Consider the following 54,988-nt stretch of genomic DNA (forward strand, 5'->3'; position numbering starts at 1 on the left):
CAAACGCTCCCTAATCGCCTACGACCACTAAATCCAATAGGACTTAATCATCTAGTGTTGAGGGGTGAACCAAACCCCCGGTATGACGTCCCAACCCCAGCCCGAGCCGGCGGAAGCCGCGCCCGAAAAGGCGGAGGTCGGCGTCGGGCCCTGGGAAGGCGAACTGCCCGACGGCGACCACTGGGACCCCGACCTCCTCGCGGACGGTGACCGGCGGAACGTGCTGGACAAGTACCGGTACTGGAAGCACGAGGCGATCGTGGCTGAACTGGACTCCCGCCGCCACAGCTTCCATGTCGCCATCGAAAACTGGCAGCACGACCTGAACATCGGCACAGTGGTGCGCACCGCCAACGCCTTCCTCGCCAAAGAGGTGCACATCATCGGCCGACGGCGGTGGAACCGGCGCGGCGCCATGGTCACCGACCGCTATCAGCACGTCCGCCACCACCCCACTGTTGAGGACTTCGTGGCGTGGGCGCAGGGGGAGGGGCTGGCCATCATTGGAATCGACATCTTCCCCGACTCGGTACCGCTGGAAACCTACGAACTCCCTAAAGATTGCGTGCTGGTGTTCGGGCAGGAAGGCCCCGGCCTCACGCCCGAAGTGCACGAAGCCGCCGTCGCCACGCTGTCCATCGAACAGTTCGGCTCCACCCGGTCCATCAACGCAGCCTCTGCTGCCGCGATCGCCATGCACGCCTGGGTGCGCCGGCACGTCTTCAACCAGCACGTCTAGCTTCGCGAGATGACACTTAACGGCAATGCCGGCGCCGGGGATTGCCGTTAAATGCCATCTCGCTGCGTCCTTGGCACCCGAGCTGTGGATAACTCCTTCCCGCCAATCCTCCCGGACGACAATGAGGGATGCGCAGGGCCGCCCTTCCAGACCACCTGACCAACGGTTCCTTTTCCCTCCGGGCCTCCGACAAAGCCGGGGTCACACGTACGCGCACCGCGGCGAAGGACCTGGTGACTGTTTCACGCGGAATCCGCGTCCCGGCCAAGTCTGGAGCCACGGGATCGCTGGCATTGCGGGCCTACACTGACCTCGACGACACGTCCATCCTGGCGTCCTTGTCGGCTGCGCACATTTGGGGCGCTCCCTTGTCAGCCCGATGGAGCGGTGACTGGCGGATCCACCTCGCCCGGCGCCGCGGTTTCAGCTTCCCGCGTCGTGCCAACGTCGTAGGGCACCTGTTGACCTTCCTCCCGGATGAAGTGACGGAGTACGACGGCGTCCGGCTCACCTCGCCTGCGCGGACCTGGCTGGACTTGGCTTCTGTGCTGAATGTCGCAGAACTGGTGGCGGTGGGCGACTATCTCGTCTGCTCCCATGGATCCGCGTTCCCACGCCCCAAGGAGGCTATCTGCAGCATGGAGGAGTTGCGCGGCATCATCAGTCGGCATCCCGGGATGAGGGGCGTTCGCAGTGCGCGCGAGGCATTTGACCTGATTCGAGTGGGATCGGATTCTGCACCCGAGACCCAGATGCGCCTGCTGCTCGTTGGTGCCGGACTGCCGGAGCCGGTTCTGAACCACGTGCTGTTCGACCGGCGTGGAGTTGCTGTCCTTTGGCCGGATGCGGCCTACCCACAATGGAGGATTGCACTCCAGTACGACGGCGAACACCATGCGGGGGCGGAGCAGCACCTCAGGGATATCCGGCGGCAGGACATGACTGCCTCGCAGGGCTGGTTGGAAGTCCGGATTGGGAAGCAGCACCTCGAAGGCGAGCATCCCGCCGTTGTATCCAAGGTCAGGCGGGCCTTGCAAAGCCGGGGCTGGAGCCGAAATGACAGATAACGGCAATGGCGGGCCCCGCGATTGCCGTTAAGTGCCAACTCGGCTGGGGCATGGCAGGCCCGGGTGCTGCGTAACCCACAGCACACCCCCGGCGGAAATGACTAGGATGGTGCTAGCCGTAAGCGGTACTCCAGGGTTACCAGCCCACAGACGAACCTCAGCATAGGAGTCAGCATGCCCATTGCAACCCCAGAGATCTACTCCGAGATGATCGACCGCGCAAAGGCGGGCGGCTTCGCATTCCCCGCCGTGAACGTGACCTCCTCGCAGACGTTGAACGCAGCCCTGCGCGGCTTCGCAGACGCTGAGTCCGACGGCATCGTCCAGGTATCCACCGGCGGTGCGGCTTACTGGTCCGGCGCCTCCACCAAGGACATGGTCGCCGGTTCGCTGGGCTTCGCCGCTTTCGCCCGCGAAGTTGCCAAGAACTACAACGTCAACATCGCGCTGCACACGGACCACTGCCCCAAGGACAAGCTGGACGGCTTCGTCTTGCCCCTGCTGGCTGCTTCCGAGGCTGAGGTCAAGGCCGGCCGCAACCCGCTCTTCAACTCGCACATGTGGGACGGTTCCGCAGAGACCCTGCAGGAGAACCTGCGCATCGCCCGCGAGCTGCTCGAGCGCACCGCTGCCGCCAAGATGATCCTCGAGGTCGAGATCGGCACGGTGGGCGGCGAAGAGGACGGTGTGGAGAACGAGATCAACGAAAAGCTTTACACCACGGTCGAAGATGCACTGGCCACCATTGAAGCGCTGGGCTCCGGCGAAAACGGCCGTTACATCACCGCGCTGACCTTCGGCAACGTCCACGGCGTGTACAAGCCCGGCGGCGTGAAGCTGCGCCCGGAGATCCTCAAGGACATCCAGGCGCAGGTTGGCGCCAAGATCGGCAAGGACAGCCCGTTCGACCTCGTGTTCCACGGCGGCTCGGGCTCCTCGGACCAGGAAATCGCGGACGCTGTCTCCTACGGCACCATCAAGATGAACATCGACACCGACACCCAGTACGCCTACACGCGTCCGGTGGCGGACCACATGTTCCGCAACTACGACGGCGTCCTGAAGGTGGACGGCGAAGTGGGCAACAAGAAGACCTACGATCCCCGCGTCTGGGGCGCATCGGCTGAAGCCGGCCTGGCAGCCCGCGTGGTGGAGGCCACCAAGCAGCTCGGCTCGGCCGGAAAGACCTTCTAGGAATGTCCGACGAGTTCCGCCGGAACCTCATGGGCCCCGAGCCCACGCTCCTGCCTGCCGAGACCGAGGTCAACCAGCAGCTGGAAGCGGGCCAGGAGCCCCTGGACCTCGTGGCCCAGCACCCAACGTCCTCGCTGCTGTGGGCACTGCTCGCGGAAGAGGCCTGGGCCGAGGGGCGCACCATCGATTCCTATGCGTACTCCCGGGTGGGTTACCACCGCGGACTGGACTCGCTGCGCCGCAACGGCTGGCGCGGCGTGGGTCCCATCCCCTGGGAGCACGAGCCCAACCGAGGCTTCCTGCGGGCGCTGTATTCGCTGGGCCGCGCAGCATCGGCGATCGGTGAGGCCGAGGAGCCGGAGCGGATCGAGAAGTTCCTGAACGACTCCGATCCCACGGCGAAATCAGCCATCGAAGCCAAATAGCAAGACTAACGTGGGGCCCCGCACACAGGGTTCCCTGGCCGAGCTTGCGAGGCTAGGGCGCTGGTGGGGAGGGTCACTTTCCGCCCTCTCCGGCTAGCGGATTGGGCGGGAAGTGACCCCGCGTTGGGTTAAAAGAACGACGACGGCCGGTCACCTTTTCGAGAAAGGTGACCGGCCGTCGTCGTCAGCGGTGGTTGAGCTTGTCGAAACCTGATTTCGACAAGCTCAATCACCGGAAAACAGCAACCTCAATGGGCTGGTTAGGCTTTCTGCAGGCCCGTGCGGGCCATGGCGTCGGCGTAGGCCACACGCATGGCTTCGAGGTATTCCTCCTGGCGGGCGGGTGAACCGGCGAAGGCGCGGCCGCTCAGGGAGCGCACCTTGTAGGTCTTCAGGCCGCGGCGCCAGAGCAGCGGGACTTCGGTCTTCAGCAGCAGGTTGGCCAGGCGGTTGGCCTCCGTGCCGTGAGCCACGATCACAGAAGCGCGGGGCACCACGGCCAGGAACTTCAGCAGTGGCTTCAGGCCGGCGGAGATCTGGTCCGGGGTGAATTTCCCGTTCGGCTCGCCGGGGATGTGCCACGGGTGGACGTTCCACGGCATCACGTACTCGGGGCGAAGGCCCAGCTTCCACTGGATGCCGAGCATCCGGGTGGCGGCGTCAGCGTCCCCGGAGGTGATGAAACCGGATTTGTCGGCCTCGCCAATGTTCGAGTAGAGGCTGATGATCCGGCATTCCTCTACGTCGTGCATGGGGTCGACGTAGGGCACTGTTGTGCCGGGCTTTGCCTCCTGCAGGGAATCGCACAGCTCGTTGACGGCGGCAACATTGGGTTCGTAGCGGCGGCTCAGAAGCTGCTCATGGAAGGATTCGGGTGCCAGTGCGGTCATGTAGTGCTGGGTCTCCTGCGGGGATTGGTGTTGCTGCCACCGCGAAAAATGGGCGCACGGTGGCGCAACACATTCGAGGTGGTTGAAATGGGGTGGGCCGATTCCGGGTCGGCCTTTCCCAGTTTAGCAAGCCCCGGGAAACGAAACGCCGGTGCAGGGCCACCGGAAAAGTGATGCTCCGCGCGGTTTCGGCGTATGTTCCGATCGTAATAACTGCATGCCACAACCTGTTATATCCATTGACAGCTTTCGTCCAGCTTGGTTGGCTCTTGTCACAGGCCGCAATGGGGGACATGGCGGCCTGGACGCACCCAAATGCACTCGAAAGAGGTAACGCACCGTGAAAAAAACCCTGGCAATTTTCAGGACCTTGGCCGTTTCCGGAGCCCTGGCTCTGGCAGCAGTGACCGCGCCGGTACCGGCGATAGCCGTGGGCGAAGGCCCCAACTATGACGGCAACGGCCAGATCACCACCTCGAAGCTGGCCACATACGACCAGATGGTGTCATTCCTCAAAGACCAGGACGCGCGCCAGCCGGCCATGGAACTGGAGGTCATCGGGCAGACGGTGAAGGGCCGCGACATCCACCTGGTCAAGTACATCTCGGATCCGGCCAAGCCCACCATCCTGTACCTGACACAGCAGCACGGCAACGAACAGCTAACCACCGAAGGCGCCCTTGAGTTCGTCAAGCACCTCGGCACCGCAAAGTCGGGGGACGTCCTGGACGGTGTCAACATCCTCATCGTTCCCATGCTGAACGCAGACGGCGCCATGGGTGACGTGAACTTCTCCCTGGACGACTACCAGGCCAAGGGCGGCCGCAACATGACCCGCTACAACGCCGAAGAAGTGGACCTCAACCGGGACCACGTGGACAAGGTCCAGCCCGAAACCCAGGCGCTGCATAACAACGTGATGCGCAAGTACCGGATCGATTACATGATCGACCTCCACCACCAGGGCACCCGCAGCCAGCGCGACGGTGAGCTGGTGTCCGGCTCCATCCTGTATCCCACCACGCCCAACGCCGATCCTGCTGTTGTGGAGAAGTCCAAGCAGCTGGGCGCAGTGGTGTTCCACAACGTCGACTCCACCGGCTGGGGCCACCTGGGCAAGTATGTGGGCGGCAGCGCAGAAACCATCAGCCGTAACGGCATCGCCGTCGAATACGGCATCGCAACCCTGCTGTTCGAGATGCGCGGCATGTCCGACCACTACCTGGACGGCTATGCCCTGGGCCTGCGCAGCAACGGCTACCTGATCAAGCAGACGGTCACCACGTTGACCGCAACGGCCGCCGCCATCGCTGACGGGTCAATTGCCGACGCCGACACCTCCTTCTGGGACAGCCTCGCCACCCAGACCTCCCGCCCGGCCGGGGAGGCCGAGGACGAGTAGCAGCCGCCGGCAGCCCGCCGCGTCCCCTCCCGGAGGCCTTTTACTCCGCAAGAAGGGCCGCGGCGGGCCAACGGGTGGACTAACCCGCCAATCGGCTAAACTTGGGTGGTAAGAGCCCCGGAACTCTTGCATCGCTGTGCCGCCCTGCGGCCGGCGAAGGGCGGTCGATTCGGGGCATTCTCATGAACGGCGCTGTACAGTTCCGCCACGTTGTGGCCGGACCGGACAGCCCGAACGAATGGGGGAGGATCCCATGCCAGCAATTGTGATCGTAGGAGCCCAGTGGGGCGACGAAGGAAAAGGCAAGGCGACCGACCTGCTGGGCGGACGCGTTGACTACGTCGTCAAACCAAACGGCGGCAACAACGCCGGGCACACCGTCGTCGTAGGCGGTGAAAAATACGAACTCAAGCTGCTTCCGGCAGGCATCCTCAGCCCCAACGCCGTCCCCATCATCGGCAACGGCTGCGTAGTGAACCTCGAGGCACTCTTCCAGGAGATCGAAGGCCTCCAGGCACGCGGCGCTGACACCTCAAAGCTCCGAGTCTCCGCCAACGCCCACCTCGTGGCGCCGTACCACCAGGTGCTGGACAAGGTGACGGAGCGCTACCTCGGCAGCCGCGCCATCGGGACCACGGGTCGCGGCATTGGCCCCGCGTACATGGACAAGGTGGCGCGCCTGGGCATCCGCGTCCAGGACGTCTTCGACGAGTCGATCCTCCGCCAGAAGGTGGAAGGCTCGCTGCGGCAGAAGAACGAACTCCTGGTCAAGATCTACAACCGCCGCGGCGTGCTGGTCGAGGAGATTGTGGAGTATTTCCTCTCCTTCGCAGACCGGCTCCGCCCGCTGGTCATCGACAGCACCCTGGTCCTGAACACGGCCCTGGACGAGGGCAAGGTAGTGCTCATGGAGGGCGGCCAGGCCACGTTCCTGGACGTGGACCACGGCACCTACCCGTTCGTGACCTCCTCCAACCCCACCGCCGGCGGCGCGTCCGTGGGCTCGGGCATTGGCCCCACCCGCATTTCCCGCTCCATCGGCATCATCAAGGCATACACCACCCGCGTTGGTGCAGGACCGTTCCCCACCGAACTTTTCGACGAGATGGGTGTGTACCTGCAGAAGACCGGCGGTGAATTCGGCGTCAACACGGGCCGGCCGCGCCGCTGCGGCTGGTACGACGCCGTACTGGCCCGCCACGCCTCCCGCGTCAACGGCTTCACGGACTACTTCGTCACCAAGCTGGATGTACTCACCGGCATCGAGCAGATCCCCGTCTGCGTGGCGTACGACGTGGACGGCGTCCGCCACGACGAGATGCCCATGACGCAGACCGAGTTCCACCACGCAGTGCCCATCTTTGAGTACTTCGAGGGCTGGACCGAGGACATCACCGGGGCACGCACGCTGGCCGACCTTCCGGAGAATGCCCGCAATTATGTGCTGGCCCTCGAGAAGCTCTCCGGTACGCGGTTCTCCGCCATCGGCGTCGGCCCGGACCGGGACCAGACCATCGTGGTGAACGACCTCATCAACGACTGACGGGTGGGCCCACGCTACCGAGGGGCCCCAATCGAGCTTGCGGGATCGGGGACGTAGCGGGAAGGGCCACCTTCAAAGGTGGCCCGCCGCGCCGCGTTGTGCCGGTAATTTACAGCAATTTACACAGGGTTAACGCCCTGGGTCTTGCGGGGTTGCGGGCCTACCGGAGAGACTCGTTGGTACACCCGGTGACCCGATCACCAATCGTTCGACCAGACCCGCGGGAATAAGGGGCAGGGATGCGCCCGGACCGGCCGGTGGCAATGGCGCCCCCGCATACGGACCCGCAGAACGGAAGGATTTGTTATGGCCGGTAAGTTCGAAGCGTTTGTTGACCACGATTCCTTTTTCAGATTCCGCCTCCTTGCACCGGACGGCACCATCATGGCCGTCTCGGGCCCCTTTGACACCAAAACCGCCCTCGCTGCCGGAATTGCCGCAGTCCGGGAATGCGCAGGCACCGGACTGGTGACCGATCTTTGCCCGGCCGGCACTGTGGCGCGCCAGGCGCCTGCTGCAGTTCCGGCGTCGGCTGCCGCCACCGCCCAGGAGGACTGCGACGACCGGCGCGTGCCCGCCTCCGGGCACACCTTCAGCTTGGCCAACGGTCCCCGCCGGCAGGGAAGCCGGCCCCGTTGGGTGACGGCTGCGGCCCGCTGAAAAAGGCCCGCAAGAAAATTCCTAAAGTTTTTGCCCCAGGGCGTAACCCTTGGCGCGCCCGGAGCGATTACCCCTATGTAGCGCCGGCCTGGAACTTGTCCCCCATCACGTTCCAGGCCGGCTCTTTCAATGTCCGGGGCGGGGGCCGTGACCGATGCACCATAACGCGTGGCGCACCCGGGCAGGTTACCGAAGGGTAAAGTGATGCGGGGAAAAGGCATCCCGTGAAGCGGATTCAGCCTCACCCCCAGTGGCCCTTCTTTGACCGAAAGCACTACGTCCGTGATTGATGCGCTGACAGACCAGGACCTGGGTGAGCACTCCGCCGGGCCGGCCGTCTTCAGCGTCGTCTACCGGACATATGCGTCACAGGTCCTGGGCTATCTCACCGCCCGGGGAGTCGAGGATCCGGAGGCGGCCATGCAGGAAGTGTTCCTCTCCGTCCTGCCGCGGCTTGGCACCATCCACGGCGGCACGGCCGGGCTGCGCACGTTGATCTTCTCGGTGGCCCACGCCCGAATGGTGGACGACCACCGGCGCCAAAGCCGCACACCCGCCAAGCTGCCTTTCGAGCCCGAGCTGGACCAGCGGGAAGACTCCTCCGCCGAATCCGAAGCCCTCGAACGAATCTCCCCGCGGGAAGTCCTGGACCTGCTGGACGGGTTGCCCCAGGACCAGCGCGAAGTCCTGTCCCTGCGCCTCGTGGCCGGGCTCACCGTGGAGCAGTCAGCCGATGCCATGGGCAAAAGCCCGGGTGCCGTGAAGCAGCTGCAGCGGCGGGCGCTGGGCAAGCTCCGGGAACTGTCGGCAGTGAAGGAGTACCTGAGGCCATGACACCGCAAGCCAACGTGTCGCCGGAAACCGTGGAGGAGATGCTCCTCGACGCCGGATTCGGGCAGGATGACACGCTTCGCTCAGCTCTCCTCTCGCTGGGATCCCTGGCGTCGCTGCCCGCACCCGTCCCGTCCGGAGAACTTGCCGCGCTGCTGGCCGGAGACAACGAAGGGCCCGGGGGCGACGAGTTGGGGCGGCGCCGGTGGCTCCGCGCGCACCGTCCCACGGTGGTGGGGCTTGCCCTGATAGCCGGGATGGGGATGGGTGCGGGCGGGGTTGCCGCCAGCACGGCCCCTGCCGGGCAGGCGGGGAGCCTCTCCATCCAGCACATGCTCAAGGACTGGGCTCCCGCCTGGAGTGTTCCGGCGCCGCAGGCCCTCGGAACCGGGCTGCCGGCAACGGCTCTGTCCGGCAGCACTGGAGCTGAAGTGGAAGCTTCTGAACCGGACCCGGGCGATACTGCTGACAGCCAACCCGCTGGCGTTGCGGAGAATCCTGCTGGTCCCCGCCGCAGCCCGGCGGCCTCCGCCGGAATCCCGGCCACGCACGCCTCCGGAGTAAAGGGGAGCGGTGCGGCCTCCACCGGGCAGGGCATGGCGAAAGGGACCGGAAACGACGCCGCTGCTGCCGCCACGATTGCTGGTTCTGCCGCCACGGCTAAGGGGAAGGCGGACGGGCAGCCGGGGCATGCCGTGGGGCAGGACGGCCAAGTCGGTTCCGATGCGCCGGGCAAGGTTGGTGATGCCGTGCCGGGTGTGCTGGCCTACGTGGCCGGAGGGACTTTGCAGGGGACGGCGGACACCGCCGGCCAGGCCTTGAAGGCCATCCCCGGCAACAGCTGGCTGCAGAAGTTCAACCGGTAGCCGCGGGCGACGTAGGCTAAGCGCATGGGCCACAAAAATGATCCTGCCGTTGTCGAACGCCTGATGCGGACCAAAGGTCGCTGGGCCATCGTGGGCCTCACCACGAATGAGTGGCGTGCAGCCTACGACACCTCGCTTTTTATCCGGGACCGGCTGGGAATGGAGATTATCCCCGTCAACCTTCCCGGCGAAGCCGTACACGGGGAAACTGGCTACCGGAGCCTCGGTGACATCCCGCCCGAAAAGCATCCCATCGAGGTCGTGGACTGTTTTGTGAACTCGCAGAAGGTGGGGGATGTGGTGGACCAGGCTATCGCGGTGGGAGCGAAAGCGGTGTGGCTGCAGCTGGGTGTCATCGACGAGGCCGCGGCGGAACGGGCCAAGGCTGCCGGGCTGGACGTTGTGATGGACACCTGTCCGGCCCAGCAGGCCTGGAAATACAACCTCTGACGTTCCTGCCGGTTCAGCGGGTCAGGAGCCCCGGATAGTGCCGTTCCGTGACGTCCGGGTGGGCCCGCATCCTGCCTTTGAGCATATTCATCCCGTAGGAAGCCAACAGCGGGTTGGCGGGATCGTCAGTGATACCCCGCGCTTCGGCCTTGAGCTCCGGCGGGAGGGGGACGGGATCGATCACGGCGTCGAGGCGGGGCGACCAGAAGAACGGGACCGAATACCTGTCCACGCCCGGTGGCGGCGCCTGGACCCGATGAATCGTGGCCACGAGGTAGCCTTCGGTCGCGACTTCGAGCATCTCGCCTAGGTTCACCACCAGGGCTCCGGGGATGGGCTCGACGGGCGCCCATTCGCTGGCCCCGGGCGGAAGGACCTCCAGTCCGCCGATATCGTCCTGCAGCAGGAGCGTGACGAACCCGTAGTCCGCGTGTGAGCCCACGCCCTGGTCGCCTGCGGCTTCCACGACTCCGCCCACGTAGTGAACCAGCTTTCCCATCCAGGCCGGGCTGCCCTGGAACGGCTCGTCGAAATAGTCTTCGGGCAGTTTCAGTGAGACCGCGATGGCCCGGAGCAGTTCCATTCCTACCCGGGACATCAGTTCCGCCCACTCCATTGCGGCAGGCTTGAGTTCCGGGAAGGAGTCCTCGGGCCACAGGTTGGGGCCTTGGAGCAACCAGTAAGGCTTGTCATCCGGGTAGTCCGTGACAGGCTCGCGTTCGGGCGAATAGTCAATTTGCTCCCGGGCATCCGCACGGCCCTGGGTCACCTCCGTGCCCATGCGCGTGTATCCGCGGAAGTGCGGAGAAAGCCGGTTGTCCAGCTTCATCCGTTCCTCCAGCGGCAGCGCAAAGAACCGCCCGATAAGGTCCAGCAGGCGTTCCGGCTGGCCTGGCGACGCACCGTAACCGGTGATCTGGAAGAAACCCACATGGTGCGTTGCATGGCGCAGCTGCTCAATGAATTCCGGGTTGAAGGACCCTTCGGATTGCCGGGCTGTGGCCAGGTCCAGAACAGGAATGGCCCCCTGATCGTGTGACATCCTCGCAGACTAGCACCGCGGCAGCCGGCTTTGTAGGCTTCGTGAATGGACCCTGCTGCATTGAGGAAGATCTGCCTCTCGTTTCCCGGCGCGTTCGAGGATTATCCGTTCGGGCCGGAGACGGCTGTCTTCAAGGTTCGGGCCGATACCGCCGGCGGGGCGCGGCATGAGGCCAAGCTTTTCGCGCTGTCCGGGATGGACCTGCGGGACTGGTACGTGAACCTCAAATGTGAGCCCAACCTTGCCGTGCAGCTCCGCGCCGCGCACCCGGAAATCACCGGCGCATGGCACATGAACAAGACGCACTGGAACGGGGTCCGCCTTGATGGGGCCCTGCCGGATGACATGATCCGCGACATGGTGGAGGACTCCTACGACCTGGTGGTGGCAGGGCTGACCAGGAAACAGCAGGAGCAGCTCGGTTGGGCCCGGCTTGCCGGCTCCAGGGGCATCGAGCAGTGATGCCCAAGTGGCCGCAGCAGGGCATGCGGCATGACCTTGATTACCCCGGCATAGGAGGAACGGAGTACGGGGCCGTTCCGAAGGGGTACGCCGGGGTCCTGGAAGAGGTCCAGCTGGGCACCGGCTTTGCCGTGTACCGGCGGGTAGCTGCCGGCATTCTGTCCTGGGAGCTCCAGCGGCGCGCCGGCCTCCGCGTCCGGACGGATTCACCACAGGTGGTGCCGGGAGCGCGGGTGGTGAGTGGTTTCGGCGTCGGACCCTTTCGCTTGAATGCCCCCTGCGAGGTGGTCTGGGTTCACGAACCGCTGACGGCGGATGTGCCGCAGTCCGCTGGATTTGGCTACGGAGCGTTGCGTGGGCATCCGGCCCGCGGCGAGGAATCCTTCGAGGTGGAGATCAACAGCGACGCCGATGTTCACCTACGGATCCGCGCGTTCAGCAAGCCGGGCAACTGGTTCTACGCGGCCGGGGGACTGGTGACCCGGGCGGCGCAACGCCACGTTACATCCCGGTACATTGAAGGGGCACGGCAACTCGCTGCGGAAGGACTGCGCCCATGATTTTTATCGTCGTCAAATTCAAGGTCAAGCCCGAGTGGTCGGAGCGCTGGCCCGGCCTGGTGGCAGATTTCACCCAGGCCACGCGCCAGGAACCGGGCAACCTCTGGTTCGACTGGTCGCGCAGCCTCGATGACCCGAACGAGTACGTCCTGGTGGAAGCCTTCAAGGACGATGCCGCTGGCGACCACGTCAACGGCCCACACTTCAAGCAGGCCATGGCGGACATGCCCCAGGCCCTCGCCGAAACACCCCGCATCATCAGCCGCCAGCTCGACGGCGACGCTTGGGACCTCATGGGGGAGCTCACAATCTGATGTGGATCGGCTGGATCGAATTCGACATCCTCCTGGGCGACGTGCAGAGCCTTAAGGAAAAGCGTTCCGTCGTCAGGCCGCTGATCGCTGAAGTCAAGCGACGCTTTGACGTCTCCGTGGCGGAGGTAGGGGACCATGACCAGTACCGGCGCACCCGGTTGGGTGCAGGCCTCGTGGCAGCCGACCGGGCCCACATCGTGGAGGTGCTGGCCGCCGTCGAACGCCTCGTGGCCGGACGCCCGGAAATCGAACTGCTCAGCGCACGCCAACGGGAGCTCCACAGCGAAGATTAGGGCCCGGGTTAAACCAACGCGGGGTCACTCAGCGCCCATCCCGGAGGGATTTTTGGGCGGTAAGTGACCCCGCGTTGCTTGTTGGGGGTGGGGCCTAGCCGAAGTACTTCGGCAGGGTCCCTTCGTGGGCTTCGCGGAGCGCGTCCAGGGACAGGCTCTCCACTCCGTTGATGTCCAGGGTTCCGCTGGCAGCGTCCACCACACCGATACGGGTGTGGGTGAAGCCGCGGGCGGTGCACATATCCGTGAAGCGGACTTCCTCCGACCGGGGAACGCCCACAACGGCGCGGCCCTGGGATTCGGAGAAGAGCGCCGTGAACAGGTCCACGCCGTCCCGGTCCAGGACATCCTGCAGCGCGATCCGGGCACCCACGCCGTAGCGCAGCGAGGACTCCACCAGGGCAGCCGCGAGGCCACCTTCGGAGAGGTCGTGGGCGGAGTCGATCATGCCGTCGCGTGAGGCGTTGATCAGGATCTCGCCCAGGGCGCGTTCGGCGTCGAGGTCCACCTTCGGCGGCTGGCCGCCCAGGTGGCCGCGCATGTTGGCCCACTCGGAGCCGTCCAGCTCGGCAGCGGTGGTGCCCAGCAGGTAAATCGCCTGGCCGTCCTCACGCCAGCCCGACGGCGTGCGGCGGGCGACGTCGTCGAGCTTGCCCAGGACCGCCACCACGGGGGAGGGGTGGATGGGCGTGGTGCCGGTCTGGTTGTACAGCGAGACGTTGCCGCCGGTAACGGGGACACCGAGCACCTTGCAGGCGTCGGACAGGCCGCGGATGGCCTCCGCCAGCTGCCACATAACGTCCGGGTCCTCGGGGGAACCGAAGTTCAGGCAGTCGCTGACGGCCATCGGGACGGCGCCGGAGGTGGCGACGTTCCGGTAGGCCTCGGCCAGTGCCAGCTGCGCACCGTGGTAGGGATCGAGGTAGGTGTACCGCCCGTTGGCGTCGGTGGCCAGGGCAACGCCCAGGCCGGTTTCCTCATCCACGCGCACCACGCCGGCGTCGTCCGGGAACGCCATGGAGGTGTTGCCGCCAACGTACCGGTCGTACTGGTTGGTGATCCAGGACTTGGAGCACATGTTCGGTGATGCCACCAGTTCGGTGACTGCCGCGGCGAGCTCCGAAGGAGCTGAGGGCCGGCCGGCGTCCTGCACGGAACCGGTGAAGGTATCGGCCTGCACAGCGTCCTGCCACTCGGGACGGGCAAACGGGCGGTCGTACACCGGACCGTCGTGTGCCACGGTGCGGGGATCGACGTCGACAATCACCTCGCCTTCCCAGGTGATGATGAGGCGGCCGGTATCGGTTACCTCGCCCAGCCAGGCGTATTCAACAGCCCACTTGTCCATCACGGCTTCGAACGCCGCAACGTTCTCCGGCGTGACAACTGCCATCATGCGTTCCTGCGACTCGGACATCAGGATTTCGCCCGGGGTCAGCGTGGGGTCGCGCAGCAGGACGGAGGTCAGCTCAACCTGCATGCCGCCGTCTCCATTGGAGGCCAGCTCGGAGGTGGCGCAGGAGATGCCGGCGGCGCCGAGGTCCTGGATGCCTTCCACCAGGGAGCCCTTGAACAGCTCCAGGCAGCACTCGATGAGGACCTTCTCGGCGAACGGGTCGCCCACCTGCACCGCGGGGCGCTTCGAGGGCTTGGTGTCGTCGAAGGACTCGGAGGCGAGCACGGAGGCGCCGCCGATGCCGTCGCCGCCGGTGCGGGCACCAAACAGGACCACCTTGTTGCCCTTGCCCGAGGCGTTGGCGAGGCGGATGTCCTCGTGGCGCATGACGCCCACGGCCAACGCGTTGACCAGCGGGTTGCCCTGGTACACGGAGTCGAACACCATTTCGCCGCCGATGTTCGGCAGGCCCAGGGAGTTGCCGTAGCCGCCGATACCGGCCACCGCACCGTGCATCACGCGCGCGGTGTCCGGGTGGTCGATGGCGCCGAAGCGCAGCGGATCCATCACGGCGACGGGGCGGGCGCCCATGGAGATGATGTCGCGGACAATCCCGCCAATGCCGGTTGCGGCGCCCTGGTAGGGCTCAACGAACGACGGCGAGTTGTGCGATTCGATCTTGAAGGTCACGGCCCAGCCGTCCCCGAGGTTGGTCACGCCGGCGTTTTCGCCGATGCCCACCAGCATGTCCTTCTTCATCTCCGGGGTCACCTTCTCGCCGAACTGGCGCAGGTGGTTCTTGGAGGACTTGTAGGAGCAGTGCTCGCTCCACATCACGGAGTACATGGCGAGCTCGGCGCCGGTGGGGCGGCGGCCCAGGACCTTGAGGATCTCGTCGAATTCGTTCTGCTTCAGGCCCAGCTCGGCCCAGGGCAGTTCGGTGTCCGGGGTTTTCGCGGCGTTCTCGACAGTGTCGATGTTGAACTTCTTGGTGGTTTCGATGCTCACTTTTCGCCTCCCACAATCTTGGTCAAAACGGAGGTGAAGAAGCCGAGGCCGTCGGTGTCGGACCCGCCGACGCCATCAAGCGACTCGGGGCCGAATCCGGCCTCCACCGCGTGCTCGGGGTGCGGCATGAGGCCCACCACGTTGCCGGCGGCGTTGGAGATGCCGGCGATGTCGCGGCGGGAACCGTTGGGGTTGAATCCGACGTAGCGGAACACCACGCGGCCCTCAGCCTCAAGGGCGTCGAGGGTCTTCTCGTCCGCGATGTACTGGCCGTCCTGGTTCTTCAGCGGCACAGTGATTTCCTGGCCCGCCTGGTAGTCCAGCGTCCAGGCGGTGTTGCTGTTCTCGACGCGCAGCACCTGGTCGCGGCACATGAACTTGAGGTGGTCGTTCTTGATCATCGAGCCGGGCAGCAGGTGCGACTCGGTGAGGATCTGGAAGCCGTTGCAGATGCCGAGTACGGGCAGCTTGGCCTCGCTGTTGGCTGCGTCAATGATTTTGGACATCAGGGGTGCGAACCGGGCGATCGCTCCGGCGCGGAGGTAGTCACCGTAGGAGAAACCGCCGGGAATAACCACCGCGTCCACGTCGCCAAGTTCCGTATCCGCGTGCCAGAGTTCGACGGCGGTGCCACCGGCCAGGCGCACGGCGCGGGCAGCGTCGCGGTCATCCAGGGTCCCGGGGAAGGTGACGACGCCGATCCGGGCCCCAGCGAGGCGCGGTTCTGCGGCGACGGCGATTGCCTCGCCGATCAGGGGAAGTTCAGTCATGTCAGGCCTCGACGACCTCGACGTTGACGACGTCCTCGATCACGGGGTTGGACAGCAGGGTCTCTGCGGCATCGCGTGCCTGGGCCAGGATGTCCTCGGTCACCTCGCCGTCGACCGTCAGTTCAAAACGCTTGCCCTGGCGGACAGAGCTGAAGCTGGTGAAGCCCAGCCGGGGCAGAGCGCCGACGATAGCCTTCCCCTGCGGGTCCAGAATCTCGGGCTTGGGCATAACGTCAACAACGATCCGGGGCATCCGGTAACTCCTGTGCGTGAGCTTGGGTAAGGGCGCAGCTCAGTGGTGCCGTCTCACGCCGTACCGAGGTGTTTGGGGGACACTTTGAAAGACTTGGTGGACGGGCGCTCCGCGAGCTTGCTAGTCCATTCTACCGGCCGGAGCGTCCCACCCTGTATTCGGCTGATTCCTGCCGTGCTGACCGGTTCGGGCAGCATATGGAGCGGGAGCCACAGGGTTCCGCCGCAGTCCCGTATTGAAGAGATTCTGGAGTTGTGCGGGTGGGGTCATTAGGATTGCTGAATGGCTGAGAAATCGAGATCCGTGCTGTTGCCGGTGATGGCCGCGGCTGTCTTCGCCGGGCTGGGCCGGATGGTCCTGCAGAAGATCAAGGCAGACCGGTTTGCCCGGGAGAACCGTGTTGCCGGACCGGTGGACGAAAAAACCAGGCAGTGGATCAGCGACGTCGTCAGGACGCCCCGCCAATAACAGCGGCGGACACAGCAGCGTGAGGTAGTCGGGGTGCCCTGCGGGGCGCCCTTTTTCGTGCCCGGCAACCGGGCATGCCCGCGAACCGCATGACTAGAAAAAATCTGCCTTAGTGTCCTATGTCATATTTGGCTATCACTCTGTACCCTTTGAATCGGCCGGTGTCACGGAATGACAAGATCTGTAACTTCGTGTGCCGGGCCGGTCGTTTCGGGCCCCCAACCATGGCTGGGCCGGTACCTCTCGAAAGGGTTGCACGTGAGATCAACTGGAAAGAGCCCCGTAAGGGGCGGGGGATTCCGGAGGGCTGCGGCGATGGCCGTGGCCCTGCCGCTTCTCCTCACCCCGATGGCCGTCACTCCCGCCACCGCGGCGCCGGCCGGACAGGTTCTGCCGCCCGCTGCCAAGAAAACCGCGCCTGTTGAGTTCAAGGACGGCCGCTACGTTGTTGTGCTGGCAGGTGCGGCGGCTGCCGCTTATGAGGGTGAAACCCCGGGGCTTGGGGCAACCAAACCACAAAGCGGCCGGAAGTTGGACTCCGCAAGCGCCAACTACAAAGCTTATGACGCGCACCTTCGCAAGCAGCAGCGTGACGTGGCTGCAAGCCAGGGCGCCACACCGCAAAAGCAGTTCACGGCTGCCCTCAACGGCTTCACCGCCGAACTGACCGCCGCCCAGGCGATGGAACTGTCGAAGGACCAGCGCGTTCTCCTGGTTGCACCCGACGTCGAGAACCGGCCGGATTACACCACCACCGACTTCCTCAAACTGACCGGGCCGGAAGGTGCGTGGGCCAAGCAGTTTGGCGGCGAGGCCAATGCCGGCAAAGGCGTGGTGGTGGGAGTCATCGATTCCGGCTACGCCCCGGACAACCCGTTCCTCCAAGGCGAGCCCGTCCAGCCCCTGAGCGGTCCCGCCCAGCTTGGCGTTCCCTACCGGACCGCCGACGGCAAGATAGCCATGCTCAAGGCCGATGGCACCACCTTCGAGGGCGAATGCCAGAAAGGCCAGGGAACGGGGGCGGCGTTCGATGGCTCCCTCTGCAACTCCAAGGTCATCGGTGCCCGCTACTTCGCCGATTCCTTCCTGCAGTACGTGACCCCCGCGAACCGTGCCCCGGAGGAACTCATCTCTCCGGTGGACGTGGGCAGCCACGGTACCCACACCGCCACCACTGCGGCCGGCAATGCGAACGTGGAGCAGGTCATCGACGGCGCAAGCTTCGGCAGGAGTTCCGGTGTTGCCCCCGCCGCCAAAGTCTCCGTCTACAAGGTCTGCTGGGAAGATACCAACCCGGACACCGGCGGCTGCTACTCCTCCGCATCGGTGGAGGCAGTGGAAGCCGCCGTCAAGGACGGCGTGGACGTCCTGAACTACTCCATTTCCGGCAACAACAACAGCACCACCGATCCTGTGGCACTGGCCTTCCTGAACGCCGCCGCGGCAGGCGTTTTTGTCTCGGCTTCGGCCGGCAACTCGGGCCCCACCGTTTCCACGGTGAACCACGCTTCACCGTGGCTGACCACAGTGGCCGCGTCCACTTTCCCGAGCGATCTGCTGGGCACCGTCAAGGTCTCGGACGGCTCGGTCTACCGGGGCGCCTCCATCATGAAGACCGAAGTCGCAGACAAACCTGTGGTGGTTGCTGCCGCGGCGGCGGCTGCCGGGGCCGCCAACCCGAACCTCTGCGGCCCCGGCTCTCTCGATGCTGCCAAGGTGTCCGGCAAAGTAGTGGTCTGCGACCGCGGCGTGGTGGACCGGACGGCCAAAAGCCAGGAGGTCCAGGACAAGGGCGGCGTGGGCATGATCCTGGTGAACCTCACCAGCAGTTCCGAAGACGCGGACAACCACGTGCTGCCCACCGTGCACGTCAACGCCCCCAAGAGCCTGGAACTGAAGTCCAAGCTGGAGGCCAACCCCACGCTGACCGTCAGCCTCGTCAAAGGCGACCTGACCGGCCTGCCCCCTGCCCCCGCTCCCCAGATCGCCGGTTTCTCATCACGTGGTCCCACCCTCGCATCGGGCGGAGACCTGCTGAAGCCTGACATCGCGGCTCCGGGCGTCAACGTCCTTGCCGGCGTCTCCACCATCGGCAACCACGGGGATCAGTTTGGCTTTATGTCCGGCACGTCCATGGCGGCACCGCATATTGCCGGCTTCGGCGCACTGGTGCTCAGCAAACAGCCCAAGTGGACGCCCGCGATGGTCAAATCCGCCATGATGACCACGGCCTACCCCCTCGTCAACGCGGACGGTACGCCCAACACGGATCCGTTCCAGGGCGGTGCCGGGCACATCGATTCAACCCGAGTCCTGGATCCGGGCCTGGTTTACAACTCCGGGATCAAGGACTGGCTGGGCTTCCTCAACGGCCAGGGTGTGGACACCGGCGCTCCGCAGGCCGGCACCATCGCCGCCCGGGATTTGAACCTGCCGTCCATCGCGCTCGGCAGCCTGGTGGGCGAGGTACAGGTCAAGCGCCAGCTGACTGCCCTGGTCCCCGGCATGTACCGGCCGGAGGTCAACCTGCCCGGCTTCAATGTCCAGGTGGAACCGAAAGCACTGAACTTTGCCAAGGCAGGCCAGACCCGCGAAGTTACCCTGACCATCCGGAACGTAAGCGCACCGGTGGGCCAATTCAGTACAGGCAGCCTGACATGGAAGGGTCCCCGCACCGTAAGCTCGCCGATCGCCGTCCGGCCGGTTGATGCACAGATCGCACCCTCGTTCTCCTTCAGTTCACCGGCCGGAAGCGGCAGCGGCACCATGGAACTGGTTTCAGGGTCGGACAGTCCCATCAGCGTTGGCGTGGAAGGCCTGGCTCCAGTGAGCCAGACGGCCATCACCAAGACTCCCGGCGAGTACGCACCAGCCAACGATGCCCACAACGCACTGCTTCAGGTGGCAGTGCCGGAAGGGGCCTCCTTCGCCCGGTTGGGTGTCCAGGCCCAATCCGACGACGTCGACTGGGACATGGTGGTCTACGCACCGAATGGCGCGGGAGGACTGACGGCCACCCAGGTGGCGACGGCCTCGGCCAGTGAGTTCCTGGATCTGGAGGCACCCCGGGCGGGCACCTACTACATCGTGGCCAACCTCTACTCCACCCCGGACAATGGACCGGCCACAGCGACAGTCCAGGCCGTGACCTTTGCCGGGGATGCCGGCAACCTCAGGGTGGATCCGAACCCGATCGTGGCTCCGAACGGAACCGCCACGGCGGCCACGCTCTCGTGGACCGGCCTGTCCGAAGGGGCTTACCTGTCCCGCCTGAGCCTGGGCAATAACGGCATCAGGACCTGGGTCAACGTCCAGGTGGGCGCAGCTTCCGTTGCCCCGTCCGGCGCTCCGCAGGTTGCCTTCGCGGACGGCGTGCCTGCGGCCTAGCACGTGCTCCTTCCCTGCTTTTTCTCCCGCGAAACCTAGGTGTTGCCCCACGCACCGCCGGCGCTGCCCAGCAGCGGCGCGATCGCCCTCCACCTGGCGATTTCGCAGCCATCCGTACGGGTGAAAACCGATTCAACAACCCGGCCGTGGAACGTCCCGGTGACCACGGCAACCTGGGGCCCGCCGTACTGCTGGGTGCACAGTCTGGGCGGCCCGGGTTTCGGGAAGAAGATGTCCTCACCGTGAGTCCGGACCGCGGTCAATGCAGCTTCGGGATCCGGCAGGGTGCTGGCAGCGGAAGGGCCGTTATCGTCGGCCACCAGCCGGAAGAAGTATTCGGCTGCGCCGGGGTCCTCCCGCAGCCTGATGGTCAGGTCGATCATGCCGCACCGTTTCCCCCGAGTGCGGCAAGTTCAAGGGCAAGCTTTTCGCGAAGTCCGGCTGCCTCGGCCGCGAAACCACGCTGGTGTTCCACGTAGGCGGCCTTGCCCGGCGGGGTTTCGATGGCAATGGCCGGGTAACCCCACTCGGCGAGGTCGTAGGGGGAAGCCTGCATGTCCATGGCGCGGATGCGCCAGGACAGTTCAAAGCAGTCCATCACCAGTTCGCTGGGCAGGGCCGGCAGCAGCTTGTAGGCCCATTTGTACAGGTCCATGTTGGCGTGCAGGCATCCCGGTTGCTCCAGGTGCCGCTGGGACTCGCGGCTGGGAGCCAGTTCATTGAGCGGGATGGCGTCCGGCGTGTAGAAACGGAAAGCATCGAAGTGGGTGCAGCGGATCCGGTTGTCCTCCACCACCTTGTCCGTCCCCGCTGAGCCGAGGCGCAGCTGCAGGTACTCGTGCCGGAGGTCAAACCGGTCCTGGTGGTAGACCATGGCCCATTCGTGCAGGCCGAAGCAGCCAAACTGGGCGGGCCGCGCAGCAGTGCCGCGGAGGATGATGCCGGCAAAGGCGACGGCATCCTTGCGGTCGGCAAGGAACCCGGTCCGGTCCAAGGTGAGAGCGGTACTTCCCGTGGGCAGCCCGAGGGAGGCGAGTTCGTCGTCGTCGAGCGTCCGGTAGTGTTTCCAGCCGCGGCGCGCGGCCGCTTCCCCGCCCGCAAGGACGACGCCGGCACCCGGGTGCCAGCGCCGGAGCTGGCCTGGTTTCTGGGTGTAGTAGGTGAAAAGGAAGTCCTCCACCGGATGCTTTTGTCCAGCTGAGCGCCGGGCGAGGTAGGGGTCCGCGTAGCGGCTGACGCGCTGGTGGTGGGCTTCCTCCCTCTCCCGCCATTCGTCCGCCGCGAGGACCCTAAGCTGCTCCACCACTGGCACCGATGACGTCCTTTGCCGCGTTCCAGGCGCTGATCTCGCAGCCGTTGGTGCGTTTGAAGGCGTCATCAACAGGGACGCCGTCCACCACTCCCGTCACCGTGGCTTCCTGCGGACCGCCGTACTGCTCCGTGCACGCCTGGTCGGTCCGGAGCGCCGGGGAGGCCAGCAGTGCCGCGTTTTCTTTCAGGGCGGAGCAGGCGGCCGCAGGAGTGGGGTGCTTGCTTTCGGCGTCGGGCATGCCGTCGACGCAGACCAGCGTGTAGTGGACCTCCGGCTCGGCTGCGGATGACTTATAGGTGATGGCCAATTCAGCATTGCCCTGCCCCGGGCCGGCCGACGGCCCTGCGGGTGGTTCGGGGGAGGGCGCCGGGATGGTGGATTCGGCGTCGGGGGCGGTGCTGCCCGACGGCGCTGCGGAACCCGGCGATGCTGGTGAAGAAGCGGGGGCTGCGGGGCTGCCCGAGTTGCCGCCGCCTTGCCCGGAGGAACAACTTGGCACCAGCAGGAGGGCAGTCAGCAGGAGCACTGCTGATGGCACCGTGCCTGAAAGCACTTGGTGCCCGCGCCGAGGCCTGTCCGTCATGCTGCCATTCTACTGCCGCAGCATCATCGCCCGGCTAAGCCTGTCGGCCGTTGGAGGTAGCTGCGATCAGGCCCATCATGGACGCGTGCAGCTCGCCCACCTGGTCACGGGTCAGGCCCAGGCGCTCCATCATGGTCCCCGGGACATTGAGCGCCTCCTGCCGAAGCGCCGCACCCGCCGGCGTCAGGTCAACGGCGAGGGCGCGCTCGTTGCCGTCCACCCGCCGTCGGGAAATCAGGCCCGAGGACTCAAGGCGACGCAGCAGGGGCGAGATGGTGGCCGGTTCCTGTGCGAGGGCATCACTGATGTTCCGTACGGTGCGGGGGCTGGATTCCCAGAGGCACAGCATCACCAGGTACTGCGGATGGGTCAGGTTCATCCTCTCCAGCACTGGCTTGTAGGCTCCCACTACGCTGCGCGCCGCCACGGTCAGCGCGAAGCACAGCTGGTGTTCCAGCAGCAGGTCATCGTCCTGGATGGTGCCAGTACCGGGTGCGGGGTTCATCAGGCCTCCAATTGTTAGTGCACTAATTATTAGCGTACACTTTTACCGGTGGATGGGTGACTGGAAGGAGTCGGTTCATGGGTAAGGCAAGCTCCGGAAGCAAGGGAAACGCTTCCCAGCGCTTCATGCGGGCAACGGGCAAGCTGCGGGCCATTTTCGGACCCGCGAGCCGCACGTCCCTGATCCACGATATGACGGAGGAAAACCGCCGGCTCCTGGCCGAGCGCGAGGCTGAAACCCAGCAGTGGGAGACCCTCACGCGCCCAGACGGCAGCACCTATGTGGTGCCCCGGAACCCTGACGACAAATCCCTTCGCTGACCCTGCTGCCGGCCCTGCGCCGGCTCCGCTAGTGTCCCGGCAGTCCGCCCGGTTTTGCTGGGCTGCTGATCCTTTTTAAGGTGCCGGGCGTAAAATAAGGGCACTGGCTCCGCCAGGATTTTCTTGGAATCGCTCTTTCCCCGGTTCGCGGGAGGGGGGTGGAAAACAGTGGCACATTTCATCGATGGGTTCATGAGCCTGACGGACAGGCTCCGCTTCTTCTTTGGCCCCGCCGCCCGGGTGGACTCCAGTCTGCCGGTGGTACACAAGCATGACGAGTTCGAGCAGGCCTCGGAAGAGGAACTGACGCACTTTGTGGTGGAAACCGATACGTCAGGCCACCACTATGCGGTACGCCGCGACGACCTCGAGAAGGAGGCCTGACCCTGGCAGCGCAGCTGCGGCCGGACCCAAAATTGCACTGGTGACGGACTGAGTCCGTCACCAGTGCATTTTTACTGAAAGTCGGTTTTGCAAGTCCCGCGGTGCGGGGAGCTGTTAGCGGCCCGTGCCGCCGTACACAGTGGCTTCGCTCTCGCTGTCCAGCTCAAAGGCCCGGTGGATGACCCGTACGGCCTCGTCCAGCAGGTCGGCATGCGTAACAACCGAGATGCGGATCTCCGAGGTGGAGATCATGTTGATGTTGATGCCGGCATCCGAGAGTGCCTTGAAGAACGTGGCGGACACGCCTGGGTGCGAGCGCATCCCGGCGCCGATCAGGGACAGCTTGCCGATCTGCTCGTTGTACTCGATGGTTTCAAAACCGATCTGGTCCTGTGCTGCGTGCAGCGCTGCCAGTGCGTCGGCGCCTTCCACGATGGGCAGCGTGAACGAAATGTCCGTCCGGCCGGTGCCGTGGGTGGACACATTCTGCACGATCATGTCGATATTCGAGTGGGCATCGGCGATGACCTGGAAGATGGCAGCAGCCTTGCCGGGAATGTCCGGCACACCAACAACGGTGACCTTGGCTTCGGAACGGTCGTGCGCGACGCCGGAGATGATTGGCTGCTCCAAGGCAACTCCCTCTTGAGTGGTGATCTTGTCTTCGGCGCTGGGGATGACCCAGGTGCCTTCGTGCTGGCTGAATGACGAACGGACGTGCAGTGGCACGCCGAACCGGCGCGCGTACTCCACGCAGCGAAGGTGCAGGATCTTGGCTCCCGACGCCGCAAGTTCAAGCATTTCCTCGCTGGAGATCGTGTCGATCTTCTGGGCTGAGGGGACTACCCGGGGGTCGGCGGTGTAGATACCGTCCACGTCCGTGTAGATTTCGCAGACGTCCGCCTCAAGTGCTGCTGCGAGTGCCACCGCCGTAGTGTCCGAGCCGCCGCGGCCCAGGGTGGTGATTTCGTTCGTGGCGCGGCTCATGCCCTGGAAGCCCGCCACGATGGCGATGTTTCCCTTGTCGAGTGCGGTGCGGATCCGGTGGGGGTCGACGTCGATGATCCGGGCCTTGCCGTGGATGCCATCGGTAATCATGCCGGCCTGAGAGCCGGTGAAGGACTGGGCGGAGGCGCCCAGCTTGTTAATGGCCATGGCAAGCAGCGCCATGGAGATACGCTCACCGGCGGACAGCAGCATGTCCATTTCACGGGCGGGGGCCGAGTCCGTCACCTGGGCGGCCAGGTCCAGGAGTTCGTCAGTGGTATCGCCCATGGCTGACACCACCACAACCACTTCATTGCCGGCAGACTGGGCGTCCACTACGCGCTTGGCCACCCGTTTGACGCCATCGGCATCGGCTACGGATGATCCGCCAAACTTCTGCACGATCAGCTGTTTGGTTACTGCGCCGCCGGCGGGCAGCTCCTGTGCCTGCTTTGCGTTGTGCACTTCTGTAGTGGGCGTACTCATGCGCGAACCTTCACTGGATCAAATTGGAGCCGGCCCAAGCAGCGGTGATGCTGTGTTGGCCCTGACCCTGGGGAACTTACGCCGTTGTTGGCGCGACTTCGTGGCACCAGTTTATCGCCGCCCGCGGTCAGGGGTTGAATTGTGACCGAATCCTGAGCGTTGGGAGGCGTGCCGCCAGCGTCCGCGGGCGTACGCTCAAAAGTGTCAGCGTGCATCAAAAACTGTGGGGGACAGGTGCGTTATACATGCCAATGATTTCTGAGTTATCGGACGGTACGGCGGGGCTGGAGCCCGACGGCGGCATCACGGCTCATGCCGTCAGCCGCAGCTTCGGCACGGTACACGCCGTCGAACATATGGACTTCCATGCCCCGGCGGGCAAGGTGACCGCTCTGATCGGGCCAAACGGGGCCGGCAAAACCACGCTGCTGCTGATGCTGGCGTCATTGCTGGCGCCCGACCAAGGCAGCATCAGTGTGGGCGGCCTCGATCCGCGCCAGGATCGCGCGGAAGTACGCAGCCGGGTTGGCTGGATGCCGGACACCCTGGGTGTGTGGGAGTCGCTCACCGCCCGTGAAATCCTCACCCAGATGGCCCGCTTCTACCGGCTTCCCGCCCAGGGCATCGGACTGCGGGTCGCAGAGCTGCTGGAACGCGTCCGGCTGGACGACCTGGCCGACCAACCGGCGCGGGTGCTGTCCCGCGGACAGCAGCAGAGGCTCAGCCTGGCGCGGGCCCTGATCCACGATCCTTCCGTCCTTCTGCTCGACGAACCGGCATCGGGCCTGGATCCCGGCTCACGCGTGGAGCTTCGGCTGATGCTGCGGGAACTGGCGGCAGAGGGCAAGGCGGTGGTGGTTTCGTCCCACGTGCTGAGCGAACTGGACGAAATTGCCGACGGCGCCGTGTTTGTTAACAAGGGCCGTACCGTCAGGCAGCAAACCACTGAGCAGGCTGCCGCCGCCGGTCGGCGCTACGCCGTCACCGCCTCCGACATGGATGCGCTCGCTGCCAAACTGACCGGGCTGGGGCTGGCGTTCCGGCGCGAGGAAGGACGCCGCCCGGCTCTCAGCCTGATGCTGGGCGGTGACAGCGACGCCGAGCGGCTGCTGCGTGACCTGGTGCTCGCCGGCGTCGGGGTGACTTCCTTTGCCCCCGCATCAGGGGCCCTTGAAGAGACCTACATGAGCCTCGAAGGGGAGCTGCGATGAGCCACGCAACAAAGGACCGGCAGGACACCGGCGGCAGGACAACCGGCGGTTACCTGCCCGGCATTCGGGATGTGGTGGTGCTTGAGCTCAAGCAGCGGCTGCGGTCCCGCGGCTGGTACATCATGCTGGCCATCTGGTTTGTCCTGACAGGCCTCGTGACCTGGCTGACCTGGGCCAGCTGGAACGCCAGCCAGGAGGCGCAGCGCGGATACCCCGGCTACGTGGCGCCGCCGGACACCGGTCCAGGATCCATGATCTTCGAGGTGGTCCTGGCCTTCGTCCTGCTCTTTGCGCTGCTGGTTGCCCCGGCGCTGTCCGCCAATGCCGTTAACGGCGACCGGGCCGGCGGCACTCTGGCCATCCTCCAGGTAACCCTGCTGCGGCCCGGCCAGATCCTGTGGGGCAAATTCGTGGCGGCGTGGGCCGCGGCCCTGGCCTTCCTGGTGGCCAGCACGCCCTTCCTGGTAATCGGGGTGGCGCTGGGCGGCATGACTCCCGGCCACGTCCTGGTGGCGCTGCTCATGCTGGCAGTTGAGGTGGGAGTTGTCTGCGCCATCGGTGTTGGCATCTCGGCGCTCGCGGGCCGGCCACTGTTTTCGATCGTGGTCACGTACCTCGCCGTTGCCGGCCTTGCCGTGGGCACCCTGATCGCCTTTGGGCTGGGAACAGGGCTTACGCAGGGGACCATTATGGCCAACCAGGCCCAATACCGGGCGTACGAGCCGCTGTCCCGGGAGGGAGGCCAACAGGGGCCCCTTGAACCGGAGTACACCTGCTCCGGACCGCTGCAGGAGCAGAGCGCCATGCGGACCGAACGGGTGGCCTGGTTGATAGCAATGAACCCTTACGTGGTGGTGGCCGATGCGATCCCCTACAAGGACCGTTCGCAGGAGCGCAACTACTCATCGGTGGGCGCAATAGAGACCATCAGCCAGGGTGCCCGGTATGCCATGGCCGGTCCGGAGGGCACCTTCCCGTGTGCGAACGGCGAGGTCAAACTGCGGTACCTGGCGCAGTCCACCCCGCTGTGGCCTTTGGGACTGGGCCTGCAGCTGTTGGTGGCCGCACTCCTGATGTGGCTGGGTTGGCGTGCGCTTCGCACGCCCGCCCGCAAATTGGCGCGGGGAACCCGCATAGCGTAGCTGCTTCTGTGGACAGGCCCGGCACGGTGGACCACGATGGGGTTAGCCCCGTGAGCACCGGGGCTGGGCCTGTTGTGGGATACGGGGGCTTGGACTGTGGCCGGTGACGAACGGCAGGACGAGGGCTTCGGCGTCGAAGAACCTGTGTACGAGGTTATTGGCGCAGGCGGGACCATCCCTGCGGCCGCTGAAGACGATGATTCCCTGCCGCCAAGCCCGGGCGCCGCCCGCATGGTCCTGAGCCAGGCCTCGGTGGACGTCGCCCGGATTGTCGTCTCCGGACGCTTCTGGTGGCAGTCAGCCACTATTTTCCTGGCGTCCCTGGCCGCTGGGCTGCTGACGGTGATGGTGGCAACCGGAGGTGACGTTCCGCCCGATGCGCCCGGAGGCGTCTACGTTCTGGCCGCGGCGATCCTGGTTCCGGTTACCTGCGTGCTGGCGATCAGATGGACACGCCATCGGGGCAGGACGGACGAGGACGGGGGTTCTCCGGCAGAGGGGCCGTTCCTGGCCTGGACGGTGGCTTGTGGCCGCGGCGTGGTTTTCACGTTGCTGGCTGCGCTGTTCCTGCTTTGCCTTGCCTACGCAACGGAATCATCCCCTGCCGTAGCCGTTATAGCGGCCGCTGTGGCCCTGTGGGAGGTCCTGGTTTTTGCTGCGATCGGGGCGGGAACGCTGTGGTGGTTCGGCAAGAACACTGGACGGGCCGTGGCATGGAGTGCGGCCTTCCTGCTCCTGCTCGGAAATGTCCTTGCCGTGGCGGCGCTTCTTCCCGCCGTGCGAACCTCGGAGCGGGTCCTTGTTGCTGTGAACATAGAACGTGACGGCGCTGGACAGATGGTGTCGTGGCAATGCTTGCCCGAACTGCGGGGTTTCACGGAGGTTTATCACACCGAGAGGATCGCCTGGATAGCTGCGAGCAATCCGCTGATCCTGTTCAGCATGCTGGCCGGGGAATCCGGTTCCCAGGATGACACGCTGGCATGGTTTCCCGGAGCGATGCTGGACGCCGCTGATGCTTCCCAGGTTCCGTGTGTGGAGGGCCGGGAGCGCGACGGCGCAGCGGACGGAGTGCCACTGGCAGCCGTCGGCATCGGCGTGCAAGCGGCTGTGGGCGGGGTCTTCCTTGGCGGGGGTTATGCGGCGACCAGGCGCCGGTCCGCCTCAGGGTGATGAAGCTGGACTTTCCAGCCGAAACATCAGCAAGGGAAGGCCTTTGCCGGTGCTTTCCTGATATTCGGGGGGAACTGCATCCGGCCGGAACCCGAGACTGCGGAGAAGCCGGATGGATGGTTTGTTCGGTTCGTAGACCGCCGCTGCAACAGTGTTGATCCCGCGCTGCGCGAAGAGCCAGGTCACCAGGGCGGCCGCAGCCTCACGTCCGTAACCGTGGTGGTGGTAATCGGGATGCAGGACGTAAGCCAACGCGGCGTGCCCGGCAGGATGCCATCCGGGGGCCAGCATGCCCGGCCTGGAGACGGCAGTGCTGTTCCAGGTGCGCGCATCCCCGATCACCTGCCCGGACTGCCGCAGGGTGATGGCCCAGCAGTAGTTGAACCAGGCGCCGGCCGATGCCTCGGCAAGGACCAGGAGCTCTTTGAGCCTTGCCCGGTTGGCCTCGACGGAGAGCGGCTCGTGGGAGAGGTACCGGGTGGCGGCGGGATTGCTGCGGTAACTGTGGATGGCGGCCTCGTCCGAGCCCTCGACCAGCCGCAGGACGAGCCGCTCGGTGACGAGCGGTTCGATCTCACCCGGGGGCATTCGCCCGGCCTCAGGTGAGGGCGTTCCGGCGGCCCTCGAAGGCGCGCCCCAGCGTGACCTCGTCCGCGTATTCAAGATCGCCGCCTACGGGCAGCCCGGACGCGAGCCTGGTCACCGCGATCCCGATAGTTTTCAACATCCTGGCCAGGTAGGTGGCCGTCGCCTCACCCTCGAGGTTGGGATCGGTGGCGATGATGACTTCCTGGATAGCGCCGTCGTTCAGCCGCGTGAGGAGCTCGCGGATCCGCAGCTGCTCCGGACCGATGCCGGCAATCGGATTAATGGCACCGCCCAGTACGTGGTACCTGCCCCGGAACGAGCGCGTACGTTCCACGGCGAGTACGTCCTTGGATTCCTCCACCACGCAGATCACCGCGGGATCGCGCCGGGGGTCACGGCAGATGTTGCAGAGCTCCTGCTCGGTGACGTTGCCGCAGACCGTGCAGAACTTGACCCGTTCCTTCACGGTGGTGATGGCTTCCACCAGCCGCTTCATGTCCTGCGGGTCCGCTTCAAGGATGTGGAACGCCAGCCGCTGGGCGGATTTGGGTCCCACGCCGGGAAGGCGTCCGAGCTCGTCAATCAGCTCTTGGACAGCACCTTCGTACACGTTTTCCTCTTTAGCTAGGAGCGGATAGTGGTTGGATCAGTAGCGGGGCGGCACTGGGCTGCCGTCGAGGGAGCGTTCTTCGATCAGCTTCCCGCCAAGGATACGTTCCACCGCAGCACGGCCGAAGACGCCGGATGCCTCAATGGTCTCATCGTCCGGGCTCGGGATGTCCTGGACAAAAGTGGCGGCGGCCGGGACGGCGCGGGCAGGGGCTTTTGCCCGGCCTGCCTCTGCCTCAGGGCTGTTGGACAGACGCTGGTAAAGGCTCTGCCGCGTGCCGGCCGGTGCCGGAGCCGCTGGAGTTGTGGCAGACGGAGCAGGGGCCGGCGCCGCAGGCGCCGCCACGGAAGCAGCCGGTGCCGGTGCGGGGGCGGGGGCTGGCCGCGCTGCAGCAGCCGGCGCAGCCACGTGAGCGGCCGACGCCATGGCGAACTCTCGAGCACGTGCCGGCGCTGGTCCGGAGGATCCGCTGCCCTGGCCTGCCTCTTCACCCGTGGAAGGGGCAGTTGTTGCCAGGCCCCACTCGGCATCCACGGCGGAGGCCGTACCGGTAACCGGTATGGACGGGGGAATTTGCGCAGCGGCGGGTTCGTAGTGGTGGGGCGGCGTGGAGGCAGGAGCTTCCGTTTCCGCGATGCCGGCAGCTGCCAGTTTCCCAATGTTGCTTTCCTCGCCGACTACCCAGACACCCGGCGCCTGTTCGACCGCGCGCGTCCAGGGATCGTGCGGTGCATCCCCTCCGGTTGCGGGCGTCGCCGGCACGGTTCCGGTGCCTGCCGGGGTATCAGAGTTTGGCCGGGTTCCGGGCTGGCGGGCCGGCAGGTTTCCCATGGCTGAAGCGACGGGTGGAACAGTTGCCCGCGAGTCCCTGCTACTCTGGCCCGCCGAACCACCCCGGGTGGAGCGGGGCTCTGGGCGCGCCGAAGGGTCCCAGTCCAGGGGAGGCTCTTCATCCAGCGGGGGAGCGTCCTCGTCCCGGGGCGGTCCCCAGTCGTCGTCAGAGTACGAGTAGTCGCCGGCGGCGCCGCTGTACGGGTCGGCAGGGGCCGAAGGTGCGGCGGAATTGCCTGCCGCCGGTTGGGCTGAAGGGGCCGGAGCCGAAGGGACTGCCGGAGCTGCGCCCGCCGGTTGGGCAGGGCGGGTGGCTGGCGTCCGGGCTGCGATGACACCGGTGGCGGGTGCGCCCTGGACGTTCGCCTCTTGGTGATGTCCGGAGTCCGGCGCTGCAGGCCGTTCCCCTGCCGTATTGGTCCCGGGGTGGCCCGCAACGCTTCCAGGAGCTTGCTCCTTGCCGGGAGCCGTAGCAGCACCGGATGGTGCTGGTGTCTCTGGTGACGTGGTAACGGCGGCCGCGGGAGCCAGTCCCCAGGCAACATCGGCTGACGTTGCCGGGGCAGGCCGGCTAGCGGGTGCTTTTGGGTTTGGTTCAGAGCTCGTCCGGCCGCCGCTGCCGGCCACTGCGGTGATCTGGCAGTCAATGCCCACAGTCTTGTGGATTGCCTGCCGCAGGTTTTCCGAATGGTCTGCCCGGCCAAAGGCGCCCGCGAGTCCGGACGTGGTGAACGAAAGAGTAAGCGTGTGTCCGTCGAAGGCGCTCACCTGGGCGTTCGGCTCAACGAGCGCCCAAGTGCTGCGCTTGATTTTCGACAGGGTCTGCAGGACGTCCGGCCAAGCGCGGCGCAGCACTTCCACGTCGCCCATGGCGGCCGGGGGAGCGGGTGCGGCGGGCCCCGAAGAAGCCGGGCCAGGTTGCGCGTGCCCGGCAGGAACGGATACCGGCTGAACCGGCTGAGCGGGTTGAACCGGCTGAGCGGGTTGGACGGGCTGAACAGGGGCGGGCTCGGGCCGTAGGTCAGGTGTGTTCGGCTCGCCGGAGCGTGATCCAGCGGGGGCCGGGCGCGAACCAGCAGGGGCGGTCGAGGTTCCGGCGGAACCCTCTACCGGCCAGTCGCTGGTGCTCACGCGGGGCGCGGTCAACGGCGCACGGTTTTCAGCGTCAGCCGGTGCAGCGGCGGCCGCAGGCCTGCCGTCCGGACCCGTTGCTCCCGCAGGACGCGCATTCTGTGGAGCAAGCGCGGAAGCCGGTTGGGCCGCGGCACGCGCGGGGTTCGATGGTCCCGTCGGTGCCGGTTCTTGCACTGCTGGCGCAGGGCTGGCTGCTTCCGGCCGGGGAGCGCCGGGGACGGTTGCTGGGGCTGTTGCGGGGGCTGGTGCGGCGTTCCCAACCGGCACGGCGTGACCCCCAGGGGCAGGCTGGTGACCCGACTCGACGGCGGGAGCACCGACGTCGTTTCCGGCGTAATTGAGCCGGCGTTCCACGCGGTCAATCCGCGCCGCCATGCCGCGCTCATTCTGCTCGGAACTGGGCAGCAGGATCCGGGCACACAGAAGCTCCAGGTGAAGCCGGGGTGACGTGGCGCCGGTCATTTCGGTCAGTGCCGTGTTGGTGACATCTGCAGCACGGGACAACTCGGCGGCGCCAAGGTTGTGGGCCTGGTTCTTCAGGCGCGCGATCTGGTCGGCAGGCATGCCGCGCAGTATGGTCTGCGCGCTTTCAGGCATGGCCTGGACGATGATGAGGTCGCGGAAGCGTTCCAGCAGGTCCTCGACAAACCGGCGGGGATCATGGCCGGTCTGGATGACCCTGTCCACGGCGCGGAAAACGGTGGCTGCGTCTGAGGCGGCAACAGCTTCCACCACGTCATCCAGCAGCGAGGCATGAGTGTAGCCAAGGAGCGCAACGGCCAGTTCGTAGTCCAGGCCGTTGGGCCCGGCGCCGGCCATCAGCTGGTCCAGGACGGAAAGGGAATCACGGACGGAACCGCCGCCGGCACGGACCACCAGCGACAGGACTCCGGGCGCCACCGGAACATTCTCCTGGTTGCACAGCAGTTCCAGGTAGGCCATGAGGGGCTCGGGCGGCACCAGCCGGAAGGGATAGTGGTGTGTCCGGGAGCGGATGGTGCCGATGACCTTGTCCGGTTCCGTGGTGGCGAAGATGAACTTGATGTGTTCCGGCGGCTCTTCGACGATCTTCAGCAGCGCGTTGAAGCCTGCGGACGTGACCATGTGCGCTTCGTCGATGATGAAGATCTTGTAGCGGTCCCGCACGGGAGCGTATGTGGCCCGTTCGCGCAGGTCCCGCGCGTCATCCACACCGCCATGGCTGGCGGCGTCGATCTCGATCACGTCCAGTGATCCGGAACCGCCGCGGGCAAGCTCAATGCAGCTGGGGCAGGTGCCGCAAGGGGTGTCCGTGGGGCCCTTGGCACAGTTCAGGCAGCGCGCCAGGATGCGCGCCGAAGTGGTTTTTCCGCAGCCCCTGGGGCCGGAAAACAGGTATGCATGGTTGACGCGGTTTTTCCGCAAAGCCGTCATCAGCGGCTCGGTGACATGCTCCTGCCCGATAACGTCAGCGAACGAATCTGGACGGTATCTGCGGTACAGGGCGGTAGTAACTGTCACAGAGAAAACCCTACCAATCCGGGCTGACAGTCTGCCGCCCTGTGGGGGAATAGTAAAGACCCCCCATGCACCCGCCAGAGCCCATTTACCCTTGCTACCTTCCGGTCCTGGGGGAGTTCAACAGGATGACGCCACATGAGGGGCCGCCAGTTACTTTACCCGAAGTTCAGGCGCGACTCGAATCGGCCCCGGGGGAGGGCCAGCCCGCAACCTTCCAACTCATCAAGGCAGGTTCCTCGTACGGGTGCGCGGCCCGCAACGCTTCGACCACGGCTTCAAGCAACGGCCCTTCCACCATGCATTCAACCCGGTCCTCGGCCACTTCTTCCGGCGTGCCCACCCGCCCCTGGTGAGGATTGGCGCCGGCCTGCGGAGTGAAGCGGCCTGTTCCCCGGGAGGTGAAGGAGCAATGCGAGTAGTTTCCAATCCGGCCCGCGCCCGCATCGCCAATGGCCCTCAGGACCTGCTGGGTGTGCGTTGCTGGGACGTAAAACACCAGGGCGTGCAGTTCGCTCATGCCTCCATGGTTCCCTATCGGTCCCCGCAAAGGCTCGGCAATTCATTGCTTATCTACGCGCCAGCCACGATCATGGGTATGTACACCGATTGGGGCAATCTCAAGATTGTGAGCTGCGAGGCCTGGCTGAACGGAGCCGGACCCGGCAGCTCAACGGGGTTCCGATGGAATGGGCGCGTTGGGGGCGTCCATTTCTGGCTTAAGGCCCGGGCAGCCACCTCCCGGGAACAGTCGGGAACCGGCCCCAAACCGGGCACTGAAGCGCCAATTGGGCGATGCGGAAAAGTTCAGGTAGTCTAGTACCTGCTTTTGATTCAGAAGCAGTTGGAGAATTCGCCTAGCGGCCTATGGCGCACGCCTGGAACGCGTGTTGGGTTAACGCCCTCGGGGGTTCAAATCCCCCATTCTCCGCCGGTTGGAACCCGGTCCCGCATTGGCGGGACCGGGTTCTTTCGTTTTTCCCCGCACCTATCAGGCTGCCTGAGCCTTCTCCGTGAATCCCAGCCGGCGAAGCCGTGCCCTGGCTGCAAGTTCGCTGGGGCCGCGCGGACCAAGGGCAAGCCGGACGACGCCGAGCACCACCTTGGTGGCCAACCTCACCGGCAATGGGAAAGGGCCCAGCCGTGGCACGGACAAGCCGAGCATCTGTCGGTATCGGGGCTCCAGGCTGTAGACCGCGCCGGCAAACAGGATGCGGTATCCGGGCCGAAGCATGGGATTCAGCGGGGCGTTCCGGATAAATTCCACCGTCTCAGACACCCTGTGGTCCACGCGCAGTTCGCCGCTCCGGTACCAACAGTCCAGTTGCGCGCGCATGTCCGCTTCGCTCAGCGGAGGATCCTCGACGCCCATCAGCCTCCCGGCCTGCGCCCATTCACGGACGTAGGCATCCGGGCCGCCGGGGATGGGACCGCCCCAGAATTTGTGCGCGGTGAGGAACGCGTCCGTAAAGGCAAGGTGGATCCAAGCTGCCAGCTCCGGATCGTTCGCACTATAGGAACGCTCTGCCCCCTGGTTGTCCACGAACCTGCCCTGCACCTGCTCATGAAGGTGCTGCACGCGGCGTGACGCTTCCTCCGCGGCACTTTTGGACCCGTACGTCACGGTGAAGATCCAGCGGATGCTCGCTGCCAGGCGGGCGAGGGGATCCTCACGGAAGTTGGAGTGCTCGTGCACACCGGCGAGGGCGCCCGGATGGAGGGATTGCATCAGCAGCGTTCTGATTCCGGCCACGATGGGGGACATGGAACCGTGCACTGCCCACACTGCCGAGCCCGGGAGGTGGTACCCGGGATCATCACCCTCGGCGAGCTTGGTTACCCAGTCCGGGACTGCATCGGCCCTGCCTGTGAACGTCTTCTTGAGTTCGTCCTGCCATTCGCGGAGGAAACTGCGCATATCCAATTCTTGCCTACGGGAAGACCGCGGTGGCCAGGGAGGCATGTACCGCAAGGTTTGCTCAATTATCCGGGCAAACCCGCGCTCGGGGCTTCACAGGCTTCGGGCGGTGTGGTCCCATGGGAAATACCGTCATGACGCGGGCGGTTGATTTATGTTCTGGAGTCAGTCTTTTGGGGCAACATCGGAGACCAAATAGCCACGCACTGCCGCGCCGTCCTTATGGCTCCCTTGTGCGTGCCTTCGCCGCTTCGGGTGCCCTGGCCCTCTCCGTCTGGTCCTTGAATCTGGCGGGAGGCGTGCAGGAGCGGACAGCGGCGTCGGGTCCGGGTGTCGGGACCTCCTTTTCCGCCAGCCCCAACGCGGCTCCTGCGTTATCCGGACGCCAGGGCGATGCGCCGTCCGGCACTGTTGGCCCCAGTACTTTGCCGACCACTATCGCCACCGATCCCCAGGCCCTGGTTCCATTTCCCCGTCCGGCGCTCGGCAGCTATGCCGGAGACAATCCGCCGCCCTTGTCGGTGGGGGCCGCTGGACTGGGCAGGCCGCCGGCCGGCTTCCTGCGGGCGCCGCTTGATCTGCTCAAACCCAGCTCACCCTTCGGTTTCCGGGTAAGCCCCTTGTCCGGAGCCACCAACGACTTCCACCTCGGCCAGGACTACGCCGCGCCATGCGGAACAAAGGTCTACGCCGCTGACTCTGGCGTGGTCCGGGCCGCCGGCTGGCACCCTTGGGGCGGGGGCAACAGGGTGGAGATCGACCACGGCAGCGGGCTGATCACCACCTACAACCACCTCGAAGCCATTGCCGTGCGCACGGGCGACAGGATCAATGTTGGACAGTTCATCGCCGAGGTGGGTACCACCGGATGGTCTACAGGTTGCCACCTGCATTTCGAGACCATCCTTAACGGACGCCATGTCAATCCGCTGACGTGGGGATTGCTGCCGGTGCGTCCCCTGGCAGACGACGGGGCCGAAGAGCTGCGCAGCTTCGCGCCAGGCAGCGGTTCCCCACTGGGCTGGCTGCAGTGGATCATACCTGTCAGCTTTGGCCCGGACGACCATGATGGTCAAGATGCTGCAGGAGCGGCTGCGGCGCCGGCCTCCCCCCTGTCTGCCGCACAGGTGGCGGCCCCGGGTAGCCAGCCGTCATCCGCCCCGCCGGTTGATCCGTCTCCGACGCCGAAGCCCAGTTTGGCGACTGCCTCGCCGGCTGATCCGTCCCCGACGGCGTCGCCGACTCAGGCGGCTGACTCGCCGGGTGATCCGTCCCCGACGGCGTCGCCGACTGGGGCGGCTGCCTCGCCGGGTGATCCGACCGCGACGCCGACGTCCACACCGACGTCAACACCGAGTCAGTCGACCGCGCCCACGTCGACGACGATGCCAACAATGACGCCGACACCTACCCAGACCCCGATCCCGGCGCTGACGTCGACGCCGACACCGACGCAGACCCCGATCCCGGCATTGACTCCGACGCCGACGCCTACCCGGACCCCGATCCCGGCGCTGACGTCGACGCCGACACCTACCCAGACCCCGATCCCGGCACTGACTCCAATGCCGACACCTACCCAGGCCCCGATCCCTGCGCTCACACCGACGCTTGCTGCACCTGACCCCGCCACTGCTGGTCCGCCGTCGGCCGCTCCGTCCCCCATGGCGACTGAAGCAACTTCCCCGGCCGGCGTGGCGCCGGCAGACCCCTCCATTGGGGCAGCCTGTGTGCTGCCCGGCGAAACGCACCCGGGAAACCAGTCCAGGAAAAATCCGGCCCCCACCAGTACACTGGCGGATCGGCAACGAATTTCCCCTGATGAACAACTTCCTGAGGACGCAGCCTGTGACATCCCTGTACCCGATCCCGCTGACCCTGAATGACGGAACCCAAACTGATTTCGGCAGATTCAAAGACAAAGTAGTGATGGTGGTCAACGTCGCCTCCAACTGCGGCCTGACACCCCAGTACTCCGGGCTGGAGGCGCTGTATCAAAAGTTCCGCGACCGCGGGTTCGAAATCCTTGGGGTCCCGTGCAACCAGTTCGCCGGCCAGGAGCCGGGCAGCGACAGTGAAATCGCGGAGTTCTGTGAGCGCAACTATGGTGTGGGCTTCCCTCTGACGGTGAAGGCCGACGTCCGGGGCAAGGACCAGCACCCGCTCTACGCTGAGCTGACCAAATTCAAGACGGGGCTGCTGCCCGGACTCGTGAAATGGAACTTCGAGAAGTTCCTGGTCAACCGGGACGGCGAAGTGGTGGCCCGCTTCGCACCAACAGTTGAGCCGGACTCGGCGCAAGTCATCGACGCCATCGAAGGCGCCCTGGGCTGAGGCTGCGCCTTGCCGAATTAATTCCAGGAAAGCGCAGTTCTTTTAGCTTTTTCCACATCGGCTTCGGCGATTCACCCAAAGTTTGCCAAATGTCTGATTGGATAAAGATTACTGAAGGGTAGAAGGGAAGAACCGCTTCCCCCCGACCACAGAGGCAGCAATGGAGCACATCGAGGCCGAACACCCCCGGCCACGCCACTTCCTACTCCACCTGAGCGATCCCCACTTGTTGGGAGGTCCGGATCCCCTCTACGGCGTCGTAGACAGCGAAAAGCGGCTCATACAGCTCTTCGACGAGGTCAAAGCATCCGGTGCAAGGCCCGAAGCCGTCATCTTCACCGGAGACCTGGCAGACAAAGGCCATCCGGAGGCCTATGCGAAGCTCCGGGCCATCGTTGAACCAGCCTCCCAGGAACTGGGCGCGGAAGTCATCTGGGCCATGGGTAATCACGACAACCGGGCGAACCTGCGGAAGGGCCTCCTGGACCAGCCCGGGAACGACGCCCCCCTGGACCACAGCTACTTCATCAACGGCCTGCGCGTCATTACCCTGGACACGTCAGTCCCGGGGTTCCACCACGGCGAACTTGATGACTCCCAGCTCAAATGGCTGGCACGGGAACTGGAGACCCCGGCTCCGGACGGCACCATCCTGGCCCTCCACCACCCGCCGGTCCCCTCCGTCCTGGACCTGTCGGTCCTGGTGGAGTTGAGGGACCAGGCATCCCTTGCAGCGGTTGTCCGGAACTCGGATGTCCGGACCATCCTTGCCGGCCACCTGCACTACTCCACCACAGCGAGCTTTGCCGGAGTCCCCGTCTCAGTCGCCTCGGCCAGCTGCTACACGCAGGACCTGAACGTTCCCGTGGGCGGTACCCGGGGGCAGGACGGCGGGCAGGCGTTCAACCTGGTGCATGTTTACGAGCACACCATCGTGCACTCAGTGGTCCCGATGGGACGTTCGACGACGGTGGGCGAGTATGTGTCGCCGGAAGAGACCGCACGGCGGCTGGCAGCGGCCGGGGTCCGCATCCCTGAGACGGTGAAGCGGCGGACCGGTGTGAAGCCCGGCCTGCCCACGAGCCGGTAGGAAGGCCTGCCAGGACGGCAGCGAGAGGAAGTGCAGCGAAGTCCGTGCCGCCCAGCGGCACGGACTTTGCCTTTGCGCCTACTTCTCCCAGGGCGCCTTGATGGGGAAGTACTTTTCGAGGAAGTCCGTCACCAGCTCGGCCCGCTCGTCCGCATCGACTTCGGGGAAGCTGCCATCGTTCAGGCAGAAGAAGTCCATGTTGCGCTTGGCCAGCAGCTTGGGCAGGTAGTTCAGCCCGGCGCGCATGGTGGTATCCACGTAACGGACCTTGGCGGCCGTCTGGGTGACCGCGCGGCCCGTGAGCAGCGCGTAGTAGTGGTAAAACGAGTTGGTGACGGAAATGTTGTCAGCCGCGCGGAACCGGCTAGCAGCCGTTTTCCGGAATTCTTCGGGGAATTCCTGCTCCATTTGCTCCACCAGGCTCCGCCTCAGCGGGGCTGCGGTGTGCTCCAGGTGGCGGGTGGTGATCCGCCCGAACCGGTTCCACAGCAGTTTCCTGTTGACGCGGGCCGCGTTCTCGAAGCCGCTGCGCTCAGCGGCGTTCTCGCCCAGCCCGATCCGGGTTTCGGCCTCGATGAACTTGGTGATGCCGCCCGGGGTGAAGAACATGTCCGGGCCCACCGCCCGGCCGAAGAACATGTCATCGTTCGAATACAGGAAGTGCTCTGAAAGCCCTTCGATGTGGTGGAGCTGGCACTCCACCGCCTGGGAATTGTGGGTGGGCAGCACGGCAGGATCCGCGAAGAACTCTTCGCTGCGGACAATGGTGACTGCAGGATGGTCCGCCAGCCAGGCAGGGGCGGGGGAGTCCGTGGCGATGAAGATGCGGCGGATCCACGGCGCGAACATGTAGACGGACCGGAGCGCGTACTTGAGTTCGTTGATCTGCCGGAACCGGGCTTCGTGGTCATCGCCTTCACCCAGGACCACGCCCTGCTGCTGTGAGCGCCGGGCTGCGATGTACTCAGGCGAGCTGCCGTCCACCCAGGAGAACACCAGATCGATGTCGAAGCTGATGTCGCTGGCATGGTCGGCGAACATGTTTTCGATGGTGGGCCAGGTGTGGCCGTAGCGTTCCACTGTGCCGCGCACGGCATCCTGCCGCAGGAGCGTGCGGCGGGTGAGGGAGTTCTCGATCGGCAGGATCAGCTCCTCGCCCTCGAAGGCCCAGAGTTCGATCTGCACGCCCGCTGAGGCACCGAATTCGAATCCGCCCCCCGGTTCAACGCGCGGGCGGTAGAGGCGGAAAATGCGGGCCTGCCGGTTGGAGGAGAGCTCGCCGTCGGCCACCAGGACAGAGGTTTTCTTTTTGGCATCCACCGTCATGGAGTAGAACGGCTCGTCCCGGCAGGCCTCCACCAGGGCGGCCCGGAGCTTCTTCCGGTCCTTCCAGTCCAGGGCAAGGACGGGCCGGTCGTTGTTGCCGCGGACCAGGAGGTAGGCAAGGTCGTTGGTCACCAGGAGATTGCGCAGGAACAACAGGTCCTCAACCATGGCCTGGTAAGGCGTCCTGTTGTAGTTGATCAGGGCGTAACGGCCCTTGTGCCTGATGACGTCGGGGCGGTGCCTGAGCCGCTGTTCCGCTGCGGCAGAGGTAACCTCTGCATGAAACTGTTCTTCTACGGACGCCTGGCTGCCGTAGTAGACCTCGTCCTGTACCGGTGCTTCTGTAATGGTGTTCTCCGAGCTGGTCAATGTAAGTAAGCCTTCCTACCTGCATGATAGCCGCGAGGTGGAAACGGCAGGTTTCCGGCCGGGGTCACCCGGCCGCGGAAGGGGCTCAGGCCCCCAGCGACTCCCGCCAGCTGCGCAGGAAAGCGCCGCCGGCGTCGTCGTGGATCACTGAGGAATCCAGCCCCAGGTCCGCGGCGGTCAGGACGTCGTAGGGCTTGTCCGGAACACCGTCGGCCGGGCGGACGTCCACATGTTTTACGTCGTGGTCGTTGTGGTGGAGCCAGTCTGCCATGGCATAGTCCGTGCGGGAGTCACCCACCGTCCGCCAGGCCTGCGGCGTGATGCCTTGGGCGGCCAGCAGTTCCACCGCCCGGCTGGCGCCCAGGTCCTTGCCCAGCCGCACCGACTCAATGTCGGTGGAAATAATGGTGGGGTCCACGCGGTAGTCCACTTCGTCGTCCGAGTTGGGGGCGTGGTGGTCCAGCCGGACCACGCCGAGGCCGTGGCGGGACATCAGGTCCATGGCGTCGGCGTCGAAGAGTTTTTGTTCGGCCAGGTATTCGGCGCTGGGGACCTCGATATGCTGTTCCACGGACACCATGGCCCGCTTGGTTTCGTCGAAGAACATGTGCGCGGAGTAGTCCTCGGCCACCATCCGGCGGATATCGTCGCCGTAAGCGGCGGGCACGGCCAGTTCGCGGTCCACATGGATGGGGCCGGGGCCGGCAGCGGTGTAGCTGAACCAGACGGCGCCCTTTTCGCAGATGGCGTGGATGATGGTGCCCGCGGGAATCCCGGCCTCGATCATCGGCTCCATCACCTGCCCGCGGATGAAGGCGTCCGACCTGCCGGTATTGAAGATGACAGGAATGCCCGCCGCGGCCAACGCCACAAGGTCAAGGATGATCTCCTGTTTCACGTCGCGGGTCACCGGGCTCGCCACGGGTCCGTCCACGTCCAGCAGCAGCGCGAGGGGAGGCGTGGCGGGCGGGCGCACACCAGGGCGGGAGGTGGCAATGGACTCGGTTGCTGTCATGGCTCCATTCTGTCAGCAGCGCCGTCAAGTCCCGGCCGCGCGCTGCAAAGATCACCGCGTGTGACACATGGTCACTGTTTGGCTACAACCTGACCGCGGGGGTGCCGGATACTTTCGCTGGACCCGATGGGTGCCTAGGGTGGCATGGTGATATTCAAAGCTGTGGGCGAGGGCCGCCCTTACCCTGACCATGGTTACAACACGCCCAAGGAATGGGCTGCGCTGCCGCCGCGTCCGGTGCGGCTGGACGAGCTGGTGACCACCAAGCGCACGCTGGACCTGGAGGCGCTCCTTGCCGAGGATTCCACCTTTTTTGGTGACCTGTTTCCGCACGTGGTGCAGTACCAGGGGACCCTTTATCTGGAGGATGGCCTGCACCGCGCCGTCCGGACCGCCCTGCACCAGCGCACGGCGATCCACGCCCGTGTGCTGGTCATAGATGGCTAGGAAGAAGCAGCAGGACGCGAGCGTCCTCCATGGCCACCGGGTTGTTACCGGCCCGGAGTTGAGGGCCGCCTTTGAAACAGGGCACGACGCCGACGACACCGCCAGGGTGCGCCGGCGCGTGCTTCACGGCGTGGTTCTTGTGCTCCTGATCGGGCTGATCGCCGCCGCCATCATTACCGCGCTCGCCATCATCAACGGGCGCCTGAAGATTCCCGCAGCGGAGCCTGCCGAGAAGTCGGTGTCGACCTGCCCGGCCGGCACCTTTGACTACACCCCGGCCGACAAAATCAACCTCAACGTCTATAACTCCACCAGCCGGCCGGGGCTGGCGCGGTCGGTGGCCGATGAATTCCTGGCGCGGAAGTTTGTAGTGGGGGCAGTGGCCAACATCGAGGCGGGCTATCGGGGTGTTGCCGCGGTGGTGTCCGGCCCGGCGGGCCAGTCAGCGGCGTTCAGCGTCCAGCGCAACCTGCCGGGTTCGGACTACTTCCAGGACGGACGGACGGATGGAAGCGTGGACGTGATCCTTGCCCAGGACTACAAGGCGCTCGCCCCGCCGGACCTTGTTGACCAGACGCCGGGCCAGCTCAGCTGCCCGCGGGAAAGCCGCCGCGTCGCCGATGACGAGTTGTGGCCGGTCATGCCCTCCGCGGCGCCGGCACGCTGAACCGTGCCCGCCCGCTGAACCGTGGCTTAGCCGGCTACAGCAGGAAGCGGGGCCAGGCGGACGGGGCGGCCGGCGTGGTCGAACCGTGCGCCGGCACCCAGCTGGATGAAACGTACCGTCCGGGCGACGCGCGCTTCCAGTTCCGAGGGCTCGTCGCTGCCGCGGGCCGCGCTGGACGAGAGGGTGCCCAGGATCAGCTGTGCCTGCTGGCCCACGTCAGCCACCGGGAGGTAGCCCTGGTCCATTCCGTCGCGCAGGATGCCCTGCAGCAGGACGCTCAGCTCGCCCACGTGGTGGGCGAGTTTGGCGAAGGACGACGGCGACAGCACGGCCCCCATCGCCGGTCCCGGCGGGAGGTGGCGGCGGCTGAGGTCCACCACCTGGGCGCGGACGTAGAGTGCCAGCCGCTCCACCGGGTTGTCGAGGCGGCCCAGTTCCTCGCGAAGCTCGGACAGGAACTTCTCGGTCTCATCCAGCGCATAGGAGATGAGGAGCTCTTCGATGTCGGCGTAATAGTTGTAGACGGCGGTGCGGCCCACCCCTGCATGCCGGGCCACATCGGTCATGGTCAGCCCGGGCAGGCCGTGGGAAAAGAGGAGTTCACCGAAGGCGGTGAGGATGCGGCGCTGGGTGTCCGCGCGCTGCTCGGCGTTGCTGGCCGCTGAGATCCTGGGCATACAGACACTTTATCGCGAAGTGTCAGTAAACGTCCCGCCGCCTGCCGGCAGGTCCTGACTAGACCTGGCAGCCGTCCGGGCCGCAGGCGTCCCCGTCGGTAGAGTTGACCAGCACCAGGGGATTGGCGGCCTGCCACGCCTGGTTGAGGGCGGCAGTGAACGTTTCGGCAGGCTGGGCGCCCGAGAGGCCGAACTTCCGGTCGATCACGAAGAACGGCACGCCGCTGATGCCCAGCGAACGTCCCTCCTCGAAATCTGACCGGACGTCCGCGGCGTACTTGTCCGTGGTGAACAGTTCATCCACTTCGTCCCTGGTGATGCCGAGGTCCAGGGCGAGGGACGTCAGGTACTCGCGGCTGCCGATGTCCTTGCCGTGTTCGAAGTGGTCGCTGAGCAGGCGCTCCTTGGCGTCATCCTGCTTGCCGTGGGCGGCCGCGAGATGGATCAGGCGGTGCGCGGTGAAGCTGTTCGCCACCACCACCTCATCGAACCGGTAGTCCAGGCCCTCACCCTTGGCCTGCTCGGCGACATGCTGGAACATCTGCGAAACCTGCTGCGCCGCAAGGCCTTTGCGGGTGCTGAGATATTCCAGCTCGGTCCCGTCATAGTGGTCCGGCAGGGTGGGATCCAGCTGATAGCTGCGCCATTTCACTTCCACAGAATCGCGGTGCTCGAACTCAGCTAGGGCCGTCTCAAAGCGGCGCTTGCCGATGTAGCACCACGGGCACGCGACGTCAGACCAGATCTCAATCTTCATGCTGGAGATAACTGCACTCTCTGCGTGGCCATTCCGCGCCAGCACGTTATTTGCGCCACACGAGGTCTTGCGGTGGGCTGCACCGTAGGCAATAGTCTGAGTTAGGTGAAGCAGACGCCATAGGAAAACCGACTGCATCGCGGGCCGGAGCCGGCGCGTGGTCGGAAGTGCCCGGTCAGCTGGGGAGCCCGGCCTGGATTCTTCGCGAGGCAGGGAATGCGGATAGGACTGGTTGCCGGACCATGGATTCCGGTACCGCCGGTAACGTACGGCGGCATTGAACGAGTAGTGGACAGCCTCGCCAGGGGCTTTGCTGCCGCAGGGCATGAAGTGGTCCTGGCCGCGCCGTCGGACAGCACCTGCCCCGTACCCCTGGTTCCGGGGATGCGTCCAGCCCAAATCGACGAGCTAGGGTCCGCCATCTCAGAGTTGAGCCTGGTGACCCGCGCCTACGAGGCAATGGGGAATGTGGACATCGTCCATGACCACACCCTCGCCGGCCCGTTGTACATGCAGCGGCCCAAAGGGGTTCCGGTGGTGACGACGATCCATGGCCCGCTCAACGAGGAAGCGGTGGACATCTACCGTGCCATTGGCCGGCATGCAGCTGTTATCGCTATTTCCCGCGACCAGTGCTCCCGTGCACCGGAGGTGCCCGTCACACGGGTCATCCATCACGGAATGGACGTCGCAAACGTCCCGGTGGGGTCCGGAAGCGGAGGCTATCTGTGCTTTGTTGGACGGGCCTGCCCGGACAAGGGTCTTCTTGAGGCTATCGTGGTCGCCAGGGAGGCGGGAATGCCGCTGCGCATAGCGGTCAAGATGCGGCAGCCGGACGAAATCCGCTATTTCCGCGAAGTTATCGAGCCCATGCTGGGGCCCAACGAGGACTTCGTCGGCGAAGTGAATGACGCCACCAAATACCGGCTGATGGGCGAAGCCCTGGCCTTCCTCAACCCGATCCAGTGGTCCGAGCCGTTCGGCCTGGTCATGATCGAAGCGCTGGCCACGGGCACCCCTGTGATCGGCACGCCGATAGGTTCCGCACCCGAAATCATCGACCATGGGCTGACCGGCTTTTTGGGACGCACGGATCAGCTGCCGGGCTTCGTTCAGGAGGTCGCAGGGCTCAGCCGGGCAACCTGCCGGAGAGTTGCCGAAGATCGGTTCGGCGAGGAACGCATGGTGAACGAGCACCTTGTTCTTTTTGGGCAACTGCTGGAAGGGCAGATGCCGGCAGGGGTTCCGGATACGGTGGGATTGCACCAGAATCTTTAAGGCAGGTCTTGGCGATCCGCGGCAAGCCCGCCGCCTAGCGAAGGAGTGCTTCCATGACCGCATGGAACGCCGATACTGAGGCCGGCGCATCGGAGTCAGGGTCGGTCACTGTAGTGGAGGGGTCCTCGTTCTGCATCTCGTCCGAAACGGGTGACATCAGTTCCGATGCCGGTGCGAACGGGGCCTTCTTCCAGGACACCCGGATCATCTCCCGCTGGATCCTCCGGATCAACGGATCCCTGCGCGAGCCCCTGGTGGCCCAGAGGCCGCAGCCCTTCGGAGCCACCTTTGTGGGCAGGGCCAAATGGCCGGACGGCAGGTTCGACAGCCCCCTGGTGGTCCGCCAGGTCCGCCACATCGGTCCGGGTCTCCAGGACGACATCATCCTCGAAAACTATTCCGCGGAGCCGGTTGACTGCGACATCGAGCTCCTGATCGACGCCGACCAGGCAGATCTCTTCGACGTCAAGGGTGGCCGCACCACCCAGGGTGCCGAGGCCACCCGCGAAGTGGTGGACGGCAGCCTGGTCATAGAAGCCGCACGCCACGGACAGCGGCGGGGGACATCCATCAGGGCAGCTGGTGCGAAGGCCGGCACGGACGGGCTCCGTTTCCGCGCCACAGTCCCGGCCCGGGGCAAATGGGCCACCAGTGTGATTGTGGTGCCGCTCGTCAACGGACAGGCACCTGCCGATCCTTTCACCGAAGAGCGGCTTCCACGCCACCGCGAAGGTGTACGCCGGCACCGGGCCTGGGAGGAAAACGTCCCTCAGGTCACCGTGGCGGACAGTAACCTGCAGCAGGTGCTGAACCGCAGCCAGAGCGACCTGGGCTCGCTGCGGATCTTTGATGAGCACCATCCCGGCCGGGCTGCGGTGGCAGCCGGGGCGCCGTGGTTTATGGCCCTGTTCGGCCGGGACTCGCTGCTCTCGTCCTACATGAGTTTGCTGGTAAGCCCGAAATTGGCGGCCGGCACTCTGCAGACCCTGGCCGGGCTGCAGGGAACCAAGGTGGATCCGGACTCCGAGGAAGAACCGGGACGCATCCCGCACGAGGTGAGGTTGGGTGTTACTGCCGGGCTGTCGCTGGGCGGCGCAGCCTATTACGGCACAGCCGACGCCACCCCGCTGTTCGTTGGCCTCCTGGGCGAGCTGAGCCGCTGGGGCCTCTCGCGCGAGATCATCCACCCGCTCCTTCCGCACGCCGACCGTGCCCTGGACTGGATTGAACAGTACGGTGACCGTGACGGCGACGGATTTGTGGAGTACCAGAGGCCTAACGACCACGGGCTGGTCAACCAAGGCTGGAAGGACTCCTGGGACGGCATCAACTTTGCTGACGGCACCATCGCAGAAGCCCCCATCGCCCTGTGTGAAGTGCAGGCCTATGTCTACTCCGCCTATATCGGCAGGTCCCTGCTGGCGCGCTGGGACGGCGACGGGGACCTGGAACAGCATTGGGCGGACAAGGCCGCCGCCCTGAAGACTGCCTTCAACGAGAAGTTCTGGCTGCCGGACAAGGGCTATTTTGCGGTGGCACTGGACAAGGACAAGCGGCCGGTGGATGCCTGTACCTCGAACATGGGTCATTGCCTCTGGACGGGCATTGTGGACGAGGACAAGGCGCCCTCCGTGGTGGAGAATCTGATGTCGCCCCAGATGTTCACCGGCTGGGGCATCCGGACCCTGGGCTCGGACATGGGCGCCTACAACCCCGTGAGTTACCACAACGGGTCCGTGTGGCCGCACGATTCAGCCCTGGTGGCAACAGGGCTGATGCGGTACGGATTCGTGGAGGAGGCCCGGCGGGTTGCCTCCGGCCTCATTGACGCAGCCGAACATTTTGATGGCCGGCTGCCGGAACTATTCTGCGGTTTTGACCGCGGCGAGTTCGCAGGACCTGTGCCCTATCCCACCGCATGCTCCCCCCAGGCGTGGGCTGCGGCAGCGCCGGTGCAGCTGATGCGCGTGCTGCTCCGCTTCGACCCCGTCTATACCCATGGAGTGGTGCACCTGGCGCCGATCCTCCCGGACGATATGGGCGACTTCCAGGCTGCGAACGTCCTGATCGACACCTCCCGGATCACCATCAGGGCCCACGGGACCGGCGGCAGCATTGACGGGCTTCCCCCGGGCCTCAAGCTCTTGTCCGAACCGCGTCCGCCCCTGGCCTACGCGCCCAATGCCCATCAACCCGTGTGACAACGCCCTGTTGGCAGCGAGCCGCAGCATGTCAGGGAACGGCGCGCTCCAGCACAAAGTCATGCTCCACGGTGCTGCCCAGGCGGAACGATTTTGTGCCGACTTTCCGGAACCCTGACTTCTCATAGAAGCGGATGGCCCGGGCGTTCTGGCTGTTGACTCCCAGCCAGACGCCTTTCCCGCCGGCTTCGGCTGCCGCCGCCAGGCTGGCATGCATCAGTTCGGCGGCGGCACCGAGCCCGTGGTGTTCCGGGTGCACATAACACTTGCTCAATTCCACCGACGGCAGGACGTTCAGGGCGGCAACAACGTCCGGGTCGGTAGCCGGACGGTTCACCAGCAGGCTGTAGCCGCGCAGGCCGCCGTCGGCGTCGATCACCAGGACGGTCACCTCGGGGTCGGCGAGGTACGCCTGGAAATGGCGTTCGCTGAGCGTGTTCGCCAGGTGGGCGGCAATGTCCTCAGGCGAGGCCGATGGCGGGCACGCCAGCGGAAAGGTGACGGCCGCCAGGGCAGCCAGCGCCCCGGCGTCGTCCATTGTTGCTGTGCGGATGGAATGCGGCATGCAGGGATTCTACGTTCGCCCTCGGGTCACTGCTTGAAGGCGGCGTCGAAGGAGGTGTTCGACGGCGGGAAGTCGAACTTTTTGAGGGCGGCGAGGGCTTCGGGGGCGCCGTGGAGGCGGTCCATTCCGGCGTCTTCCCATTCGACGGAGATGGGGCCGTTGTAGCCGATGGCGGACAGGGCGCGGAAGGACGCTTCCCAGGGGACATCGCCGCGGCCGGCGGAGACGAAGTCCCAGCCGCGGCGCGGGTCGCCCCAGGCCAGGTGGGAGCCCAGGACGGTGTTCCGGCCGGTCTGGCGGACCTTGGTGTCTTTGCAGTCCACGTGGTAGATCCGGTCCTTGAAGTCCCAGATGAAGGACACGGGGTCGATGCCCTGCCACATCATGTGCGACGGGTCCCAGTTCAGGCCGAACGCGGGGCGGTGGTTGATCGCTTCGAGGGTGCGGACGGTGGTCCAGTAGTCGTAGGCGATTTCGGAGGGGTGGACTTCGTGGGCGAAGCGGACGCCGCATTCGTCAAAGACGTCCAGGATGGGGTTCCAGCGGTCGGCGAAGTCCTGGTAGCCGGCGTCGATGACCTTTTCGGGGACGGGCGGGAACATGGCGACGTACTGCCAGATGGAGGAGCCGGTGAACCCGACGACGGTGTCCACGCCGAGTGCCTTGGCGAGCCGGGCGGTGTGTTTCATTTCCTCGGCGGCACGTTGGCGGACGCCTTCGGGGTCGCCGTCGCCCCAGACTTTGGCGCCGACGATGGCTTCGTGGCGGAAGTCGATGGGGTCATCGCAGACGGCCTGGCCTTTGAGGTGGTTGGAGATGGCCCAGACCTTGAGGTTGTACTTCTCCAGGACGGCGAGTTTGGAGTCGACGTAGCCGGGTTCGTCCCAGCGCCAGGCGTCCAGGTGGTCGCCGGAGACGGCGATCTCCAGGCCGTCGTAGCCCCAGCCGGAGGCGAGGCGCGCGACTTCTTCGAAGGGGAGGTCGGCCCACTGGCCGGTGAACAGGGTGTACGGGCGGGACATGTCAGGCTCCTTCGGTGTTCAGTTGGACGAGGGCACTCTTGGCGGCGGCGGATTCCTCCACGGCGGCCAGAATGCGCTGGACTTCCAGGCCGTCCTCGAACGACGGCGAAGGCGGGGTTCCGCCGTCGATGGCCAGCAGGAGGTCGCGGACTTCGTGCGTGAAGGTGTGCTCCCAGCCGATGATGTGACCCTGGGGCCACCAGGCGTCCACATATGGGTGCTCCGGTTCGGTGACCACGATCCGGCGGAAGCCCTGCTCACGCGCAGGCGCCGTGGCGTCCAGGAACTGAAGCTCGTTGAGGTTCTCCAGGTCGAAGCGGAGGGCGCCCTTGTCGCCGTAGATCTCGATCTGCAGGGAGTTCTTCCGGCCCGTGGCAACCCGGGAGGCCTCCACGGAGGCGATTGCTCCGGAGGCGAGCTGCAGTGTTGCCCAGGCGGCGTCGTCGACCGTGACATCTTCCAGTCCTTCGGCGCCGGGCCGCCGGTCCACGAACGTCTGCAGGCGGCCCGAGACCTCGGTAACCCGGTCGCCGAGCAGGAAGAGAACCTGGTCGATGGCGTGGGACGCAATGTCTCCCAACGCGCCGGAACCGGCCGTCTCCTTCTTCAGCCGCCAGGTCATCGGTGCTGTTTCGTCGGCCAGCCAGTCCTGGAGGTAGGCCGCGCGGACCTGCCGGATGGCCCCAAGCCTGCCCTCGCCCACGAGTTCCTTCGCCAGCGCCAGGGCCGGGACACGGCGGTAGTTGAAACCCACCATCGACTGCACACCCTTCGCCCTGGCAGCCTGGGCCGCGGCGGTGATGGCTTCGGCTTCGGCCAGGGTGTTGGCCAGCGGCTTCTCCAGCAGCACGTGCTTGCCGGCTTCGAGGGCGGCGATGGCGATTTCCGCATGCATCCAGCCCGGCGCACAGATGTCGACGATGTGGATATCGTCCCGGTCGATGACCGTGCGCCAGTCCGTGGCCGTTTCCTGCCACCCGTACTTCGCGGCGGCTTCGGCAACGGCGGCGGCGTCCCGGCCCACAAGGACCTTCTGCTCAAACGCCGGAACGTCGAAGTAGCTGGCCACGTTCCGCCAGGCGTTGGAGTGTGCCTTGCCCATAAAGGCGTAGCCGATCATCGCCACGCCCAGGGCGCCCTGGTGTGTCTGGTTGCTCATGCGCTTTCTCCCAGCGTCAAGGTTTCGGGGGCCCAGTCCTCGGGGATGGGCTGGGATGAGGGGGCGTTGCTCTCCACGTCCACGAAGGTGCCGGACTGCATCGACTCGTTGATGGAGACCATCGCGTCCAGGACGTGGTAGGCCAGGTCGCCGGTGGCGCGGTGGGGGACGCCGGCGCGGATGGAGCGGGCCATGTCCAGGACGCCGAGGCCCCGGCCGTTGGCCGGGCCGGTGGACTCGATGGTGGTCCAGTCCTCGTCGCCTGCCCGCCACAGCTTGATGTCGCCGTCGAAAACGTTGGGGTCCGGCAGCGAGATGGTGGCCTCGGTGCCGGTGATCTCCACGAATCCCATCCGGACGCGCGGGGACTCGAAGGAGAACACGCTGTGGGAGGACGCGCCGGACTCGAACTGGGCCATGGCGGACACATGCGTGGGCACCTCCACCGTGAATTCCTCGCCGGCATTGGGCCCGGAACCGATGACGCGGACGTCCTTGGACTTGGAGCCAACGGCGGCCACCTTGCGGATGGAGCCGAACGCCTGGACCAAGGTGGTGAGGTAGTAGGGACCCATGTCGAACAGGGGTCCGGCACCGTGCTGGAAGAGGAAAGCCGGGTTGGGGTGCCAGGATTCCGGCCCGGGGGTCTGGAACGTGGTCATGGCCGTCAGCGGGGCGCCGATATCGCCGCGCTGGATGATCCGGAGCGCGGTCTGCAGGCCTGCGCCAAGGAAAGTATCGGGGGCGCAACCCAGCCGGAGCCCGGCAGCGTCAGCGGTTTTGAGCAGGCCAAGGCCGGATTCGCGGTCCAGCGAGAAGGGCTTTTCGGTCCAGACGTGCTTGCAGGCGTTGACGGCGGCAGTGGCCACCTCCACGTGGGCTGCCGGGATGGTCAGGTTGACGATGATGTCCACGTCCGGGTGGTTCAGGGCCTTGTCCACCCCGCCCCACTCGGGGATGCCGTATTCCTTGGCCCGTGCGTGGGCCGCGTCCTCAAAGAGGTCCGCGACGACGTGGACCTTGAGGTCCGGGAACACAGTGAGATTGTCCAGGTACTGCTTGCTGATGTTTCCGGCGCCGATGACGGCGACGCCCACAGGACCTTTGCCGGTGGATGGTGCGGGGGTGCTCATGCCTTGATTCCTTCGCCTGATGCGGTCAGGAAGTCCAGGCTCTGGCTGATGCCCTCGAAGATGTCGCCGTCGTAATCGTCAAATTCCACCACGCCGACTTCCAGTGACGCGGCCGCCGCGATGACGTCCAGCACGGCCACCTTGCCCTGGCCCGCCGGAAGCTGTGCCTTGGTGTCGGTAGTCAGGGGACCGTCCTTGATGTGGATGAACTTCACGCGGTTTCCGAGCTTGCCCAGGATGTCCACCGGGTCCTGGCCGCCGACAGCCACCCAGTACGTGTCCACCTCAAGAACCACTTCTGGATCCAGCAGGTCGGCGAAGTACTCCAGCGCCGTGCGTCCCTCAATGATGGACTCCAGCTCCCACTGGTGGTTGTGGTAACCCACCCGGATGCCGTACTCGGCGCCCTTCTTCGCCGCCTCGTTCAGCCGCGCCGCGGTGGCCTGCACGTCCTCCGCGCTCTGCCAGCGGTCCGCGGGGATGAACGGATCGATGACAGTGGTGATGCCCAGTTCCTTGGCGGCGGCGAAGATCTCGTCCTGGTCCTGGCTTAGCAGCGGGGCATGGCCGGACGGGGCCGTCAGCCCGTTCTCCCGCAGCGCCGCACCGAGTTCCTTGGCGGTGGCGACGAAGTTGTAGGGCTCCACCTGGGTGAAACCAATCTCCGCGACCTTCCGGATGGTCCCCGCAAGATCCTCTTGGATGGCGTTGCGCAGGGTGTAGAGCTGGAGCGAGTAGGACATCGTGTCTCCTGGGTTCTGGGCGTTGTTGTTCCGGGCGCGGAGCTGTATCCGGTTTCTGGCGGGAGTGCGCCCCGCCACAATTCTTCGACTACTGCAACGCTAGGATGGCTTTTGCTGCGAGTCAAGCAAAAGTTGCGGGCGTGACATACAGAAGTAGCCGTGCTATTCATGTCCTATGACCAAGACAGCGGGAGGCAGCGCCATACCGGAGCTTGCCTTGGCCCAGGGCGGAGCCGGCGTGCTGTTCCAGCTCCTGCGCGACGGCAAGGCCCGCACCCGCGCCGAACTGGCCATGACCACCGGGCTGGCCCGGTCCACCGTGGCGTCCCGGATCGATGCCCTGATCGCGTCCGGCCTGGTGGGCCCTGCGGGGGAGGCCAGCTCAAGCGGGGGCAGGCCGCCGTCGCGCTTTGCCTTTAATCCGGCCGTACGCGTGGTGCTGGCCGTGGACGTTGGCGCCACCCATGTGATCGTCGCCGTCACGGACCTCAACGGCGAAGTCCTGGCCGAGCGGCGCCTGGCGCAGGACGTGGCGGCCGGGCCGGACGCCGTGCTGGGCAAGGTGGTCACGGAAGGCGTGTCCCTCCTGGCTGCTGCAGGACGGACTGTGGGAGATGTGGCCGGAGTGGGCATCGGCCTGCCGGGGCCTGTGGAGCATGCCACCGGACGGCCGGTGAAGCCGCCCATCATGCCTGGCTGGGACGGGTTCGACGTCGTTGCCTACGTTCAGCGCTCGCTGCCGGTTCCGGTGCTGGTGGACAACGACGTAAACATCATGGCGCTGGGGGAGCGGACCGCGCACTGGCCCGAACACGACAACTTCCTGTTCATCAAAGTGGCCACGGGAGTGGGGTCCGGAATCATCAGCAGCGGGACGCTGCAGCGCGGCGCCAACGGTACCGCCGGGGACCTTGGCCATGTGCGGGTCCCGCGCGGGGACGACGTGCTCTGCCGGTGCGGCAACTACGGCTGCCTGGAGGCTTTGGCATCCGGCCCGGCCCTGGCGGCGGAACTGGACCGGCAGGGAGTGCCGGCCGCGAAGGGCAGTGACGTGCTGCGGCTCGTGGCGCAGGGAAATCTGCAGGCCATCCAGGTGCTGCGCCAGGCCGGGCGGGACGTGGGGGACGTCCTGGCGACAGTGGTCAACCTGCTCAACCCGTCCGTCATTGTGATCGGCGGGAGCCTGGGCCAGGCAGGGGAGCACCTCATGGCCGGGGTGCGCGAAGTGGTGTACCGGCGCTCGCTGCCCCTGGCCACAGCCCACCTGAGGATTTCCCTGTCGATGGTCGGAGACAGGGCGGCCATTTTGGGCGCCAGCCAGATGGTCACGCAGAACGTGTTGTCCCCGGCTGCCGTGGAGGCAACCCTTCAGGCAGCGGGTTAGCCTCCCCCGGAATTCCTTGGCTGCGTCTGGTTGCGTCTGGCTGAGGACCGGCAGTCCTATGCTGAAATCACGCGCACGGGCGACCCTGCAAGCCAGGCCTTGACGTCCTCCAGCGCCCCGCCGTAGAACTGCCGGTAGCTCTCCCGTGTCACATACCCCAGGTGCGGGGACAGCACAGTGTTGGGAGCACTGAGGAGGGGGTGACCTGCGGGGAGGGGTTCGTGGTCGAAGACGTCCACCGCGGCCCCTGCGATCCAGCCTTCGGCCAGCGCCCGGACGAGCGCGTCCTGGTCCACCAGCGGGCCGCGGGCAGTGTTCACCAGGATGCCGTCGGGGCCCAGCAGCCTCAGCTCCGGCTCGCCCACTATGCCTTCCGAACGGGGAGACAGGCGCAGGTGGAGGGTGGCGACGTCGGAATTCCGGAAGAGCTCCTCCTTGGACACCTTCCGCACTCCGGCCTCGGCGGCGGCCTCATCCGTGAGGTTCTGGCTCCATGCGAGCACGTCCATGCCGAAGGCCTGGCCGTAGCCGGCAATCCTGCGGCCGATCTTGCCCAGGCCCACCACGCCGAGTGTTTTGCCCGCAAGTTCGAACCCCACTGTGTGTTGCCACGACCCGACGCGCAGCGAACTGTCTTCGGCGGGGATGTTGCGGGCGATGGCCAGGAGGAGGGCCCACGTGAGTTCCGGTGCGGCGGTGGGGGAACCGGGGGTGCCGGAGACCGTGATCCCGAGATCGGCCGCCGCGGCCACGTCGATGGACGCGTTGGCCATTCCCGTGGTGACCAGGAGCCGAAGGGCGGGGAGTTTCTCCAGCACCTCACGGGGAAAGGCTGTCCGCTCCCGCATGGCAATGATGATCGTCGCGTCGGCGAGGGCGGACTCCAGTGCATCCGGCGAACTGAACGGCTCGCGGTACGTGGTGACCGCAACGCCGTCGGCCGCAAGGGAGGACCAGTCGGCGAAGCCGTCGGCCGCAAGGGAGGACCAGTCGGCGAAGCCGTCGGCCACGCCCTGGTAGTCGTCAAGGATGGCGAGCCGGTGCTGCATGTCTGTGTCCTTCGTCCCGGAGTCTGCGGCAGTGATGTTCATCGTATGGCAGGACGGCGCGGCAATAGGGGACTGGCCCGCGTTATGCCCGTGATAGCAATGAGGGTGATGAAAAAAGTTCCAACCCCTACGCCCAGCTGGTGAGCGCCCCTTTCCTGGCCCGGATCCCGCGGACCTGGATCCTGCTGGCCTGTATCGGGCTGCTGGCACTGAACCTGCGGGGCCCGTTCGTGGCCGTTGCCCCTGTGGTGGACGTGATGCAGGCGGACCTTGGGTTCTCACCGGTGGTGCTGGGCCTGCTCACCAGTATTCCGGTCCTCTGCTTCGCGCTGGCGGCACCCCTGGCCTCGCTGGTGGCCCGCGGGTACGGTGCGGAACTTGCCGTGACCTTGACCATCCTGGGAGTGCTCGCCGGCGTCATCATCCGCTCAGCCGGCGGTCCGGCGCTGGTGCTGGCCGGGACTGTGGTGATCGGCCTGGCGATCACCATCGGCAACATCGCCGCGCCCCTCATCATCCGCCGCGACTTCCCGCCGCTGCGGCAGGGCACCGCAATGGGGGTCTACACCGCCGCGCTGAATGTCGGATCCTTCCTGACCTCGATGGTCACGGCGCCGCTGGCCGAACTCGCGGGCTGGCAGCTCGCGCTCGCGTCCACCGCGCTTCTGGCCGTAGCGGCCATCGTGTGCTGGGTACTCGCCATCGGATTCCGTGCAGCCTTTGTGCCCTCCGCAGCTCCCGTGCCGGACGGGCGGCGGCCGGCGGCTTTGGCCGGTTCGGCGTGGACCACGGCCGGGCTTACTGCAGCCTTCGCCGGCCAGGCGTTCTCCTATTACGCCGTCACGGCGTGGCTGCCCAGCTACCTTAACGACGAACTCGGCATGTCCGCTTCGGGTGCGGGCGCAGGCTCCTCGCTGTTCCAGGTGTTCGCCATTGTGGGCGGCCTGGGCGTGCCGTTTGCGGCCAAGTATTTCAGTACGACGACGACGGCGGTCACGTTGGGTGTGTTGTGGACGTCCGTGCCCGCGGGCCTCCTGCTGGTACCCGAGCTCTGGTGGCTGTGGTCCGTTT

General features: G+C 65.8%; 55 protein-coding genes, 1 tRNA gene, 1 other RNA gene and 1 pseudogene (1 of these 58 cut by a window edge). 31 read left to right on the plus strand and 27 right to left on the minus strand.

Annotated features, from left to right (window positions below):
* The first annotated feature begins 82 nt into the window (after nt 1–82).
* From QRN11_RS08230 to QRN11_RS08245, 4 genes are all read left to right on the plus strand, one after another.
* Nucleotides 83–739 carry a TrmH family RNA methyltransferase gene (locus QRN11_RS08230; RefSeq protein ID WP_285250588.1) on the plus strand — a complete coding sequence of 219 codons (657 nt, stop codon included), beginning with the start codon at nt 83–85 and terminating at the stop codon, nt 737–739.
* Nucleotides 740–867: 128 nt separating this feature from the next.
* A complete protein-coding gene (locus tag QRN11_RS08235; RefSeq protein ID WP_285250589.1) occupies nt 868–1,806 on the plus strand; it encodes a putative endonuclease domain-containing protein in 939 nt (312 codons plus the stop codon).
* 174 nt (nt 1,807–1,980) lie between these two features.
* Nucleotides 1,981–3,000: a class II fructose-bisphosphate aldolase gene (gene fbaA / locus QRN11_RS08240; protein WP_091421073.1), complete on the plus strand. Its 1,020-nt coding sequence runs from the start codon at nt 1,981–1,983 to the stop codon at nt 2,998–3,000.
* 2 nt (nt 3,001–3,002) lie between these two features.
* Entirely contained in the window at nt 3,003–3,425 is a 423-nt protein-coding gene (locus QRN11_RS08245) for a DUF3151 domain-containing protein (RefSeq protein WP_091421076.1), read from the plus strand.
* Nucleotides 3,426–3,685: 260 nt separating this feature from the next.
* On the opposite strand, the gene QRN11_RS08250 is transcribed toward QRN11_RS08245, so the two are convergent.
* Nucleotides 3,686–4,315 (minus strand): uracil-DNA glycosylase family protein, encoded by a 630-nt coding sequence (locus QRN11_RS08250; RefSeq protein WP_285250590.1) that lies wholly within the window; start codon nt 4,313–4,315, stop codon nt 3,686–3,688.
* Between the two features lie 340 nt (nt 4,316–4,655).
* On the opposite strand from QRN11_RS08250, the gene QRN11_RS08255 reads away from it, so the two are divergent.
* The 6 genes from QRN11_RS08255 to QRN11_RS08280 all read left to right on the plus strand — a co-directional run bounded on the left by QRN11_RS08255 (nt 4,656) and on the right by QRN11_RS08280 (nt 10,067).
* Entirely contained in the window at nt 4,656–5,717 is a 1,062-nt protein-coding gene (locus QRN11_RS08255; RefSeq protein WP_285250591.1) for a M14 family zinc carboxypeptidase, read from the plus strand.
* 253 nt (nt 5,718–5,970) lie between these two features.
* The gene (locus QRN11_RS08260; protein WP_142063040.1) at nt 5,971–7,260 is read left to right on the plus strand and encodes an adenylosuccinate synthase; all 1,290 of its coding nucleotides are present in this window, start codon (nt 5,971–5,973) and stop codon (nt 7,258–7,260) included.
* 306 nt (nt 7,261–7,566) lie between these two features.
* Complete coding sequence (locus QRN11_RS08265; protein ID WP_091421086.1) at nt 7,567–7,920, plus strand: YegP family protein; 354 nt, start codon at nt 7,567–7,569, stop codon at nt 7,918–7,920.
* Nucleotides 7,921–8,202: 282 nt separating this feature from the next.
* Entirely contained in the window at nt 8,203–8,754 is a 552-nt protein-coding gene (locus tag QRN11_RS08270) for an RNA polymerase sigma factor (protein WP_285250687.1), read from the plus strand.
* Entirely contained in the window at nt 8,751–9,617 is an 867-nt protein-coding gene (locus QRN11_RS08275; RefSeq protein WP_285250592.1) for a hypothetical protein, read from the plus strand. Before QRN11_RS08270 ends, QRN11_RS08275 begins: the two co-directional genes overlap by 4 nt.
* Nucleotides 9,618–9,641: 24 nt before the next feature.
* Nucleotides 9,642–10,067: a CoA-binding protein gene (locus QRN11_RS08280; RefSeq protein WP_142058628.1), complete on the plus strand. Its 426-nt coding sequence runs from the start codon at nt 9,642–9,644 to the stop codon at nt 10,065–10,067.
* A 13-nt stretch (nt 10,068–10,080) separates the two neighbouring features.
* Here QRN11_RS08280 and QRN11_RS08285 read toward each other — a convergent pair whose 3' ends face one another.
* Nucleotides 10,081–11,109, minus strand: coding sequence for an isopenicillin N synthase family dioxygenase (locus tag QRN11_RS08285; protein ID WP_285250593.1), 1,029 nt, complete (start codon nt 11,107–11,109; stop codon nt 10,081–10,083).
* 45 nt (nt 11,110–11,154) lie between these two features.
* Between QRN11_RS08285 and QRN11_RS08290 the strand changes: the two genes are divergently transcribed.
* Genes QRN11_RS08290 through QRN11_RS08305 form a run of 4 tightly spaced genes read left to right on the plus strand, consistent with a single transcriptional unit; the run spans nt 11,155 to nt 12,738 of the window.
* A complete protein-coding gene (locus QRN11_RS08290; protein WP_091421101.1) occupies nt 11,155–11,571 on the plus strand; it encodes an MmcQ/YjbR family DNA-binding protein in 417 nt (138 codons plus the stop codon).
* Nucleotides 11,571–12,131: a DUF1990 domain-containing protein gene (locus QRN11_RS08295; RefSeq protein WP_285250594.1), complete on the plus strand. Its 561-nt coding sequence runs from the start codon at nt 11,571–11,573 to the stop codon at nt 12,129–12,131. Before QRN11_RS08290 ends, QRN11_RS08295 begins: the two co-directional genes overlap by 1 nt.
* Nucleotides 12,128–12,445, plus strand: coding sequence for a putative quinol monooxygenase (locus QRN11_RS08300; protein WP_285250595.1), 318 nt, complete (start codon nt 12,128–12,130; stop codon nt 12,443–12,445). The genes QRN11_RS08295 and QRN11_RS08300 overlap by 4 nt, the downstream gene beginning before the upstream one ends.
* Nucleotides 12,445–12,738, plus strand: a complete 294-nt coding sequence (locus tag QRN11_RS08305; RefSeq protein ID WP_285250596.1) for a DUF503 domain-containing protein — start codon at nt 12,445–12,447, stop codon at nt 12,736–12,738. Before QRN11_RS08300 ends, QRN11_RS08305 begins: the two co-directional genes overlap by 1 nt.
* Nucleotides 12,739–12,832: 94 nt before the next feature.
* On the opposite strand, the gene purL is transcribed toward QRN11_RS08305, so the two are convergent.
* Genes purL through purS form a run of 3 tightly spaced genes read right to left on the minus strand, consistent with a single transcriptional unit; the run spans nt 12,833 to nt 16,165 of the window.
* The gene (purL, locus tag QRN11_RS08310; protein ID WP_091421109.1) at nt 12,833–15,142 is read right to left on the minus strand and encodes a phosphoribosylformylglycinamidine synthase subunit PurL; all 2,310 of its coding nucleotides are present in this window, start codon (nt 15,140–15,142) and stop codon (nt 12,833–12,835) included.
* A complete protein-coding gene (gene purQ, locus QRN11_RS08315; RefSeq protein WP_285250597.1) occupies nt 15,139–15,912 on the minus strand; it encodes a phosphoribosylformylglycinamidine synthase subunit PurQ in 774 nt (257 codons plus the stop codon). The genes purL and purQ overlap by 4 nt, the downstream gene beginning before the upstream one ends.
* Before the next feature lies 1 nt (nt 15,913).
* Entirely contained in the window at nt 15,914–16,165 is a 252-nt protein-coding gene (purS, locus tag QRN11_RS08320) for a phosphoribosylformylglycinamidine synthase subunit PurS (protein WP_003798434.1), read from the minus strand.
* Nucleotides 16,166–16,447: 282 nt separating this feature from the next.
* Here purS and QRN11_RS08325 point away from each other — a divergent pair, with 282 nt between their 5' ends.
* Both QRN11_RS08325 and QRN11_RS08330 read left to right on the plus strand, forming a co-directional pair.
* Nucleotides 16,448–16,633, plus strand: a complete 186-nt coding sequence (locus tag QRN11_RS08325; protein WP_091421117.1) for a hypothetical protein — start codon at nt 16,448–16,450, stop codon at nt 16,631–16,633.
* Between the two features lie 315 nt (nt 16,634–16,948).
* On the plus strand, nt 16,949–20,020 hold the full coding sequence (locus tag QRN11_RS08330; protein WP_285250688.1) for a S8 family serine peptidase: 3,072 nt from the start codon (nt 16,949–16,951) through the stop codon (nt 20,018–20,020).
* Between the two features lie 35 nt (nt 20,021–20,055).
* Here the strand turns inward: QRN11_RS08330 and QRN11_RS08335 are convergent, their stop codons facing one another.
* The 4 genes from QRN11_RS08335 to QRN11_RS08350 are packed head-to-tail and all read right to left on the minus strand — an operon-like array spanning nt 20,056 to nt 22,420.
* Entirely contained in the window at nt 20,056–20,403 is a 348-nt protein-coding gene (locus QRN11_RS08335) for a subtilase-type protease inhibitor (protein WP_285250598.1), read from the minus strand.
* Complete coding sequence (locus QRN11_RS08340) at nt 20,400–21,332, minus strand: 3-methyladenine DNA glycosylase (protein ID WP_285250599.1); 933 nt, start codon at nt 21,330–21,332, stop codon at nt 20,400–20,402. The genes QRN11_RS08335 and QRN11_RS08340 overlap by 4 nt, the downstream gene beginning before the upstream one ends.
* On the minus strand, nt 21,310–21,915 hold the full coding sequence (locus tag QRN11_RS08345; RefSeq protein WP_285250600.1) for an SSI family serine proteinase inhibitor: 606 nt from the start codon (nt 21,913–21,915) through the stop codon (nt 21,310–21,312). Before QRN11_RS08345 ends, QRN11_RS08340 begins: the two co-directional genes overlap by 23 nt.
* Nucleotides 21,916–21,949: 34 nt before the next feature.
* The gene (locus tag QRN11_RS08350) at nt 21,950–22,420 is read right to left on the minus strand and encodes a MarR family winged helix-turn-helix transcriptional regulator (RefSeq protein ID WP_285250601.1); all 471 of its coding nucleotides are present in this window, start codon (nt 22,418–22,420) and stop codon (nt 21,950–21,952) included.
* Between the two features lie 77 nt (nt 22,421–22,497).
* On the opposite strand from QRN11_RS08350, the gene QRN11_RS08355 reads away from it, so the two are divergent.
* Nucleotides 22,498–22,740, plus strand: coding sequence for a hypothetical protein (locus QRN11_RS08355; protein WP_285250602.1), 243 nt, complete (start codon nt 22,498–22,500; stop codon nt 22,738–22,740).
* 168 nt (nt 22,741–22,908) lie between these two features.
* A complete protein-coding gene (locus QRN11_RS08360; RefSeq protein WP_091421138.1) occupies nt 22,909–23,124 on the plus strand; it encodes a hypothetical protein in 216 nt (71 codons plus the stop codon).
* Between the two features lie 114 nt (nt 23,125–23,238).
* On the opposite strand, the gene QRN11_RS08365 is transcribed toward QRN11_RS08360, so the two are convergent.
* Nucleotides 23,239–24,597 (minus strand): aspartate kinase, encoded by a 1,359-nt coding sequence (locus QRN11_RS08365; protein ID WP_285250603.1) that lies wholly within the window; start codon nt 24,595–24,597, stop codon nt 23,239–23,241.
* Nucleotides 24,598–24,848: 251 nt separating this feature from the next.
* Between QRN11_RS08365 and QRN11_RS08370 the strand changes: the two genes are divergently transcribed.
* From QRN11_RS08370 to QRN11_RS08380, 3 genes are all read left to right on the plus strand, one after another.
* Entirely contained in the window at nt 24,849–25,808 is a 960-nt protein-coding gene (locus QRN11_RS08370) for an ABC transporter ATP-binding protein (RefSeq protein ID WP_285250604.1), read from the plus strand.
* Nucleotides 25,805–26,950 (plus strand): ABC transporter permease, encoded by a 1,146-nt coding sequence (locus QRN11_RS08375; protein ID WP_285250605.1) that lies wholly within the window; start codon nt 25,805–25,807, stop codon nt 26,948–26,950. The genes QRN11_RS08370 and QRN11_RS08375 overlap by 4 nt, the downstream gene beginning before the upstream one ends.
* Nucleotides 26,951–27,046: 96 nt before the next feature.
* A complete protein-coding gene (locus QRN11_RS08380) occupies nt 27,047–28,123 on the plus strand; it encodes a hypothetical protein (protein ID WP_285250606.1) in 1,077 nt (358 codons plus the stop codon).
* On the opposite strand, the gene QRN11_RS08385 is transcribed toward QRN11_RS08380, so the two are convergent.
* From QRN11_RS08385 to QRN11_RS08405, 5 genes are all read right to left on the minus strand, one after another.
* Nucleotides 28,115–28,711, minus strand: a complete 597-nt coding sequence (locus QRN11_RS08385; RefSeq protein ID WP_285250607.1) for a GNAT family N-acetyltransferase — start codon at nt 28,709–28,711, stop codon at nt 28,115–28,117. The two genes, QRN11_RS08380 and QRN11_RS08385, sit on opposite strands and share 9 nt — an antisense overlap.
* Nucleotides 28,712–28,721: 10 nt before the next feature.
* Complete coding sequence (gene recR / locus QRN11_RS08390) at nt 28,722–29,321, minus strand: recombination mediator RecR (RefSeq protein ID WP_091421154.1); 600 nt, start codon at nt 29,319–29,321, stop codon at nt 28,722–28,724.
* Between the two features lie 36 nt (nt 29,322–29,357).
* On the minus strand, nt 29,358–32,786 hold the full coding sequence (locus tag QRN11_RS08395; protein WP_285250608.1) for a DNA polymerase III subunit gamma and tau: 3,429 nt from the start codon (nt 32,784–32,786) through the stop codon (nt 29,358–29,360).
* A 51-nt stretch (nt 32,787–32,837) separates the two neighbouring features.
* Nucleotides 32,838–32,934: signal recognition particle sRNA small type (gene ffs, locus QRN11_RS08400), an RNA gene on the minus strand.
* 18 nt (nt 32,935–32,952) lie between these two features.
* Nucleotides 32,953–33,303, minus strand: a complete 351-nt coding sequence (locus tag QRN11_RS08405) for a YqfO family protein (protein WP_285250609.1) — start codon at nt 33,301–33,303, stop codon at nt 32,953–32,955.
* Between the two features lie 326 nt (nt 33,304–33,629).
* On the opposite strand from QRN11_RS08405, the gene QRN11_RS08410 reads away from it, so the two are divergent.
* Nucleotides 33,630–33,714: transfer RNA gene (locus QRN11_RS08410), tRNA-Ser, on the plus strand.
* 60 nt (nt 33,715–33,774) lie between these two features.
* Here the strand turns inward: QRN11_RS08410 and QRN11_RS08415 are convergent.
* On the minus strand, nt 33,775–34,701 hold the full coding sequence (locus QRN11_RS08415) for an oxygenase MpaB family protein (protein ID WP_285250610.1): 927 nt from the start codon (nt 34,699–34,701) through the stop codon (nt 33,775–33,777).
* Nucleotides 34,702–34,835: 134 nt separating this feature from the next.
* Between QRN11_RS08415 and QRN11_RS08420 the strand changes: the two are divergent.
* Nucleotides 34,836–35,570 (plus strand): annotated as a pseudogene (locus QRN11_RS08420) (M23 family metallopeptidase); the annotation flags it as partial.
* 488 nt (nt 35,571–36,058) lie between these two features.
* On the opposite strand, the gene QRN11_RS08425 reads toward QRN11_RS08420, so the two are convergent.
* Nucleotides 36,059–36,418 carry a hypothetical protein gene (locus tag QRN11_RS08425; RefSeq protein ID WP_285250694.1) on the minus strand — a complete coding sequence of 120 codons (360 nt, stop codon included), beginning with the start codon at nt 36,416–36,418 and terminating at the stop codon, nt 36,059–36,061.
* A 131-nt stretch (nt 36,419–36,549) separates the two neighbouring features.
* Between QRN11_RS08425 and QRN11_RS08430 the strand changes: the two genes are divergently transcribed.
* Nucleotides 36,550–37,035 (plus strand): glutathione peroxidase, encoded by a 486-nt coding sequence (locus tag QRN11_RS08430; protein WP_285250611.1) that lies wholly within the window; start codon nt 36,550–36,552, stop codon nt 37,033–37,035.
* A 160-nt stretch (nt 37,036–37,195) separates the two neighbouring features.
* The gene (locus QRN11_RS08435; RefSeq protein ID WP_285250612.1) at nt 37,196–38,125 is read left to right on the plus strand and encodes a phosphodiesterase; all 930 of its coding nucleotides are present in this window, start codon (nt 37,196–37,198) and stop codon (nt 38,123–38,125) included.
* 78 nt (nt 38,126–38,203) lie between these two features.
* Here the strand turns inward: QRN11_RS08435 and QRN11_RS08440 are convergent, their stop codons facing one another.
* Complete coding sequence (locus tag QRN11_RS08440; RefSeq protein ID WP_502935021.1) at nt 38,204–39,619, minus strand: stealth family protein; 1,416 nt, start codon at nt 39,617–39,619, stop codon at nt 38,204–38,206.
* A 286-nt stretch (nt 39,620–39,905) separates the two neighbouring features.
* The gene (locus tag QRN11_RS08445; protein ID WP_091421167.1) at nt 39,906–40,835 is read right to left on the minus strand and encodes a hypothetical protein; all 930 of its coding nucleotides are present in this window, start codon (nt 40,833–40,835) and stop codon (nt 39,906–39,908) included.
* 147 nt (nt 40,836–40,982) lie between these two features.
* Between QRN11_RS08445 and QRN11_RS08450 the strand changes: the two genes are divergently transcribed.
* Nucleotides 40,983–41,282, plus strand: a complete 300-nt coding sequence (locus tag QRN11_RS08450) for a type II toxin-antitoxin system VapB family antitoxin (protein ID WP_170850843.1) — start codon at nt 40,983–40,985, stop codon at nt 41,280–41,282.
* Entirely contained in the window at nt 41,275–41,949 is a 675-nt protein-coding gene (locus QRN11_RS08455; RefSeq protein ID WP_285250614.1) for a LytR C-terminal domain-containing protein, read from the plus strand. The genes QRN11_RS08450 and QRN11_RS08455 overlap by 8 nt, the downstream gene beginning before the upstream one ends.
* Nucleotides 41,950–41,975: 26 nt before the next feature.
* On the opposite strand, the gene QRN11_RS08460 is transcribed toward QRN11_RS08455, so the two are convergent.
* A complete protein-coding gene (locus tag QRN11_RS08460) occupies nt 41,976–42,626 on the minus strand; it encodes a TetR/AcrR family transcriptional regulator (RefSeq protein ID WP_285250615.1) in 651 nt (216 codons plus the stop codon).
* 58 nt (nt 42,627–42,684) lie between these two features.
* A complete protein-coding gene (locus tag QRN11_RS08465) occupies nt 42,685–43,383 on the minus strand; it encodes a DsbA family oxidoreductase (RefSeq protein WP_285250616.1) in 699 nt (232 codons plus the stop codon).
* A 216-nt stretch (nt 43,384–43,599) separates the two neighbouring features.
* Here QRN11_RS08465 and QRN11_RS08470 point away from each other — a divergent pair, with 216 nt between their 5' ends.
* Both QRN11_RS08470 and QRN11_RS08475 read left to right on the plus strand, forming a co-directional pair.
* Nucleotides 43,600–44,661 (plus strand): glycosyltransferase family 4 protein, encoded by a 1,062-nt coding sequence (locus tag QRN11_RS08470; protein ID WP_285250617.1) that lies wholly within the window; start codon nt 43,600–43,602, stop codon nt 44,659–44,661.
* A gap of 53 nt (nt 44,662–44,714) precedes the next feature.
* A complete protein-coding gene (locus tag QRN11_RS08475) occupies nt 44,715–46,862 on the plus strand; it encodes an amylo-alpha-1,6-glucosidase (protein ID WP_285250618.1) in 2,148 nt (715 codons plus the stop codon).
* A 31-nt stretch (nt 46,863–46,893) separates the two neighbouring features.
* On the opposite strand, the gene QRN11_RS08480 is transcribed toward QRN11_RS08475, so the two are convergent.
* From QRN11_RS08480 to QRN11_RS08500, 5 genes are read right to left on the minus strand one after another with little or no spacing between them, the layout of a single operon-like run.
* Nucleotides 46,894–47,427 (minus strand): GNAT family N-acetyltransferase, encoded by a 534-nt coding sequence (locus QRN11_RS08480; RefSeq protein WP_285250619.1) that lies wholly within the window; start codon nt 47,425–47,427, stop codon nt 46,894–46,896.
* 26 nt (nt 47,428–47,453) lie between these two features.
* Nucleotides 47,454–48,449: a sugar phosphate isomerase/epimerase family protein gene (locus QRN11_RS08485; RefSeq protein WP_285250620.1), complete on the minus strand. Its 996-nt coding sequence runs from the start codon at nt 48,447–48,449 to the stop codon at nt 47,454–47,456.
* A gap of 1 nt (nt 48,450) precedes the next feature.
* The gene (locus QRN11_RS08490) at nt 48,451–49,608 is read right to left on the minus strand and encodes a Gfo/Idh/MocA family protein (protein ID WP_285250621.1); all 1,158 of its coding nucleotides are present in this window, start codon (nt 49,606–49,608) and stop codon (nt 48,451–48,453) included.
* A complete protein-coding gene (locus tag QRN11_RS08495) occupies nt 49,605–50,741 on the minus strand; it encodes a Gfo/Idh/MocA family protein (protein WP_285250622.1) in 1,137 nt (378 codons plus the stop codon). The genes QRN11_RS08490 and QRN11_RS08495 overlap by 4 nt, the downstream gene beginning before the upstream one ends.
* Nucleotides 50,738–51,484, minus strand: coding sequence for a sugar phosphate isomerase/epimerase family protein (locus tag QRN11_RS08500; RefSeq protein WP_285250623.1), 747 nt, complete (start codon nt 51,482–51,484; stop codon nt 50,738–50,740). Before QRN11_RS08500 ends, QRN11_RS08495 begins: the two co-directional genes overlap by 4 nt.
* A 175-nt stretch (nt 51,485–51,659) precedes the next feature.
* On the opposite strand from QRN11_RS08500, the gene QRN11_RS08505 reads away from it, so the two are divergent.
* A complete protein-coding gene (locus tag QRN11_RS08505) occupies nt 51,660–52,868 on the plus strand; it encodes an ROK family transcriptional regulator (RefSeq protein ID WP_285250624.1) in 1,209 nt (402 codons plus the stop codon).
* A gap of 56 nt (nt 52,869–52,924) precedes the next feature.
* On the opposite strand, the gene QRN11_RS08510 is transcribed toward QRN11_RS08505, so the two are convergent.
* Nucleotides 52,925–53,917: a D-2-hydroxyacid dehydrogenase family protein gene (locus QRN11_RS08510; RefSeq protein WP_285250625.1), complete on the minus strand. Its 993-nt coding sequence runs from the start codon at nt 53,915–53,917 to the stop codon at nt 52,925–52,927.
* A gap of 140 nt (nt 53,918–54,057) precedes the next feature.
* On the opposite strand from QRN11_RS08510, the gene QRN11_RS08515 reads away from it, so the two are divergent.
* Nucleotides 54,058–54,988 carry the 5' portion of an MFS transporter gene (locus QRN11_RS08515; protein ID WP_285250626.1) on the plus strand. It continues 266 nt past the right edge of the window, so the window shows 931 of its 1,197 coding nt (coding positions 1–931); it begins with the start codon at nt 54,058–54,060; its stop codon lies off the right edge, out of view.

This window comes from Pseudarthrobacter sp. fls2-241-R2A-168 (assembly GCF_030209335.1).
Lineage (GTDB): Bacteria > Actinomycetota > Actinomycetes > Actinomycetales > Micrococcaceae > Arthrobacter.

Bases quoted from the DNA above. Each gene is read 5' to 3' on its own strand.
- QRN11_RS08470 (WP_285250617.1), top strand. From the start codon at position 43,600: ATGCGGATAGGACTGGTTGCCGGACCATGGATTCCGGTACCGCCGGTA.
- QRN11_RS08460 (WP_285250615.1), bottom strand. From the start codon at position 42,626: ATGCCCAGGATCTCAGCGGCCAGCAACGCCGAGCAGCGCGCGGACACC.
- QRN11_RS08475 (WP_285250618.1), top strand. From the start codon at position 44,715: ATGACCGCATGGAACGCCGATACTGAGGCCGGCGCATCGGAGTCAGGG.
- QRN11_RS08375 (WP_285250605.1), top strand. From the start codon at position 25,805: ATGAGCCACGCAACAAAGGACCGGCAGGACACCGGCGGCAGGACAACC.
- QRN11_RS08260 (WP_142063040.1), top strand. From the start codon at position 5,971: ATGCCAGCAATTGTGATCGTAGGAGCCCAGTGGGGCGACGAAGGAAAA.
- QRN11_RS08425 (WP_285250694.1), bottom strand. From the start codon at position 36,418: ATGGAGGGGTCTGCCGGCGCCACGCCGGCCGGGGAAGTTGCTTCAGTC.
- QRN11_RS08230 (WP_285250588.1), top strand. From the start codon at position 83: ATGACGTCCCAACCCCAGCCCGAGCCGGCGGAAGCCGCGCCCGAAAAG.
- QRN11_RS08485 (WP_285250620.1), bottom strand. From the start codon at position 48,449: ATGTCCCGCCCGTACACCCTGTTCACCGGCCAGTGGGCCGACCTCCCC.
- QRN11_RS08250 (WP_285250590.1), bottom strand. From the start codon at position 4,315: ATGACCGCACTGGCACCCGAATCCTTCCATGAGCAGCTTCTGAGCCGC.
- QRN11_RS08350 (WP_285250601.1), bottom strand. From the start codon at position 22,420: ATGAACCCCGCACCCGGTACTGGCACCATCCAGGACGATGACCTGCTG.
- purS (WP_003798434.1), bottom strand. From the start codon at position 16,165: ATGCCCCGGATCGTTGTTGACGTTATGCCCAAGCCCGAGATTCTGGAC.
- QRN11_RS08265 (WP_091421086.1), top strand. From the start codon at position 7,567: ATGGCCGGTAAGTTCGAAGCGTTTGTTGACCACGATTCCTTTTTCAGA.
- QRN11_RS08455 (WP_285250614.1), top strand. From the start codon at position 41,275: ATGGCTAGGAAGAAGCAGCAGGACGCGAGCGTCCTCCATGGCCACCGG.
- QRN11_RS08290 (WP_091421101.1), top strand. From the start codon at position 11,155: ATGGACCCTGCTGCATTGAGGAAGATCTGCCTCTCGTTTCCCGGCGCG.
- QRN11_RS08490 (WP_285250621.1), bottom strand. From the start codon at position 49,608: ATGAGCAACCAGACACACCAGGGCGCCCTGGGCGTGGCGATGATCGGC.
- fbaA (WP_091421073.1), top strand. From the start codon at position 1,981: ATGCCCATTGCAACCCCAGAGATCTACTCCGAGATGATCGACCGCGCA.
- QRN11_RS08480 (WP_285250619.1), bottom strand. From the start codon at position 47,427: ATGCCGCATTCCATCCGCACAGCAACAATGGACGACGCCGGGGCGCTG.
- purQ (WP_285250597.1), bottom strand. From the start codon at position 15,912: ATGACTGAACTTCCCCTGATCGGCGAGGCAATCGCCGTCGCCGCAGAA.
- QRN11_RS08415 (WP_285250610.1), bottom strand. From the start codon at position 34,701: ATGCGCAGTTTCCTCCGCGAATGGCAGGACGAACTCAAGAAGACGTTC.
- QRN11_RS08325 (WP_091421117.1), top strand. From the start codon at position 16,448: ATGGCTGAGAAATCGAGATCCGTGCTGTTGCCGGTGATGGCCGCGGCT.
- QRN11_RS08235 (WP_285250589.1), top strand. From the start codon at position 868: ATGCGCAGGGCCGCCCTTCCAGACCACCTGACCAACGGTTCCTTTTCC.
- QRN11_RS08510 (WP_285250625.1), bottom strand. From the start codon at position 53,917: ATGCAGCACCGGCTCGCCATCCTTGACGACTACCAGGGCGTGGCCGAC.
- QRN11_RS08365 (WP_285250603.1), bottom strand. From the start codon at position 24,597: ATGAGTACGCCCACTACAGAAGTGCACAACGCAAAGCAGGCACAGGAG.
- QRN11_RS08405 (WP_285250609.1), bottom strand. From the start codon at position 33,303: ATGAGCGAACTGCACGCCCTGGTGTTTTACGTCCCAGCAACGCACACC.
- QRN11_RS08300 (WP_285250595.1), top strand. From the start codon at position 12,128: ATGATTTTTATCGTCGTCAAATTCAAGGTCAAGCCCGAGTGGTCGGAG.
- QRN11_RS08345 (WP_285250600.1), bottom strand. From the start codon at position 21,915: ATGACGGACAGGCCTCGGCGCGGGCACCAAGTGCTTTCAGGCACGGTG.
- QRN11_RS08330 (WP_285250688.1), top strand. From the start codon at position 16,949: ATGGCCGTGGCCCTGCCGCTTCTCCTCACCCCGATGGCCGTCACTCCC.
- QRN11_RS08335 (WP_285250598.1), bottom strand. From the start codon at position 20,403: ATGATCGACCTGACCATCAGGCTGCGGGAGGACCCCGGCGCAGCCGAA.
- QRN11_RS08355 (WP_285250602.1), top strand. From the start codon at position 22,498: ATGGGTAAGGCAAGCTCCGGAAGCAAGGGAAACGCTTCCCAGCGCTTC.
- QRN11_RS08505 (WP_285250624.1), top strand. From the start codon at position 51,660: ATGACCAAGACAGCGGGAGGCAGCGCCATACCGGAGCTTGCCTTGGCC.
- QRN11_RS08245 (WP_091421076.1), top strand. From the start codon at position 3,003: ATGTCCGACGAGTTCCGCCGGAACCTCATGGGCCCCGAGCCCACGCTC.
- QRN11_RS08370 (WP_285250604.1), top strand. From the start codon at position 24,849: ATGATTTCTGAGTTATCGGACGGTACGGCGGGGCTGGAGCCCGACGGC.
- QRN11_RS08305 (WP_285250596.1), top strand. From the start codon at position 12,445: ATGTGGATCGGCTGGATCGAATTCGACATCCTCCTGGGCGACGTGCAG.
- QRN11_RS08275 (WP_285250592.1), top strand. From the start codon at position 8,751: ATGACACCGCAAGCCAACGTGTCGCCGGAAACCGTGGAGGAGATGCTC.
- QRN11_RS08440 (WP_502935021.1), bottom strand. From the start codon at position 39,619: ATGGTTGAGGACCTGTTGTTCCTGCGCAATCTCCTGGTGACCAACGAC.
- QRN11_RS08385 (WP_285250607.1), bottom strand. From the start codon at position 28,711: ATGCCCCCGGGTGAGATCGAACCGCTCGTCACCGAGCGGCTCGTCCTG.
- QRN11_RS08280 (WP_142058628.1), top strand. From the start codon at position 9,642: ATGGGCCACAAAAATGATCCTGCCGTTGTCGAACGCCTGATGCGGACC.
- QRN11_RS08445 (WP_091421167.1), bottom strand. From the start codon at position 40,835: ATGACAGCAACCGAGTCCATTGCCACCTCCCGCCCTGGTGTGCGCCCG.
- QRN11_RS08295 (WP_285250594.1), top strand. From the start codon at position 11,571: ATGCCCAAGTGGCCGCAGCAGGGCATGCGGCATGACCTTGATTACCCC.
- QRN11_RS08285 (WP_285250593.1), bottom strand. From the start codon at position 11,109: ATGTCACACGATCAGGGGGCCATTCCTGTTCTGGACCTGGCCACAGCC.
- QRN11_RS08435 (WP_285250612.1), top strand. From the start codon at position 37,196: ATGGAGCACATCGAGGCCGAACACCCCCGGCCACGCCACTTCCTACTC.
- QRN11_RS08495 (WP_285250622.1), bottom strand. From the start codon at position 50,741: ATGAGCACCCCCGCACCATCCACCGGCAAAGGTCCTGTGGGCGTCGCC.
- QRN11_RS08500 (WP_285250623.1), bottom strand. From the start codon at position 51,484: ATGTCCTACTCGCTCCAGCTCTACACCCTGCGCAACGCCATCCAAGAG.
- QRN11_RS08465 (WP_285250616.1), bottom strand. From the start codon at position 43,383: ATGAAGATTGAGATCTGGTCTGACGTCGCGTGCCCGTGGTGCTACATC.